We start from the raw sequence: 57671 nt of genomic DNA on the forward strand, positions 1-57671 counted from the left end.
CAGCACCTGGACGGACACGACTTCAAACGGTCCGTCAAAGTATAAAGGGTGTTGTGATCATGCTGCTTGCGTCCACTATGTGGTTCCCGGACAACAACCCGTTGTTGCCGTGGAACGAAACACTATATTTGAATATCACTTCGTCTTGACGACGTGTTGTGACCATTGTTTTCCCCACGCATGCCCTGGGTTTTTGGGTGTGTGGTGCGGGTGGAAGGGTTACGGCGGTCATAGCGTGGGGGAAACGCCCGGTCCCATTCCGAACCCGGAAGCTAAGACCCACAGCGCCGATGGTACTGCATCCGGGAGGATGTGGGAGAGTAGGTCACCGCCGGACAATTTTTGTTGAGAGGGTCAGGCCCCGCACCATGTGTGCGGGGCCTGACCTGTTTAACCCACACTGTTCTTCTACCCGCAGTGGGGGGGAGGCCGGCAGTCCGCTCTCTGCGCGCCCGCGGTTCCAGGCCAGGAGACCCGGGGCTGCCAAGCGGTCCGGAGGGACACCGCAGTCGAGACAAATATCACCCGCGGGCGGAGAGCGGGGTCTTACCCCGGCTGGGGAACAGGCCGGGGGAGAGCAAAAACGCTGGCTAGCCGGCGTCCTCCACAACGATCCCTCCGCTGCGGGGCCGGGCCGCCGCCGTCGTTGTTCTCCCGGCAGTATTCGTTCGGCTTCCGGTAGTTGGAGGGGCGATTGCGGCGCTGCAGCCCTCACCGGCGTACCTCTGCGGTTTCTCTACTAGGCTTAGACCCATGCGTATTGCTCGATTTGTACAGGACAGCGACCCCGCCTTCGGCGTGGTCGGCGGAGAAGAAGGCAGCGAAGAAATCGCCGTCATTAAGGGCGACCCGTTCTTTTCGGGCGTCCAGCTGACGGGGGAGCGGCACAAACTGGAGGACGTCCGGCTGCTGGCCCCGATCATCCCGCGAAGCAAAGTGGTCGGCATCGGCCGCAACTATGCGGATCATGCCAGCGAAATGGGAAACGAGGTGCCGCCGGCGCCGCTGATGTTCCTCAAGCCCAACACCTCGGTGATCGGCCCGAATGATCCCGTGGTGCTGCCCTCCTTCTCGGACGAGGTCTCCTACGAAGCTGAACTCGCCGTCGTCATTGGCCGTATCTGCAAGGATGTCCCGATCGAACGCGTGGACGAAGTCATCTTCGGCTACACCTGTGCGAATGACCTGACGGCCCGCGATGCCCAGCGCACCGATGGCCAGTGGGCCCGTGCCAAGGGCTTTGACACCTCCTGCCCGCTTGGACCGTGGATTGAAACCGAGCTGGATCCCGAGAACACCGCGGTGCGCGGCTACCTCAACGGCGAGCTGGTCCAGGACGGCAACACGAACTCGATGATCTGGGGCGTCAAGGAACTTGTGTCCTACGTGTCGCAGGCGTTCACCCTGCTGCCCGGCGACGTCATCCTTACCGGAACCCCGGCCGGCGTGGGCATCATCAGCGACGGCGAACGCTTCGAGGTCGACATTGAAGGCATTGGCCGGCTGACCAACACCGTCCGCAGCTGATGCCGCACGGAGCGGTCCGGGAGACCGCACGGACAATGGTGGGGGCAGCGCTCATCTGGTCCCTGGTTCTCCTGGCCGCTCCGTTTCTCAGCTTTGCACCCGGCGCCGCCCTGCCGTGGGGAGTGGGTGCTGCCCTGCTGATGGGAGTGTTCCCGGCGGTCCTGGTGTTCTGGCTGGAGCGGCGCAATGACCTGCGCCGGCTGCCGCCGTCATCCCTTCCGCCCACGGTGCTGGGCACGGCGGCACTGGCCTTTATGTTCCAGCGGATCATTCTCTGGCTGCAGGGACCGCTGGCGCTCTCGGCGGCGGTTTTCGCCCTGTTGGCCGCCGCCGTCGTCCTGCTCATCGCCAATGCCTTCACCTCCTGGTCCTGGCTGGACCTCAGCCTGGGGGCGGGTGCGGTGATCCTGGGGGTGACGACGGCGCTGCTGCTCCCGGGACTGTGGGGCAGCCTTGCCGGGATCCTCGCCGGAGCTGTTCCCGCGGTGTCCCTCGCGGTGAGGCTGCGGCACGGGAGCCCGCGAACCCGGCTTGCCGCCGGCGCGGCCGGAGCGGCAGCAGGCGGGGGAATCTTCCTCTGGCTGCTGGCCTACGCGTCCTAAGGCGGCCGGCGGACGGAAGAGTCTAAACTGGAAGCATCATGACAAACGCTCCCACTCCCTTAGCCGACCTTCCCACCGTTACCGATGACACACCCGTGCGTGTGCGCTTCTGCCCCTCTCCCACGGGCACCCCGCACGTCGGCCTCATCCGGACAGCCCTCTTCAACTGGGCCTATGCCAAGCACACCAAGGGCACCATGGTGTTCCGCATCGAGGACACCGACACCGCCCGCGACAGCGAGGAAAGCTACCTCCAGCTCCTCGACGCGCTGAAATGGCTCGGCATCACGTGGGATGAAGGCGTGGAGGTGGGCGGCCCGCACGAACCGTACCGGCAGTCCCAGCGCGGCGACATCTATCAGGACGTCATCGCGAAGCTGCGCGAGGCCGGCTACGTCTACGAGTCCTACTCCACCCCGGAGGAAATCGAGGCACGCCACCGCGCCGCCGGCCGTGACATCAAGCTCGGTTATGACAACTATGACCGCGACCTGACTCCGGAACAGATCGAAGCCTTCCGGGCCGAAGGCCGCTCACCGGTGCTGCGCGTCCGGATGCCGGATGAAGACATCACCTTCACGGACCTGGTCCGCGGCGAGATCACCTTCAAGGCCGGAACCGTTCCCGACTTCGTGGTGGTCCGGGCGAACGGAGCACCGCTCTACACCTTGGTCAACCCGGTGGACGATGCCCTCATGGGCATCACCCACATCCTGCGCGGCGAGGACCTGCTCTCCTCCACCCCGCGCCAGGTGGCCCTCTACCGGGCCCTGATCGACGTCGGCGTGGCCAAGTACATGCCCCTGTTCGGACACCTCCCGTACGTGATGGGTGCCGGCAACAAGAAGCTGTCCAAGCGCGATCCGGAGTCCAGCCTCTTCCTGCACCGGGAACGCGGCTTCATCCCCGAAGGCCTGCTGAATTACCTGTCCCTGCTGGGCTGGTCGCTCTCCGCCGACGAGGACATCTTCACGGTGGACCAGCTGGTGGAGAACTTCGACATCCACAACGTGCTGGCCAACCCCGCACGCTTTGACCTGAAGAAGGCCGAGGCCATCAACGGTACCCACGTCCGGATGCTCGAGGCCGAAGACTTCCGCAACCGCCTGGTCCCGTACCTGCAGCAGGCCGGCCTGGTAGGGGAGGCCCTCACGCCCCGCGAAGAGGAAATCCTGACCGAGGCGGCACCGCTGGTGCAGGAACGCATCACCCTGCTGGGCGAGGCACCGGAGATGCTCGGTTTCCTGTTCAAGGCCGACGACGCCGTCGACGTTGCCGCTGATGCACGGAAGGGCCTGCCGGCGAACCTGGCCGAGGTGCTGGACGCCGCCCTGGCGGCCCTGGAATCGGTCACCGACTGGACGGCGGAGACCATCCAGGCTGCGCTGCGCCAGGCACTGGTGGAGGACATGGGGATCAAGCCGCGGCTGGCCTTCGGTCCGGTCCGCACGGCGGTGTCCGGGCGCCGGATCTCGCCGCCCCTGTTCGAATCCATGGTCATCCTCGGCCGGGAATCCTCCCTCGCACGGATCCGCGCCTTCCGCGCCGCAGCGTAAGGAACCATCATGGGCAGGTCCGTTGATGCAGTGCTGTTCGATATCGACGAGACACTCATTGACCTGCAGGCCGCCATGGGCAGCACACTGCAGGCAGTCAGTGCCACTGACCTGACCCATTTCTCGGCGGCGGACTGGGAGGCGTATACCTCCCTGTTCGCCGCCGACCCGCAGGGGCACTACGACGCTTATCTGGCCGGCCGGGTGGGTTTTGCCGACCAGCGCGTACTGCGCCTGCAGCACGCCCGTGAAGAGGCCGGCCTGGCGCCGCTGGACAGCGACGCCGCCCGCGCCTGGAATGACGCGTATGAGCAGACCCTGCCGCAGTACTTCCAGGCCTTCGACGACGTCGTCCCGCTCCTGGACGCCCTGGAGGCACGCGGTATCGCGTACGGGGCCGTCAGCAACAACGTCCACGATTACCAGCGCGCAAAGCTCGACGCCGCGGGGCTGGAGCGGATCAAAGTCCTGGTGGGCATCGACACCGTCGGCGTGGCCAAGCCCGACCCCGCGATTTTCCATGAGGGAGTGCGCCTGCTCGGCAGCACACCGCAGCGCAGTGCCTATGTGGGGGACAATCTGGTGGTGGACGGAATCGGGGCGGCCAATGCCGGCCTGCTGGGCGTCTGGCTGGACCGGGCAGACAACCCTTCTCCGGTGCGGACCGACGGCGCGGTGGTGCCGCCGGAGGTCTCTTCCATCGCTTCCCTGGGGGAGCTGCTGGACCTGGTGTGAGGGCGCGCGAAGCCCGTTTTGTACTTGGTCCGAAACCCGTGTATAGTTATATCTCGTGCTGAGGGGCTGCGGCCGAGGATAACTCCTCGAGAAGCAGCCGAAAAAGCGCAGTGGGATATGGTGTAATTGGCAACACATCGGTTTCTGGTACCGACATTCTAGGTTCGAGTCCTGGTATCCCAGCGGTAATCAATTTGTGGCTTAGCCCGGATTGGTCTCCTTGGAAAGAATGTGAAATACTCTTTCCGCCGGTTCTTCGAAACCGGCAAGGAAGTGCACGGGGAAGTTCCTCCCGGAGCACTGTACACGGCCCCATCGTATAGCGGCCTAGTACGCTGCCCTCTCACGGCGGTAACGCGGGTTCGAATCCCGCTGGGGTCACAACTCACCGGCTCCGGACATTATGTCCGGGGCCGGTTTTGTTTTTCCCGGGTCTTTTCCGGGCCGGCCGCGCTCCGGCACCGCCACGCGCCGTGCTAATTTCGAAAACCGTATCCGCATCATGACCGGAGGAACATGCCGCTCGACGCCCGAACCGTGGACCAGCTCGATGAGAAGGCTCTCCTGGCCCGGATTTTTCCGCGTCTGGGTCCGGACACCGCCCTGCTGGGACCCGGAGACGACGCCGCCGTCATCGCGGCGCCGGACGGCCGAACAGTGATTTCCATCGACACCCTCGTTGAGGATGCCGATTTCCGCCTGCTCTGGCCCTGCGGCTACCGCACCTCCGGGTTCGACGTCGGCTGGAAGTGCGTGGCACAAAACGTCTCCGACATCCGTGCCATGGGCGCCGTGCCTACTTCGCTGGTGGTCAGCCTGACCCTGCCCGGCACCACGGAAGTGTCCTGGGTGGAGGATCTTGCCGAGGGTCTCGCGGCCGGAATTGCCTCGCTGGCCTTCGAGAACTGTTCAGTGGTGGGCGGAGACCTGGGCCGCGGCAGCCAGATTGTGGTGACGGCGGCCGTTACGGGTGATCTGCAGGGCAGGCGGCCGGTTCTGCGGTCAGGAGCACGCCCGGGGGACATCCTGGCACACGTAGGATCGCTGGGCCTCGCAGCGGGCGGCCTGGCGGTGCTGGAGAGCGGTCTGGAGCTTGCCGACCCCGCCGGAGCGGAAGATGTGGAGCTGGGGAGCCTGGCCCTGGCGCAGCTTCGCCCCCGGCCGCCGTACGCTGCCGCAGGTCCTGCGGCAGCAGCCGCAGGCGCCACCGCCATGCTGGACGTCTCCGACGGGCTGGTGCGGGATGCCGGACGCATCGCCCGCGCCTCAGGCGTGGCTATTGACCTTGACGCCGGCTATCTCAGCTCACGTGCGGAGATGCTGGCTCCGGCGGCAGGCCGGCTGGGGGCCGATCCGCTGGAATGGGTCTTGGGCGGGGGAGAGGACCACGGTCTGCTGGCCACCTTCGGACCCGAGGCGATCCTGCCGAAGGGGTTTATCCGGCTCGGCGAAGTACACGGCGGCGAGGGCGTCACGTTCGGCGGCGAGGAGCCGCCTGCCACCGGATGGGACCATTTCGCAGGCTGACGCCCGCGCCGAAGGCTCCCAATATAGGGTTACTCGCCGCCCTTGCGCAGCGCTTCGGTCAGCTGGGCTGCGGCCTTGGCCACCACTTCGGCATGGACGCGGCCGGGCTGGCGGGTGAGGCGTTCGATGGGTCCGGAGATGGAGACGGCGGCAATCACCCGGCCGGAGGGTCCGCGCACCGGAGCGGACACGGAGGCCACCCCCGGCTCGCGTTCGCCCAGGCTCTGCGCCCAGCCACGGCGCCGGACGCCGGCCAGGACCGTGGGGGTGAACCGGGCGTTGTGCAGGCCCTCGATGAGGCGGTCATGGTCTTCCCAGGCGAGCAGGCACTGCGCCGCGGAGCCGGCCTTCATAGACAGCTGGGTGCCCACGGGAATGGTGTCCCGCAGGCCGATGGGGCGTTCCGCCGAGGCCACGCAGACCCGCCATTCGCCCTGGCGTCGGAAGACCTGGGAACTCTCGCCCGTGGCATCGCGCAGGGATAAAAGCACCGGGCCGGCGGAGGCAATGAGGCGGTCTTCTCCGGCGGCGGAGGCAAGCTCCACCAGGCGGCTGCCCAGGACAAACCGGCCCTGCATGTCCCGTCCCACCAGGCGGTGGTGCACCAGCGCCAGCGCCAGCCGGTGCACGGTGGGCCGGGCCAGTCCCGTGGCGGAGACCAGCTGCGCCAGCGTGGTGGGACCGGCCTCCAGTGCGTCCAGCACCATGGCCGCTTTATCGATAACGCCTACCCCGCTTGATGTGTCCATGAAATGATACTGCCGTCTCACTATCTGAGATGCAAATTGAAAAGGTGGCGCCGCCGCCCCGCCTGCTGGTTCTCTTAAGGCCAAAGGAAAGACAACGAGGGGTACCTGATATGGGTGAGCATGTGGCTGGCAGGACACTCGCACAGAAGGTGTGGGACGAGCACGTAATCCGCAAGGGGGAGGACGGTGCTCCTGATCTGCTCTACATCGATCTCCACCTCGTCCACGAGGTGACCTCACCGCAGGCCTTCGAGGGCCTGCGGCTGTCCGGCCGCGGACTGCGCCGCCCGGACCTGACCATAGCCACCGAGGACCACAACACGCCTACGCTGGCGATCGACAAGCCGATTGCGGATCCGGTGAGCCGCACCCAGATTGAAACGCTGCGGGCCAACTGCGCCGAGTTCGGCGTGCGGCTGCATCCGCTCGGCGACGCAGAGCAGGGCATTGTCCATGTGGTCGGCCCGCAGCTGGGGCTGACCCAGCCCGGGCTCACGGTGGTCTGCGGAGATTCCCACACCTCGACGCACGGGGCCTTCGGGGCACTGGCAATGGGCATCGGAACCTCCGAGGTTGAGCACGTGATGGCCACCCAGACACTGTCCCTGAAGCCTTTCAAGACCATGGCGATCAACGTCGAAGGCACCCTGCGCCCCGGAGTCACATCCAAGGACATCATCCTCGCGGTGATTGCCCGGATCGGCACCGGCGGGGGCCAGGGCTACGTGCTGGAATACCGAGGCTCGGCCATCCGCGCCCTGTCGATGGAAGCACGCATGACCATCTGCAACATGTCCATCGAAGCCGGCGCGCGGGCCGGGATGGTGGCGCCGGACGAAACCACCTTCGCCTACCTCAAGGACCGCCCGCACGCGCCGCAGGGCCGGGACTGGGACGCCGCCGTCGAACACTGGAAGTCCCTCGCCACCGATGAGGACGCCGAGTTTGACGCCGAGGTGTTCCTCGACGCCGACACCCTGGAGCCTTTTGTCACCTGGGGAACCAACCCGGGCCAGGGGGTTCCGCTCTCCGAAGCCGTGCCCGCCCCCGCGGATTTCAGCAATGAGAATGCCCGCGCCGCCGCGGAACGCGCCCTCGCATACATGGATCTGGCCCCCGGAACCGCCATGAAGGACATCCGGGTGGACACGGTCTTCCTCGGCTCCTGCACCAACAGCCGGATCGAAGACCTGCGGATAGCGGCGGACATCATCCGCGGCCGGCAGAAGGATCCGGCGGTCCGGATGATGGTTGTCCCCGGATCCGCGCGGGTACGCCTGGAAGCCGAGGCGGAAGGCCTGGACCGGGTCTTCAAGGACTTCGGTGCGGAATGGCGGTTTGCCGGCTGCTCCATGTGCCTGGGCATGAACCCGGACCAGCTTGAACCGGGGGAGCGCTGCGCCTCCACCTCCAACCGCAACTTTGAAGGCCGGCAGGGCAAGGGCGGCCGGACCCATCTGGTCTCCCCGGTGGTGGCTGCCGCCACGGCCGTGCGTGGAACCCTCAGCTCGCCCTCGGACCTTGACCCGCTGCCGGACGCCGTCGTCGGCACCGCAGCCTAGGAGAACCGCTATGGAAAAAATCACTACCCACACCGGCATCGGCGTCCCGCTGCGCCAAAGCGACGTAGACACGGACCAGATCATTCCGGCCGTTTACCTCAAGCGGATCACCCGCACGGGATTCGAGGATGCGCTCTTCGCCGGCTGGCGGAAAAACAAGGACTTCATCCTGAACCAGGAACCCTATGACCGGGGATCCGTCCTGGTGGCCGGCCCCGACTTCGGCACTGGGTCCTCCCGCGAGCATGCCGTCTGGGCCCTGAAGGACTACGGCTTCCGTGCCGTGCTCTCCTCCCGCTTCGCCGATATTTTCCGCGGCAACGCCGGTAAGCAGGGCCTCGTGGCAGCGCAGGTGGCGCAGGAGGATATCGAGCTCATCTGGAAAGTCCTCGAAGAGTCCCCGGGTACCGCCGTCACCGTAGACCTGCAGGCCCGCACCGCCGTCTGCGGCAGCGTCACAGCGCCCTTCGAGATTGACGAGTACACCCGCTGGCGCCTGCTGGAGGGGCTGGACGATATCGCCCTGACCCTGCGCCACGAGTCCGACATCACCTCCTTCGAAGCCGCACGGCCGTCCTATAAGCCGGCAACCCTGCCGGTCCGGACCTAAGGCGTCCCCGGCAGGGAACACCGGCCCGGAAAACCGTCAGCGGACTGCCGGTTTGCGCCCCGGAGGATTTTCTGCCTCCGCCGCGGCCCCGATAGCATGGATGGGCCCCGCTTCGGCGGGGCCCATCCGCGTTTCCGCCGCAGCGGACATGACCGGAATCACACCGGTCCTGCCCTCCCCGGCGGCGAAGTTATTTCAGTAAGCAGACGCTTGCTCATATGCTTGAGTGCAGTCTCTTCTTGCTCACGGGGCCAAACTATTTTAGGAAATCAGGTGTTCATGGGTAGCGTCCTCACCATCCGAGGCGGTGTTCCTCTCTCCGGGAAGGTACCGGTCCGCGGGGCGAAAAATCTGGTCCCCAAAGCGATGGTTGCGGCCCTGCTTGGCAACGGCCCGTCCACACTGCGCAACGTTCCGGAAATCAAGGACGTTGAGGTAGTCACCTCCCTGCTGCAGCTGCACGGCGTCGAGGTCACCAAGGATCCCGTCACCGGCGATCTCACCATGGACCCGAAGAACGCCAAGACGGCTGCTTCCAAGGACATCGACGCCCACGCCGGCGATTCGCGCATCCCGATCCTGCTCTGCGGGCCCTTGATGCACAGCCTGGGCGAAGCCTTCATTCCGGACCTGGGCGGCTGCAAGATCGGCGACCGGCCTATCGACTACCACCTGCAGATGCTGCGCAACTTCGGTGCCGTGGTGGAAAAGCGTCCCGGCGGCATTTCCCTGTCCGCCCCCAAGGGGCTCAGCGGTGCCAAGCTCGAGCTGCCGTACCCCAGCGTGGGAGCCACCGAACAGGTGCTGCTCACCGCTGTGAAGGCCGTGGGCATCACCGAACTGCGCGGTGCAGCCGTGGAACCGGAGATCCTGGACCTGATCGCCATCCTGCAGAAGATGGGCGCCATCATTTCCGTGCAGACGGACCGCGTTATCCGGATCGAGGGCGTGTCCGAACTGACCGGGTACAACCACCGTGCGCTTCCGGACCGCAACGAGGCCGCTTCCTGGGCGTCCGCCGCCCTGGTCACCAAGGGTGACATCTACGTGGAGGGTGCGGACCAGAAGGACCTCACCGCGTTCCTGAATACCTACCGCAAGATCGGCGGCGCGTTCGACGTCGACGACGGCGGCATCCGGTTCTACCACCCGGGCGGCCCGCTGAATCCGCTTGTGCTGGAAACCGACGTCCACCCCGGCTTCATGACGGACTGGCAGCAGCCCCTCGTGGTGGCCCTGACCCAGGCCGAGGGCGTGTCCATCGTGCACGAGACCGTGTATGAGAACCGCTTCGGTTTCACCGAAGCCCTGATCCGGATGGGTGCCAACATCCAGGTGCACCGTGAGTGCCTGGGCAGCGTTCCGTGCCGTTTCGGCCAGCGCAACTTCCTGCACTCGGCGGTCATCGCCGGCTCCGTGCAGCTGCGCGGCGCCGAGATCGACATCCCGGACCTGCGCGGCGGCTTCAGCCACCTCATCGCCGCGCTGGCAGCCGAGGGAACCTCCCGGGTGACCGGCATCGAGCTGATCAACCGCGGGTATGAGCACTTCCAGGGCAAGCTGGAGGGCCTCGGCGCGGACTTCGACGTCGCTTCCGGCGTATCTGCAGGACTCCGGTAGCCTGACGGCATGACCGAATCGACTAAGGCACGGGTTGTTTTTGCCCTGCTCGCAGGAACTTTGAGGCCGATATTCAATATCTTCCTCAAGAAGCAGTGGCAAGGGGCCGAGAACCTGCCCCGCGACCCGGGCTTTATTGTCTGCCCGAACCACGTGACCGAAATCGATCCGGTGGTGGTGGGGCACTTCCTGTACAACCAGGGCCGCTCACCGCACTTCCTGGCAAAGGCCTCGCTGTTCAAGGTTCCGGTGCTCGGACCGGCACTGTCCGCAACCAACCAGGTCCCGGTGGAACGCATTACCTCCGGGGCCGCAGGTTCCCTGGATGCCGCCCGGGCCGCCCTGGAAGCCGGGCGCACCCTGGTGATCTACCCCGAGGGCACCCTTACCCGGGACCCGGACCTGTGGCCCATGAAGGGCCGGACCGGGGCGGCGCGGCTGGCGCTGCAGACCGGGGCCCCCGTCATCCCCATCGCCCACTGGGGCGCGCAGGACGCCTTCCCGCGCTACGCGAAATTCCCCAACCTGTTCCCGCGCAAACGGGTGCGGCTGGTGGTCGGCAAACCGGTGGATCTGTCTGAATTCGCCGGCCTGCCGACCAGCAAGGCGGTGCTGGATGCCGCCACCGAGCGGATCATGTCCGACCTGACGGATATGGTCTCCAAACTCCGCGGCGCCCAGCCGCCCGCCGAGCGGTGGAACCCGGTGGCCAAAGGCCAGCGCCAGGTGGGCCGCTCGTTTGAAACCGGATCCGCCGGATCCGGCACAGCAACCACACCAACCGAACCGGAGGCCGGCCAGTGACCGCCCGCAGTGAACACCCCGCCGTCGTCGCCGTCCTGGGCGCCGGAAGCTGGGGCACCGTCTTCGCCAAGATCGCCGCCGATTCGGGCGCCGAACGCGGCACCGACGTCCGGCTCTGGGCACGCCGTCCCGAGGTGGCCGAGGACATCAACCTCCGGCACCGCAACACCCAGTACCTCAAGGACACTGTCCTGCCCGTCAACCTCCGCGCCTCCACGGACCTGTCCGAGGTGCTGGCCGGAGCGGAAATTGTGGTGCTGGCCGTTCCTGCACAGTCGCTGCGCGCCCAGCTCCGGGACATAGTGGGACTGATTGGCTCCGACGCCGTCGTGGTCTCGCTGATGAAGGGACTGGAGCGCGGCACAGACGCCCGGATGAGCCAGGTGATTGCCGAGGAACTGGGCCTGCCCGAAGAACGCATTGCCGTGGTGTCCGGTCCGAACCTTGCCATGGAAATTGCCCGCCAGGAGCCCACCGCGTCCGTGGTGGCGTGCACCGATCTGGACACCGCCGTCTGGATCGCCGAAGCCTGCACGGCACCCTACTTCCGTCCCTACACCAACGTGGATGTGGTGGGCACGGAAATCGGCGGGATCGTCAAGAACGTCATTGCCCTTGCCGTGGGAATCTGCGACGGCAAGAAGATGGGTGACAACACCAAGGCCTCCGTCATGACGCGCGGCCTGGCGGAAACCACCCGCCTGGCACTGGCCCTGGGCGGCAATGCCGAGACCATGGCCGGCCTCGCCGGGATGGGTGACCTGATTGCCACCTGCTCCTCGGCCCTGTCCCGCAACCACACCGCCGGCACGCTGCTGGCCCGGGGCCTGAGCCTCGCGGAGGTCAACGCCTCCATGACGCAGACGGCCGAGGGCATCAAGTCCGCGCAGGCAGTGCTGGACCGTGCCACCCAGCTCGGCGTCTACATGCCGATCACCGAAAACGTCGTCGCCGTACTCCAGGGCGTTATTACTGTTGATGAACTGGGCCCGCGGCTGCTGGCCCGCGAACTGAAATCCGAAGGTGTGTCCGCCCCGTGACTGTTGAACCCCTGCCCGCCCCCGCCGCAACGGACCGTCCCGGAGGCACCCGCCCCCGGGTGGCCGTACTGTTCGGCGGACGTTCCAGCGAGCATGCCGTGAGCTGTGTGACTGCCGCAGGAGTGCTGCAGGCCATCGACACGACAAAGTACGACGTCGTTCCCATCGGCATTGCGAAGAACGGCCAGTGGAGCCTGGTGTCCGCCAATCCGGCCGAATGGTCCCTGCGCGCCGCCACCCTGCCCGAGGTTCCCGTTTCGGAGGAATCCGTGGTCCTCTCGTCGCAGGACGGCAGCCGGGAACTGGTGGCCCACGCTGCCGGCAGCCTGCCCCGCAGCCTGGGCCGGGTGGACGTGGTCCTGCCGCTGCTGCACGGGCCCTTCGGCGAGGACGGCACCCTGCAGGGCCTGCTGGAAATGGCCGATGTCCGGTACGTGGGGGCTGGGGTTCTGGCCTCCGCCGTGGGCATGGACAAGCACTATATGAAGGTGGTTTTCGAAGCCGCCGGCCTCACCGTGGGCCCTTACGAGGTCATTACCGCCCGGCAGTGGCTGCGGGATCCGCAGGCCTGCCTGGACCGCGCCGGAGCCCTGGATTTCCCGCTGTTCGTGAAGCCGGCCCGCGCCGGGTCCTCCATGGGCATCACCCGGGTCACCGACCCCGCGGACCTGCCGGCTGCCATTGAAGCGGCACGCCTGCATGATCCCAAGGTTGTGGTGGAAGCAGGAATCACCGGCCGGGAAATCGAAGTGGCCGTCCTGCAGGGCCGCGGCACCGAGGACCCGCGCACCAGCCAGCCCGGCGAAGTTGCCGTTCAGGACGGCGGCCACGAGTGGTATGACTTCGAAGCCAAGTACGTGGACGGTGCGGCCGCTGAACTCAGCTGCCCGGCGGACCTGCCGGCGGATGTTTCCGCCCGGGTCCGCAGCCTGGCCGGCACGGCCTTTGACTCCGTCGGCGGAGAGGGCCTGTCCCGGGTGGATTTCTTCTACACCCCGGACGGACAGCTGATCATTAACGAGATCAACACCATGCCCGGCTTCACCCCCATCAGCATGTACCCGCAGATGTGGGCCAAGTCCGGCCTGCCGTACAGCGAGCTGATCGACGAACTGATCAGCCTCGCCCTGGACCGGAAGACCGGGCTGCGCTAGCCCTGCTGGTCCAGCTCCAGGGTGTCCGCGGGGCTCAGGCACTGGCGGGTCGGTTCGATTTTGGACACGGCGTTCTGCAGCTGGACCAGGACGGTGGACGAGGCCACCTCGTTGGGATCGAAGATGACCTCCACAGCCGGCTCCCGGCCGTAGGTGGTAGCGGTCCAGGTGTCGTCGCCTTCCCGAAGGATCCAGTCCACGCCGTTCACTTCGGCGCAGGGATCCGTGGTGGGACCGGGCACGGGGACGCCGCACTTGAGGATCGCCCGCGAGGGATCCCCCCAGGCAGCCGTCGACTGGCTGTCCGTCTCCCGCAGCGGGTAATCCGCCAGCTTGTCCGGCAGCGACACCATCACGGCAGCGCAGTCCGGGTTGCCAGCATCCGGAGCCGATTCGATACTGGCCACCGGGCTGCAGCCGGTGGCGGCAACTGCACAAAGTGCGAGTACTGCGGGTAATGCGTAGAACTTCATGATTCCAGCGTATCCGCCGCCGTGCCCCGGTCCTGAATCGGTCCGTACCGGCGGGACTGTATAGACTCGTACCGCTAAGTGACATCGCCGCCGCATTCAACGGCGGAAACATGCCGGCCTGTCCGGCTGCCGACCGGGGGAACAAACACCATGCAACAGAAATCCGCTCCCCGAGCCGTGGGCATCCTTGCGGGTGCCCTGGTGGCAGCAACGGTGTTTGCCGCCCCGGCCCTGGCCGTGGGGGAGACTCCTGCCGTTCCGCGGGTTACCGTGCCCTCGCCGACGGATCCCGTGCCGACCGTCCCCGTGCCCGAACCCGCGCCGGCCCCGGCACCGGCCCCTGTTCCGGTGCCGGCCCCAGCCCCGGCCCCCGCGCCAGCCCCTGCGCCGGCCCCGTCTCCTGCGCCGCCCGCACCGGAACCTACCCCTGAACCGGCTCCTGATCCCGGCCCCCAGTATGATCCGGTGACGGGGTACGTTGTGGACCCAGGCACCGGGTACCTGATCCATCCGGGAACCGGGCTGCTCATCGAGCCGGGCACCGGCAGCCTCATCGATCCGGTCACCATGTTCTATACGGGGACTGTCTGGGATCCCGTCACCATGGAGATTGTGGACCCGGACGCGGAACCCACCCCCACACCGACCCCGACGCCGTCTCCCACCGCCTCCGCGAAGCCCTCTGCTTCCCCCACTCCCACGGCCACCACCTCCTCACCCGAACCGTCGGCGACGCCGTCCGCACTCGCGGCCGAGAGCGTGAAATCCGGTTCCAGCGGTTCCGACTGGCTGGTGCGGGGCGGAGTCATCCTGTTACTTGTGGGCGGCGGAGTGCTTTATTATCTGAAACTCCGGGGATCCGCCGGATCGCTTCCGTTCAAGGCCGGCGGAAACGGAGTATAGAATAAATCAGTTATGCTGCCTAAATACATGGCGGGTATTCTTTAACGGCTTTTAGTAATGGGGGATATGGGAGATGCGGCTTCAGTTGCTGACGCATTCCTATTCGCCGGAGCACAGCCCTCCCCAGCGCCGCTGGACACAGTTCAACCGGTATTTCCGCAGCCTTGGCTGGGACATTGATGTCATCACCCCCGTGGCCCACGCCCCGCACGGGCGGCGCACCCTGCCGAAACGCGAAGCCGGGCGCCCCTTCCGCCGGGACACCGGCCGGTTCGGCGAACGCATCCTCCGGGTCCCTTATCTCTGGCACCGCACCACCCGGCTCGGGCGGCTGCTTGACCACTGCTTCAGCGCAGCAGCCTCCGTGGCGGCGGGAGTGATGACGCGCCGCCCCGACGCCGTGATCGTCACGGTTCCGAGCCTTCCCATCCTGGGGGCCGGGTACCTGGTGTCGCGGCTGCGGCGCGTTCCGTTTGTGGTGGATATGCGCGATGCCTGGCCCGATATCGCCCGCGACGCCCGGATAGTCAGGGGGAGCGCCAAGAGCGTGACGGAACGCGCCGTGGTGACGTTCCAGGAACGGGCGGACCTGGTGGTGACGGTCACGTACGGCTTCGCCGCCACTCTGCGCGACCGCGGGTTGAAAAACGTGGCCACGGTGGTGAACGGCGTGGATATTTCCGTGCGGGAGCTGCTGCCTCCGCCGCCCGAAGACCGGGACCGGCTGAACGTGCTGTATCTGGGCAACCACGGCGAAAGCCAGCGGCTGGACCTGGTGGTGCGGGCTGCCGCCCTGGCCCGTGACTACGTACGGCTGACCATGGTGGGGCACGGCGTGCAGCGGCGGGAACTCATGGCACTGGCCAAGGAACTGGACGCGCCGGTCACCTTCCACGGCCCGGCACGCCGCCGCGAAGTCATGGAGCACTACCGGGAAGCGGATACCTGTGTCATTTCCCTGCGGGATGACTGGAAATCCTTTGAAACCACCATTCCGTCCAAAACGTATGAGGTATTGGCGGTAGGCCGGCATGTCACTGGCATTGTCCGCGGCGAAGCCCGCACCATTATTGAAGAAGCGAATGCCGGCGACGTCGTTGATTCCTCGGCCGGAGCCATTGCCCAGCTGTGGAAGGAGCTGCACGCGGACCGCTCGCGGCTGCTGACCGGTACCAACGGCAGGGACTGGGTGCAGGACAACGCCAACCTCGACGCACTCTCCGCGGCATACGCGGACCTCCTGCGGAGCGTGGCGGCGGGACCGGCCGCGTGAGCGCCCTGAGATACGTCCGCAGTGCTGCCCTTGCCGCCGGCACCGTCCTGGAACACCTGGGTGATGACCCCGTGGTCCTGACGCTTCAGGTGTCCCGGCGGCTGCCTGCGCGGGTGGTGCATCCGCTGGCGGCCGGTGCCGGGCGAATCGCCGGGCAAAGCTTCCTGGGCCCGCTGGCAGCATTCGTCCGCGGCGATGCCCCGGCCCTGTCCGGCGCCCTGGCCGCAGCTGCTGCGCCGGGCGGGACTCCCGGCAGCCGGCAGGCACTCCGCCTGGCGGACGTTGCCGTTGCGGCAGGTTTTCCCCAGGAAGCCCGGCAACTGCTTGCGCAGGTACGCCCCGGAACCAAAGGGTTGCCGGGCACCGTGGCCCGCAGCCGGTGGCACGCCGGGGACATGAGCGGCGCCGTCGATGCCCTCTCCAACACGCGCGGTGCCGAGCGGCGGCAGCAGCGGCGGCTGGCATCCGAGCTGGCCGTGTTCCAGGGCTGGCGGCCCCGGCTCGATCCCGTCCAGGCCTACACCGCGGATCCCGCAACGGTGCTGCACGTGCTCACCAATTCCCTGCCCCACACCGGCAGCGGCTACGCGCAGCGGAGCCATTCCATCCTGAAGGCGCAGCACGAGCTGGGCTGGAACGTCCATGCCGTCACCCGCCCCGGATATCCCGTCCAGGTGGGGCGGCTCCTCGCCGGGGACCGGGACCGGATTGACGGCGTGACTTACCACCGGATCCTGCCGGCACGGCTTCCTTTCGGCATGCAGGGACGGCTGCAGCTGCAGGCGGAACGGACACTGGCCCTGGCCCTGGAGGTGCGGCCGGCGGTTCTGCATACCACCACGCACTTCGTCAACGGGCTGGTGACCGCCGCCGTCGCCGAAGCCCTTGGTATTCCATGGATCTATGAGGTCCGCGGGCAGCTGGCGGATACATGGGCCTCGACCCGCCCCGCGGAGGCCCGGCAGAGTGAGAGGTACCTGCTCTTCCGGGAACGGGAAGCCGACGTCATGAAGCGGGCGGCCCTGGTGCCCACCCTCGGAACCGTGATGGCCGAACAGATTGCCGGCAGCGGGGTACCGCGGGACCGGATCCGCCTGCTCCCGAACGCCGTAGGGGAGGGATACCTCGACACGCCGGTGGCGGCAGCACAGGCCCGCCGCGCGCTTGGACTGGACCCGGACACTGAAATGATCGGAACGGTCAGCAGTCTGGTTGACTATGAGGGGCTGGATGACCTCATCACAGCCTTCGGTCTGGTCGCTGGCCGGCAGCGGCACCTCAAGTGCCTGATTGTGGGGGACGGGGCAGCGGCGCCCCGGTTGAAAGCGCTGGCTGCAGAGCTGGGAGTGGCGGACCGGGTAATCTTCACCGGCCGCGTTCCCCGTGCGCAGGCCCATTTGTACCATCAGGCAATCGACGTTTTTGTTGTGCCTCGGAAGGATTTAGACGTGACACGAGCGGTAACCCCGCTGAAACCGGTGGAGGCCATGGCTTCCGCCCGGCCCGTAATAGCGAGCGACCTCCCTGCCCTGGGGGAACTGGTCCGGCACGGCGGGAACGGGCTTTTGGTCCGGCCTTCGGACCCGGAGCATCTCGCCGAGGCAATTACTTCACTGATGTCCGACGCCGGCCGGCGGGCCCGGCTCGGGTCCAACGGCCGCACCCATGTGCTCGCCACCCGCACCTGGGGATCCGCGGCTGAACAGACCGTCCGGTGGTACCGAAGCCTCGCGTCATCAGGAGCAGCCTAATGGCCCGGACCAGGGAGGACACGTCTGCCGCGGTCCAGCCCCTTTCCGTGGACATCAGGGGACTGCAGCGCGTGGGCGCACGTCCGGGCTTTGTCGACTACCTCGTCCAGGTGTGGAACTACCGGCATTTCATCGCCTATGACGCTCGGTCACGGGTGCAGAGCGGGAACCGCAGGGACCGACTGGGCAGCGCCTGGCTGGTCCTGAACCCGATCCTGAACGGATTGACCTATTTCCTGATCTTCGGCCTGCTGTTGAAAACCGGCAACGGGATCGACAATTTCATCGGCTACCTGGTCATCGGCGTTTTCCTCTTCCAGTTCAGCTCCCGGGCCATCACCAACGGCGCCCGGTCCATCCAGCAGAACCGTGCCGTGATCCAGGCCTTCAGTTTCCCGCGGGCCACCCTGCCCATTTCGGTGAACCTGCGCGAGCTCCTGGCCAACATTCCCGTGCTGATTGTGATGATGCTGCTGGTCCTCCTCGTGCCGCCCACCGAGGAGATCACCTGGTGCTGGCTGCTGGTCATCCCCGCGCTGGCCCTGCAGTGGATCTTCAACCTGGGGGTGGGACTGATCCTGGCCCGGGTGATTTCCAAGGTCAATGACGTAGTCCACCTGCTGAGTTTCACCCTGCGGGCCTGGATGTACGCCAGTGCCGTGTTCTACAGCTATGACCGTTTCATCGACCAGCCGGTCATGCTGAAGATCCTCGAACTGAACCCCCTGTTCCAGGTCCTGGACATTGTGCGGGACTGCCTGCTCTACGCAACTGTTCCCTCCTGGCAGTCCTGGGCCGTCCTGAGCTGCTGGGCGTTGGGTGCGCTCGCCGTGGGCGCCGTGTACTTCTGGCGGGCGGAGGAAACCTATGGACGCGCCTGAACACTGCCTCGCAGAGGATCCCTGCGTCGTCATCGACAAAGTGAGTATGAGTTACCGGGTGGCGTCAAGCGAAGCCGTCCCGGGCAGCGGTGCCGGCGGCTTGCTGCGCCGCATCATGGGCAAACCCAACCTGGTGACGGTCCACGCCCTGAACCCGATGTCGCTGGTGGCGGTCCGGGGCGAGTCCGTCGGCATTGTCGGACGCAACGGTTCCGGCAAAAGCACCCTGATGAAATTGATCAACGGCCAGGTCACACCGGACACCGGGGCTGTCTACGCCTCCAGCACGCCCATCATGCTCGGAGTCAACGCCGCCCTTGTCCCCGAACTTCCGGGGGACCACAACGTGGTGCTGGGTTGCCTGGCGATGGGGCTGACCTATGACGAGATTGCCGAGCGGTATGAGTCCATTGTGGAACTCTCCGGCCTGGAAAAAGCCATCCACCTGCCCATGCGCTCGTATTCCTCCGGAATGTCCTCCCGCCTCCGTTTTGCCATCGCGGCCAGCATCGACCCGGAGATCCTGCTTATTGATGAAGCACTCAACACGGGCGACGCCCAGTTTGCGGACCGCAGCCGGAGGCGGATGGACGAACTGCGGGAGAACGCCGGCTGTGTTTTCCTCGTCAGCCACAGCCTCGAAACTATCCTGGATATGTGTTCACGGGTGGTGTGGATGGATAAGGGGGATCTCCTGATGGACGGAGACCCCCGGGAAGTGGTGACGGCCTACAAGGACTTCACCCGCCACCTGTCCAAGGGAAACAACATCAGCGCGGAGAAAATCCGTGAAGAGGCCATGCTCGCCCTCACGGTCACGCGTATCCGGGAACGGTCCACCGGACGCCGCAGCGTAAGGGTCCAGTAAATGGCGTCCCTGCAGGATCTTCGTACCGGTCTCTGGCACCTGCGTGCGGGCGGGCCGGCGGAGTTGCGCGAATGGAAAGTGCGGCGGGCGGCCGAACGGGGGTTCGCCGACCCCGCAAACGCCCGCGGCGTGGAAGCCGGCTGGATAGGCCGCGGTGCGAAACGGCGCCTGTCCATTCCCGCGGCCGCCGTTCCAGGCCGTCCGCCGCGGCGCAGCGACCTGAAAGTCGGTGTCATTCTCGACGAGTTTTCCGCCGCAGCCTTCGCCTTCGAGTGGCACACCGTGGCGCTGGATCCGGAGAGCTGGCAGCAGCAGCTCACCGACCAGGCCGTGGACCTGGTTTTCGTGGAGTCCTCCTGGGCCGGCAACAGCCGGCTCTGGCGCGGAAAACTGGCCGGCCCCGCCGGCCCCGCCGCCGCCCTCGTGGACCTATTGGCCTACAGCCGCAGCCAGGGCATCCCCACCGTCTTCTGGAATAAGGAGGATCCGCCGCACTACGAGGATTTCCTCCCTGCCGCGGCGCTGTTTGATCATGTGTTCACCTCCGATGTCCGCCGGGTGGAGCACTACCGGCGGGACCTGGGCCATGACAATATCGGCGTCCTCCCGTTTGCTGCCCAGCCGGCCATTCACAACCCGGCACGGCCCAAGCACGGCCGCCATTCCCGGGACGTTGGTTTCGCCGGGATGTATTTCGCGCACAAATACCCGGAGCGGCGTCAGCAGATGGACATGCTCCTGGGCGGGGCGATGGACGCGAAGCTGCCCCTTGGCCTGGAAATCTTCTCCCGCAAGCTCGGCGGGGACCCCAACTACCAGTTCCCGGCACCGCTGGACTCCAGGGTGGTCGGCTCGCTGTCCTATCCGCAGATGCTCTCTGCCTATAAGGCCTACAAAGTATTCCTGAACGTCAACTCGGTGGTGGATTCCCCCAGCATGTGTGCCCGGAGGATCTTCGAGATCAGCGCGGCCGGCACCCCCGTGATCAGCACGCCCAGCGACGCGGTGGAGCAGTTCTTCACACCGGATGAGGTTCCCGTTGCCTCCACCCGGGAAGAAGCGGCGGCACTAACCGGCGGCCTGGTCCGCAATGCCGAATTCAATGACCGCACCGTTCACCGGGCCCAGCGCAGAATCTGGTCCGCCCATACCTATACCCACCGGGCGGAAACCATTGTGGCCGCCGCGGTGCCGCTGAAGTCCCGTCCCGTGACCCGTCCCACGGTGTCAGCCCTGGTGCCGACCATCCGCCCGCACCAGCTGGAGAACGTCTTCCGGACCCTCGCCGCCCAGCAGGACGTGGACGTGGAGCTGGTCCTGCTGACACACGGTTTTGTCCTCGCGCCGGAACGGCTGCAGGAGCTCCAGGCTGCCTCCGGTCTGCGGAAGGTCCGGCTGCTGACGGCCGGCGCCGAGGTGTCCCTGGGGGAGTGCCTGAACCGCTGCGTCCGGGCGGCGTCCGGCGAGGTGGTTGCCAAGATGGACGACGACGACCATTACGGTCCGCGCTACCTCAGCGACCAGCTGTACGCCCTGGAGTATTCCGGGGCCGATGTGGTGGGCAAACAGGCCCACTACATGCATCTGCGCAGTTCCAACGCCGTCCTCCTGCGCTTCGGCCACCGCGAACACCGGTACACGGACTTCGTGATGGGACCGACCATCGTCACCCGCCGCACCCTTGCCCTGGACCTGCCTTTCCCGTCACTGGGGCTGGGCGAGGACACGGGCTTCCTGAAGCAGGCCGCCGCCGCCGGAAAACGGATCTACTCGGCGGACCGCTTCAACTATTACCAGGTCCGTGAAGCAGACGGACATACGTGGAAGGTCGATGATGCCACTTTGCTGGCGTCGGGCGACCTTCGATTCTATGGGGAACCAAATGAACACACAGACATATAGTCCCGGAGGAACCACCACGGGAATCTCGACCGTCGCCGTCATCGGCCTGGGCTACATCGGCCTGCCGACCGCCGCCATCCTCGCGGGTAAAGGGCTGCACGTGATCGGCGTCGACGTTAATCCGTACACCGTGGAGGCCGTGAACGAAGGCCGCGTGCCGTTTGTGGAACCGGATCTGGGAGTCCAGGTGGCCGGCGCCGTTAGCCAGGGGCACTTGGTTGCCCAGTCGGCCACCCCTCGCGCCGACGCGTACATTGTGGCCGTCCCCACCCCCTTCAAAGCCGACAAGAGCGCCGACCTGGTCTATGTGGAGCAGGCAGCACGGAACATCGCCCCCCGGATCCAGCCGGGCAACCTGGTGATCCTGGAATCCACCTCGCCCCCCGGAACCACCCAGCGGCTGGCGGACGTCATCCTGTCCCTGCGCCCCGACCTGGCGGCGGAGGCCAACGGCGGCAAGGCAGCAGTGCTCTTCGCCCACTGTCCCGAGCGGGTACTGCCCGGCCGCATCATGATCGAGCTGGTCACCAATGACCGCATCATCGGCGGACTGACTCCCGAAGCCGCGACGGCGGCCGCCGCCCTCTACAGCACCTTCTGCCAGGGCGGCATCCACCTGACCGACGCTGCCACCGCCGAAATGGCCAAACTGGTGGAAAACGCGTACCGGGACGTCAATATTGCCTTCGCCAACGAACTGTCCGTGATCAGCGGCAACCTCGGCATCGACGTGTGGAACCTGATCGACCTGGCCAACCACCACCCGCGCGTGAACATCCTGCAGCCGGGGCCCGGGGTTGGGGGACACTGCATTGCGGTGGATCCCTGGTTCATCGTGTCCGCCGACCCGGAAAACTCCAAGCTCATCCGCACCGCACGTGAAGTCAATGACGCCAAGCCGGACCACGTGGTGGCCGCCGTGGAGTCCGCGATCGCTGGACAGACAGCACCCACCATCACTGCCCTGGGCCTGGCGTTCAAAGCCAACGTGGATGACGTGCGTGAGTCACCCGCTGTGGAGATTGTGCGGCGGCTCGCGGACCGCAACCCGGGTGCCCGGATCATGGTGGGCACTCCGTTCCACGAGCCAAACCTGCCGGACGCACTGGCGGGCCTGGGGAACGTGTCCCTGACCGGCACCGATGCCGCGTTGGAGGCTGCCGACGTCGTTGTCCTCTTGGTGGATCACGATGCGTTCCGGGAGATTACCCCCGCGCAGCTGAGCGGCAAGAAGATTGTGGACACCCGGGGATTCTGGCGGAGCTGATATGCCGAAAGCTTCCGCCCGTGCCCGGAACGGCCTGGCCGGTGCCCTGCACCCGGCGCTGCGGGCACGGCTCCGCCGCCTTGCCGCGCCGGGGGCCGGTGCAGCGGGGGCCGGGCTGCTGAGCGTTGTGGTGCCCATGTACAACGTTGCTCCGTACCTGGAGCGTTGCCTGAACAGCCTCGTGACGCAGAGCTACCGGGACCTGGAAATTCTCCTGGTGGATGACGGATCCACGGACGGGACGGCGGCCCTTGCCGCCGGTTACGCCCGGCATGACCGCCGGATCCGGCTGCTGAAGCTTCCGCACGGCGGCAACGGGCGGGCACGCAACGAGGGAATCCGAGCGGCCACGGGCCGGTTCCTCACCTTCGCTGACGCGGACGACGTCGTACCCTCCGACGCCTATGCCGCCATGGTGGCGTCCCTGGCCCGCAGCGGGTCGGAGTTCTGCGTGGGGTCCTACGGCCGGATCCGCGGGAGCAAACGCACACCCGTCCGCTTGGCCGAGCGGATCCATTCCGAGCCGCGCACGGGAATCCGCCTGGCTGAGTGCCCCGGGGCGATCGATGATGTGTTCCTGTGGAACAAGGTGTTTGTCCGGGACTTCTGGAACCGCTGCGTCGGCTCCATCCCTGAAGGCATCCGGTACGAGGACCAGGAAACCACCGCCCGCGCCTACCTGCGCGCTTCCGCTTTCGACATCCTGAGCCCGGTGGTCTACTGGTGGCGGATTCGGGAGGACGGCTCCTCCCTCACGCAGGCAAAGCACCTGCTCGAAGACCTACAGGACAGGCTGAGCGTGGCCCGGGACGTCACCGCACTGTTTTCCGCCGAAGGATCGGACCCGGTGCGCGAACACTGGTACCGGCGGCTGCTGGGGGCTGACCTGATCCCGTATATCGAACAGGTGCCCGATGCGTCGGACGCGTTCTGGGACCTGCTGCGCGACGGGATGCGGGAGCTCTACCCGGCCGGGGAGGCGCACCTGTCCCGGATCGATCCGCAGTCCCGGGTGCTGCTGTACCTGGCCGCGGGCGGCCACCGCGAGGATATCCGGCGTGCCGTGGTGGACCGGATCAACAACGGCACCGCCAGCCCGCTGGCCTTCGACGGCGGACGGATCTTCGCGGAGCCGCCGCTGCTTTCCGCTCTGGAGACGGCTGTGCCGCGGGACCTGCTGGAGGTTCATCCCGGCGACCTCGAGCTGGTTGCCGTACTGAAGAAACCGGTGCTGACGTTATCCGAAACGGATCAGCTGCCGGGCCAGGGCACCGCCACCGTGCGCGGCCATGCCCATATCCGCAATGCGGATCTGCGTACCAGCACTATGACGCTGACCGTTCAGACACCCGCCGGCCCCGCAGCGGTGCGCCGGTCTTCCGATCCGGAGATTGATCTGCTGTCAGGGGACCGGAACTGCAGCTACGCGGACTCGGCCTTTGCCGTGGAGCTGCCGCTGCCGCTGCCGGAGGAGTTGACCCTGCGGGCCGAGATCGCCGGCCACGTGGTGGAGCAGGCGCTGCGGGTTCCGGGCGCTGCCCGCGAAGGCGCCGGTCCGTCGGCGTCGCCCGGCACGCCGGTGGTCACCGGGTTTGCCGCCCGGCCCGACGACGGCGGCGCCCTGCAGATCGATGTGGCAGGTGCCCCGGCCGGTGCTTCCTTTGCACTCGCAACCGCACGGTTCCGGCTTCCTGCCGACGTCACCCCTCAGCCCGGCGGGATGCTGCGGCTCCGGTTGCCGCTGGCAACCACCCGGTGGGGCAACGCCCTGCCCGCGCCGCCGTCGGGCTCCTACACCCTGCGCTGGCGTGCCGACGGGGGAGAGGCAGGCCCCGGAGACCCGGCGGTGGCGGTGACCGCCGATGCCGCCGGCCGGTTTGTCTCCGGCCTGCTGCCGTCCGCGCGCGTCCGCGGCCTGCGCACGGACGCCGGCGCCATGGCCGTCAGTATCGGTGCACCGCTGGCCGATACCGAAACCGGTACGTTCCACCAGTACCGGCTCCGGCGGGAAGCATTCGGCTCCGGGACCGCACCAGCCCTGACGCCGGGCATCTTCTTTGAGAGCTTCGGCGGGACTGGCTGCACCGACAGCCCCCGGGCCGTCTCCGACTATCTGGCTTCCACCGGCTTCGGGGAACCGCTGTACTGGTCCGTGGCAGACCGGTCCGTGCCGGTGCCGGATTATGCCGTGCCGCTGCTGCAGGGATCGGCCGAGTGGTACGCGCGGCTTGCCTCGACGCGGATCCTGGTGAACAACAACAACTTTCCCTGGTACTTCCGTAAGACCCCGGGCCAGTTCTATCTGCAGACCTGGCACGGGACCCCGCTGAAGAAGATCGGCGTAGACATACCCCAGCATCTGCTTGCGCTCTCCTACCGGGACCTGATGGCCCGCGAAGCCCAGTGGTGGGACCTGTTGCTGGCACAGAACGACTTTGCGGCGGGCGTGCTTCCGAAAGCGCTGGGGTACACGGGCGAGGTGCTGACGGCCGGATATCCGCGCAATGACGCGCTGCAGCACCCGGATGCGGGGGAGACCCGGAACCGTGTGCGGACCCTGCTCGGGGTGGCACCGCATCAGAAAGTGCTGCTGTACGCGCCCACCTGGCGGGACCGTGCGCGGGACGGCGCCGGGCGGTCCGATTGGGTGGGGTTCCTGGACGTGGCCGAGGCCAGCCGCCGGCTGGGCCCGGACTACGTATTCCTGATCCGCGGGCACCACAACGTGGCCGGCCAGCGCCGGATCGACGAGCACTCCGCGGCGATTGACGTCACCGACTACCCGGAGGTCAACGACTTGTACCTTGCGTCCGACGCGCTGGTGACCGACTATTCGTCGGCAGTCTTCGACTACGGGGTGCTGGGCAGGCCCATCTATCTGCTGGCTCCGGACCTGGCGGACTACCGGAGAACCCGGGGACTGTATCTGGAGCCGGACAGTGTTCCGCACATTGCTGCATGGGTGACGACGACGGCGGACCTCGCAGCTGCGGTGAAGCGCGCTCAACCGGCGGCCGGCGCTCAGCCGGCGGTATCTTCCGAGCAGTTTGTAGCTGCCTATCCGGGAACGTCGGCTGAAGTGACCGCCGGCGCGCTCCGGGCAGCTGCCCCCGTCCATTCAAACAATGCACCAGGAGAAACACCTGCCGAGTCGGTGTCTTCAATCTGTCACCGCCACCGCAATTAGTCAGAGCAAAGCGTGTCCCAGATTCCATGGGGCGGCGGACACCAACGGCATCCCCAGTCCCATCGCACTTTTCGATCTTCAAGCAATTCATGTATGCACTTTTGTTAGTTGGTTTCTGGGTAAGATATGTCTATGAGGATTGCGATGAAACATATCAGGCCCATGCTGGTGGAACACCGAATATTTCTCGGCGGCCCCGGAGTGACGACGTTCGAGGAGAGTGGGAGAACGTATAAGGATGATGTGATGATCGACATTCCATCGGGCGTAATTATGGAGCCTTACTCGACCTATTATGCGGGCAGTGCCGTGCAGATGGTCACCATGGGGTCCTTCTCGTATATTCTCAGTCGCATGCACGCATCGGTAAGCATCGGACGTTACACGTCCATCGCACTTGGTGTACGGGTTATGGGAAACAGGCACCCTTTGGAAAGGGTTTCCACGAGCCCCTCGTTTTACAAGAATGGTCTTGTGATGAAAACGTATCAAGCTGATAACGGTGTCACCTCGACCTTTGAACCGTTTGACGAGAAGATTGATCCAATTACTATTGGTAATGATGTGTGGATTGGGGAAAATGTAACGTTGGCCCACGGTGTAACTATCGGCGATGGTGCCGTGGTAGCCGCCAACTCCGTAGTCACAAAAGATGTGGCGCCGTTTGCTGTTGTCGGGGGCGTTCCTGCGCGGAAGATAAAAGACCGTTTCTCACATTCGATAATCGCCAAACTTGAAGAACTCCAATGGTGGCGGTATTCTCCAGAGTCATTGTCGGGTCTCGATTTAATAGATCCTGAGAACTTTTGCGTGAAATTGGCTGATGGCATTGCTTCGGATCAAATCATTCCCTATGTTCCGCCCGGCGTTCTTACTTATGAAGACTTCGAAAGTTTACGGCCGTGAATCGGATACCGTTGCGGCGTGTTTCGGAGGGGCCGAACTCGTTGCTTGCGGCAGCGATACGCCGGTTGACGTACGGCCGGGGTGCGGTCCGACAGATTAGCGCTGTCTATTGGCGGCACGCCTTGGCCTCACATGACAAACTGCGATGAGGTGGGTTTCCTGGATACGGGCTCTTGCGAGTACGACCATTCCGGAGCAGGCATGATTCCATCGTTCAGCGCACGATTGTAGCGGTGTCACGCTGATCCCGCTGCGGTCCACCGTCCTACTAACTGGAGACCCATTGTGGCTAAGGGCCAATTTTCCCTCGTCGTCGCTCTGTACAACGTAGCTGAGTACGTGCCGACGTTTCTGAAGTCCCTGGAAGCGCAGACGTATCCGGTGCAGGATCTGGACATTGTGGTGATTGACGACGGCTCTACCGACGAGTCGCCTGCCCTCGTGGCGCAGTGGGCTCAGGGACGGGCGAATGTTCGTTTGGTCAGGAAAACCAACGGCGGACCCGGATCCGCGCGTAACGCCGGCCTGGATCTGGTGACCAATGCCTGGGTGACTTTCTGCGACCCGGATGATGCCTTCCACCCCCGGTATTTTGAACGGATCGCGGACTTTATCACCCGTGACACGCAGCAGTCGGCGCAGATGCTTGCCGGACGGTTGGTCCAGTTCAATGACGTGTCCCTGAAGACGTCACAGGGGCACCTGCTCAACCGGAAATTCCGTCTCGGGGATCAGCTGGTGGACCTGGACCTCAACCCGGAAAACATCCACATGCATGGGCCCACGACCTTCCTTCGCCGAGAGGTCATTGAGGCGCACAACCTTCGCTTTGATGAACGGATCCGGCCGAAGTTTGAAGACGCCAACCTGATCGGCCGGTACCTCGCGGCGGTCGAACGCCCTGTCCTTGGGCTGGTAGCGTCTGCCAGCTACTACTACCGCCGCCAGCGCAGCAGCGGTGCGTCACTGGTGCAGGGCACCTGGGGTGATCCGCGGGCCTACAGCGACCTGCCGGAACACGGCTGGCTGGGAATGCTGGAAGCAACCCGCCGCAGCAGAGGCCGGGTTCCGCATTGGGCACAGTACATGGTGCTTTACGACCTGGTGTGGTTCTACATAGATGACAAACGGATGCACAGTGACACCGGCTCTGCCACACCGGATCAGCAGGCGAACATGCACCGTCTGCTGGAGAAGATCGTCGCGCTGATCGACCAGGAGGTTATCGATACCTTCAGCGTGGTGAGCCAGGGATGGCTGTTCCACAACATCCTGCGCTCGTACTACAAAGGTCTGCGGGATGCTGAACTGCCGGTCCTGGAGGGAATCACCGAGCCGGAACAGCGGGTAACCACTTACCACTACCTCTTTCAGGGCCCCGTTCCGGTGGAGGAGTTTGCGGTGGACGGTGTTCCCCTGGCGCCCGTCTCCGCAAAGGTCATGGAACACCGGGTGCTGGGGCGGGTGCTTATCCGCGAACGGATCCTCGTGCTGCCCGCGGGAGAAGAAACCCGGATTCGGCTCGACGGAAAGCCTGCGCTCATCACCACGGACCGGGGTGTTCCGTTGCAGGCCGGGCGCACACCCGAACCTGCACCGTACCTTCAGCTGGAGGCCAGCCGGGCGGCGCGCCGTCGGACGTTGCCGGTCCGAGCCGGCAGGGTAACCGGGCGACTGTCCAAGGCACGTGCCGGCCTCACGGTGCGGCGGGTTCTGACAGGGCAATCGCGTTCCCGGACGGCTGCTGAGGCGGCAACCCGGGTCCTCCGGCGTCGGATCAACAGTGTCAAAGCCAGGCGGTCAACTGCGGCAGACCAGGCGTTGATCCGCGCGGCACAGACTGAAGAAATCCGGTCGCGGTATAAGGATGCCTGGCTGCTCATGGACCGGATTGACCGGGCCGATGATAATGCCGAGCACCTCTACCGGTACCTGATGAAGCACCGCCCGGAGATCAATGCCTTCTTCGTCATCAGCAAGGAGTGTCCGGACTGGGCTCGGCTGGAAGCCGAAGGGTTCCGCCTGGTCCCGTACGGTTCGGACGAATCGGTACTTCTCTTCCTGAACTCCGCCTACAAACTGTCCTCGCACGCCAACTGGAATGTCGAATACCCAGTGAGCCGTAAACGCTTCGGTGATGGTACGGCGAAATTCGTTTATCTTCAGCACGGTGTCATCAAGGACGATATGTCCCGTTGGATCAACGGCAAGAATGTCGCCGTGATGGTGACCAGCACCCGGGGGGAACACGAATCCATTGCCGGGGACAACAGCGTTTACCGGCTCTCGAACCAGCAGGCCAAGCTCACCGGCCTGCCCCGCTTCGATGCACTCCACTCGGCTTCGCTTCGGAATCCTGTAGCGGAGCGCTGCAATGTCCTGATCGCCCCCACGTGGCGCCAGTATGTGAAGAAGGTCATCGAGGTCTGTCCAAGCCCCGCGGAAGCCGCCGAGGCCTTTGAATCGACCGAGTTCGGGTCGACCTGGATGGCGTTGCTGCGGTCCCCGGAGTTGAAGGAACTCTGCCTCAGCCAGGGCCTCAACGTTCTCTTTATGCCCCATCCGGAGTTCGAATTCGTGGTGCCGTATCTGGATCTCCCGGATTACGTGCAGGCTGTCAGGTACAGGGATGTGAGTGTCCAGGACGAACTGGTCAGGGCGCACACCATGATCACGGACCATTCCTCAATTGCCTTTGACGCCGCCTATGCCGGCAGCAACCTCATTTACATGCAGTTCGACGGCGATGAGATCTTCCGCGGCAAGCATGTGTACCGCAAGGGTTACTTTGACTACGCCCAGCAGGGTTTCGGGCCGGTGACAGAGGATGTCAGCGGGGCATTGCAGGAACTCGAACGCGTGATTGCCCGAGGCATGGTGCGCGAACAACGCTACGAGGACCGGGTGCGGAACACCTTTCCGTTCTGGGATTCCCAATCGTGTGCGCGGATTACCGCGGCTGTTGAGAATCTGGGACGCCCCTGGAACGAGCAGGTGTCCCTGGAGGAACTGCAAGGCGCGGACGGTCAGACCACATGAAGAGCACGCGTTGGCTTAAGCGCGGAATGAAAGGGCTGCTGCAGCGGGCTGAGGCGACAGCAGCGGCAGGGCCGGCACCGGTGGTGGACCTGGGGGAGCCGGCACCTGCAGTATGGCCCGCTCCGGAGGCGGTGCCCGCCCCGGTTCGGGATCCCGCAGCGCTGGGCAGGTGGTTGGAGGAACTGCGGTCTCATGCCGCTGTCGTCGACTCCGATGCTCCCGAAACGGCGGCGAGGCAGTGGTACGCACAGCGCCTAATCGAGCTGATGCCCCATGTCGAAGCCCTGCAGCACAGCGGCGATGAGCATTTTGCGCTCCTGCAGAAGTTCGTTTCCACAGTGGTCCAGGGGACGGACGGGCAGGAGGTCCTGGCGGCAGTCGGCGTTCACGAACGGGTGATGCTCGCGTTGACGGCCGAGGGACGGCGCAGTGATCTCCTGGTGGTTCTCGCGGATCTGCAGGATCACGGCAGGAGTTATCCAACGGCACCGACAACCGACGCAACGGCGGCCGGCCAGCTGGCAGCAGAGCCGGGGTATCTTCCGTTGCTGCCAGGACCCGTTGAACCCGGGCTGCTGAGCCTGGCCCCGGTTGACCTGCCGGTCACTGCGCGGTTGACCCGGTTCGAATGGGCAGGAGACGGAATCCTGATTATCGGGGGATGGGCCTTTCTTCCGGGCCTTGATCCAGAAGAGTGTGACCTGGACCTGGAACTCCGGCAGCAAGGGGCGGGAGCTGTCACAGCGCTCGCCGTTCGCAGGGAGCAGGACCCGGGCATCGACACCGCTGCCGCGGACCGCTGGCGTTCCTACGCCGCGGCGGGGTTCAGCGTTTCGGTGGATACACGTACTCTTGCCGGCCTGGGACAGCCGGGTGGAGCAGGGGAATGGTCGCTGCAGGTGACCCTGCGGACGGGTGGCGGATTCTCCGCCTCCGATGTGGTCCGGATCCGCGACATCGATCGGGTGCCGCGACGCTTTCCGGTGGGGCCGCCGGTGAGTACCCGCACCCGGGTGATCGGATTGATGGATGCGGCCCAAGGGCTTCGGCTCAAAACCGTCCGGTATTCGTGCGCTGCGTCCATCTGTGAAGTTGAGGGGTCTACGGTGACGGTGGGTTTCGCCGACCCGGACGACGTCCTGCCCTTGGCGCTGTACCTGGAGGCACCCGGCGAATCCCGGCTGGAGTTCCGGCGGGAAACTTCCGGAACGCGGTTTACCGTCGATGCGTCCCCCCTGACGGCAGCCGTTCCCGCCGGAGGCAAGGAGAAACGCTGGACACTTCAGGCACTGCTGCCCAACGGGAGGACGGAGCCGGTGGGATGGGCCGGGTCGGGAACGGGGCTGGCAGACGTCTCCGATCCGTCGGCAGCCCTGCGTGCGGAGTGCACCGGGTACGGGTACCTCCAGTTGTCGCTGCGCACGGAGCGCGTGACGCTGAGCCAGGCCCGGACGGACGGCGCCGCCCTCATCCTGGAAGGGTGGGTGGACCGGCTCCCCGGCTCCCCGGCTCCGGTGCTGCCTGAACTGATGCTGAGGACCGCCCGCAATGAGGTCCTGCCGTCTTCCACGTGCTGGCTGGATGAGTCCGGCCGCTTCCAAACGGTGTTTCCCCTTCTGCAGGACAAATGGGGATACGGTGTCTCCGCGTTAGAGCAAGGGCATTACCGGGTGCTCCGCTATACAGGCGGCGCCGCGACGGCACGGGTACCCGCACTTGGGCACTTGCTCACGGACCTGCCGCTGCACTTCCAGCACGAGCTGTTGAGTCTCGAAATGGTGGGGGAGGGCAACGAGCAGGACCTGGTGCTGCGTGTGGGTGTCCCTCGAACAACGGCCGAACAAACCGTCCTGGCCCGGAGCAGGGCCGTTGCGGCCTACTCCCAAACCGCTGAGCCCGTGGACTCCGGCGTTGTTCTGTTTGAGACCTTCGACGGCAAATCCTGTTCCGACAGCGGACGGGGCATCAGTGACTGCCTCGGAGACCGGGCCCCGGAACTGCAGCGCTTCTGGACTGTTGCGGACTTCTCTGTACCGGTCCCCGCGGGCTGCATCCCCGTATTGAGGGAAAGCGCGGCATGGTTTCGGCTGCTCGCAACCGCTGGGTATCTGGTCAACAACAACAACTTTCCGCACTACTTCCGCAAACGCCCGGGGCAGTTCTACCTGCAGACCTGGCACGGAACACCGTTGAAACGCGTCGGTGCTGACACCCCCATTGCCGGCACAACCGCCTCTTACCGGGCACTCATTGCACGGGAAGCGGCCAGCTGGGACATACTGCTCACACAGAATGAATTCGCTGCCGAGACTTTGGCCGCTGCCTTCAGCTATTGGGGCGAGCCTGCGGTTTTTGGGTATCCGCGCAACGATGCCTTGGCAGCGGCGACAGCATTCACCCGGAGGGCAGAGGCACGGCAGAGGCTGGGAATCGCGGACGGCCGCCAGGTGCTGCTCTACGTTCCCACCTGGCGGGACAACGGAGGGTCAGCGAATCCCTATCTGGATTTCGAGACCGCCACGGCAGGGCTGGGAGAGGATTATGTGTTGCTCTACCGGGGGCACCACAAGTTTGCTGCCCGGCGGAAAACTACCGGGCAGAACCATTATGTGGACGTCACCGCATATCCGGAGATCAATGACCTCTATCTTGCAGCCGACCTGCTGGTCACTGACTACTCCTCGGCCATGTTCGATTTTTGCGTCACAGGTAAACCGATGTATTTCCTGACTCCGGACCTTACCCAGTACCGCGACTCCGAACGGGGTTTCTACTTTGATTTCGAGAGCCAGGCGCCCGGCCCCTTGGTTGTGACCACGGAGGATCTGGTGACCGCAATTCTGGACAATGCGGCTGCCCGGACCTCGTATGCAGGCCGATACCGGGATTTTGTCCACCGATATGCGCCGGCGGATGACGGCGCTGCGGCTGCCCGCGTTGTTGATGCGGTATGGGGCTAAGCGGAAGGATCGACGGTGTTTGACACTTGACCAGGCCATGGCCCGAGAGATGTGTGCTGCGGTGCCCTTACGAAACTGATGCCTGTGATTCACCCTTTGTTCATATTCCGCGTATCCTGTAGCCGGGGGACCGCTGGATTGATAATTGGCGGCGTGCAGCAGGGGAGCTGCAAGTACTTGTAGGGTATTTCCCTCAAGACGTATCTCCGACTGACAGGACATCAAATGACCGTGCAAGCCGTTATTCTCGCCGCCGGAATGGGAACCAGGCTTGCCCGGCCGCATCCCAAATCCCTGACTCAGTTGGACGATGGACGGACCATCATGACGCAGCAGGTGGAGAACCTCCGGGCTGCCTTCGGGGAAGAACTCCGGCTAACAATCGTTGTGGGCTATAAGCTCGAGCAGATTTTGGAACATGTCCCTGATGCTTCCTTCGTTTACAACGAAGCCTTTGACCAGACCAACACGTCGAAGAGTCTGCTGAAAGCCCTGCGGAATTCTGCTGACGGCGGCGTGCTTTGGATGAACGGGGACGTGGTCTTCGATCCAGCCATATTGGACTTTCTTCGTTCCCATATTGAAGCGGATCGTTCCTTCGTCTCTGTTGATACTTCGTCCGTCTCCGATGAGGAAGTGAAGTACACCGTCGATGGCGATGGATACGTAGCTCAGCTTTCGAAAACCGTACCTGCAGCTCTTGGTGAAGCCGTCGGGATCAACTTTGTTTCCTCGCACGACAAGAGGAAGCTCATCGAGCGCCTCTTTGAGGTTGACGATCAGGACTACTTCGAACGGGCCATGGAGAAGACGATTGAGGCTGACGGCTCCAAATATTTACCTGCAGATATTGGTCAGTATTACGCCGTTGAGGTCGATTTTGCCGCCGATTTAGTACGCGCCAACGAAGAGTTGACGAATGCTTCCATAGCCGTACGCTAAGTGCCAAAAGTTGTGTTCACCTAAATACGCGGAATACAGACTGCAATCGATTTATCTATATTTACTAGGAGTACCATGCTCGGATGGCAGGCCGCCTACGCGAAAGCACGAAGTGATGAGAAAAAGGGTAAGTGGGACTCTGCCATCCAGATATACTCCTCACTCATCCGCCATGGAGAAGATGAGAACCCTAGGGTCGTATTTCGCCTCGGGCATGCCTTGTTTCGGCGCGATCGGTTAGAGGAAGCTGCCCAGTACCTGGAGCGCGCCGTCTCCTTGGAACCGGGGAACGCCAACTGGCACTATCGGTTGGGATTCGTCCTAGAGCGACAAAAAAGTTATGCCAGTGCGATTCTTCATTACGACGCAGCGCTCGAAATCGACCCTACACAGACCAAGTGGCAAGATCGCAAGCTGAAGTGTGCTGCGCACATTGACAACCAGCAACGTGCTGTGCGTACATCGGAACTCAATGACGTGATGGGTAGTAACGGGCCCGATTGGGAACGATTGGACCTGTTGGAAGCCGGCTATGACGTCCACCAATCGGATAAGAACTGGTTGAAGAGTCTGGCCGCGGCACGTTTCCGCATGCTGCGGTATGAAGGGGCTGCAGAGCTGTACACAGAGGTAGTAGAGCTCGACCCTTTGGACGCCGAGTCCCACTTCATGCGGGGATGGGCGTGGCAGAAGTGCGGGCGTACCGTGATAGCTGATAAATGCTTCGCTCGTGCCTCGGAGCTCGATACCCGGCATGACGCAAAAAGCTTTGGTGTTGGCGGTTTCTATCAGAGCAGAGGCCAATGGCGGCTTGCAGCGGAGGCATATGTTAGTGAATTGAGGGTCCAACCCGAGAATCCGGAACTCAACTTTCGGGCGGGAATGGCCCTGCAAAAAATTTACGCTTGGAAAGAATCCGAACGGTATCTAGCCCGGGCAGTGGTGCTGAATCCCGCAGTTCCACAGTGGCACTACCGCCGCGGTTTGTCCTTCGAGCGCCTCGGCGAGATGCACCAGGCCGCCGCCAGTTACGCCGAGGCTGCGAGTAGATCGAATGGCAAGAATCCCTACTGGTCTTACCGCCTAGGCGAGGTGCGAGCGGCTATGGGAGATTACGAGGGCGCTTGCGATGCCTATCGGGAGTCGTACACACCTCCTAAGGCCTCTGACCTGGACCAAATGAGCGACGCAGGTAATGCTCGGAACGATTATGACGAGAACCTGCTGCATCAGACATTGCTGGAAGCCCTATCCAGCCAATCGGGGAGCCTCTGCTATATTCTCGGGCGTAAAGCCGAAGCCCTAGGGAAGTTGACAGTGGCTGAAGACGCATACAGAGCAGCGCTTGCTAGGCTGGAAGAACACTCTTCAGAAGTCCATTACCGCCTCGGACGGGTCTTGGATGGGCAACATAAATGGCGCGAAGGTGCGGAAGTCTATTCAAATGTCAGGATATTCAAGCGACCCTTCGGTGTGGATGTAGCGCCATACTTAAAGTCGGCAAGTTCCAAAAAATCCATGACATATTTGGAGTACGCCGAAACCGTTCGGATTGAAGACCGTGTTGTTCTATACGAGAGCAGCCACGGTGTATCCGTCTCGTGTAACCCGCTGGCGATTTACAGACAACTGATTGCGGACCCTCGCTTCGAGGGATTCACCCATGTTTGGGTTTTGAACGAAAAGCGCCGTATACCCGCGGAAATGCGCGATCGGCCGGACGTCATATTCATATCGAGAGAATCTGATTTATATCTCCGCTATATCGCATCAGCAAAATATCTTATCAACAACAACACATTCCCTCCGTACTTCGTTCGCCGTGTTGGGCAGTACTACCTGAACACCTGGCATGGGACTCCGATTAAGACACTCGGGCGTGATATCAAGAGCGGCGTAATGGACCACAAAAACGCTGCGCGGAATTTTCTCCAGGCAACGCACATGGTATTCCCAAACAAGTTCACTGCCGACTGCCAAATGGATAAATACGATGTTGCGAACCTCTATGCCGGCGAGTTAGCGCTAACCGGGTATCCGCGGAATGATGTACTTGCGGTACCCGATATAGTCGCCAATGAGGGTCTCCGTGAACGCCTAGGTATTCCTTTTGACAAAAAGGTTGTCCTCTATGCCCCGACTTGGCGCGGAACTCTCGCCAGTAAGAACTTGGACGAGACGCGGTTGGCCGAGGATCTAGATTCCTTTAGCAGTGATGAATGGCATTTTCTGTATCGAGGACATTCGGTTAACGATGGCTCAATTTCGGGATCCTATACCGACCTCTACAGCGTTCCCGGGGATATTGATACCAACGACCTTTTGGCGATCGTTGACGTCCTTGTGACGGATTACTCGAGCATTATGTTCGACTTCATGGCTACCCACAAACCTATCGTTTACTATGCCTATGACCTCGAGCAGTATCAATCGGAACGGGGCCTGTACTTCGACTTGAACGACATGGGCGGTTTCCTGTGCGAGGACGTGGATAGCGCGCTTTCCGCGATTCGCTCTGCAGTACTTGGCGTCTCTGCCCGCAGCGTTAGTGCTCCATTCGTACAGGAACTGGTTCGACTGGAGCAGGGCCAGTCCGCACGACGTGCAGTCGAGTTCTTCTTCTTCGGGAGCACCGAGTTTAAGCTTGCGGCGAGTGGTGACGGCCGGGCAAATGCGCTCTTCTATGCGGGATCATTCATTCCAAACGGCGTGACGGCTTCATATCTGAACTTAGTAAGTCAGTTGCCGGATGATAAATGGAACTTCCATACCGTGGTTGATCCCGTCGCTGTCGCGTCCGAACCAGGTCGGCAAGCCAAATTCAATGCCAATCCGGCCCATATCCGAGCCATCGGAAGAGTGGGGACCCATCTTGTGACTCCAGAGGAGCGGTGGGTTATAGACAAGTTCAATACACAGCACGATCTTGATAGCGAAGAGTTATGGGATATATACCACCGTGCCCATCGCCGGGAATTTGTGCGAATATTTGGCCATGCAGAGTTTGATGCCATAATCTGCTTCGAGGGATATGCCAGATTCTGGGCATCCCTTTTAGGGGCACCTTATATTGCGCCAAAAGTATCTTCTATATACCTGCACAGTGTGATGGGCCAAGAATGGAAACAGCGTTTCCCCTACCTTGAAGGCGTATTCCGGATTTATGACCGGTATGACCAACTTCTCTCGGTTAGCGAGAGCGCTTCCGAGGTGAATGAACGCGATCTGGTTCGGCGTTTTGATCTTCACACGAAGACATTCAAGTATGTTAACAATCTTCTTAACCCAACCGAGGTTATTCACGCTGCCGCAGATCCTTTGGATGAGGACATTGAACGGTGGATGCACCCGGACTACAAAACTTTTGTATCCGTGGGGAGACTGTCGCCGGAGAAGGGACACCTGAAACTTCTGGAGGCATTTGCTGTTGTTGTCCGCAAATGTCCAGAAGCTAGGCTGATCATAGTGGGCGATGGTCCCATGAAGACCAGGATCGTAGACGCGATCGAGCGGCTTGCTATATCGGACAATGTATTGATGGCCGGAATGCGCACGAATCCGTATCCTATCGTTGACAGGGGCGACTTCTTCGTCTTTGCATCAGAGTATGAAGGTCAGGGAATTGCAGTTCTGGAAGCACTTATTCTCGGCAAGCCTGTAATTTCCACCGATGTCGTCGGTCCCAAAAGCATCTTGAAAGGCGATTACGGACTCCTCGTTGAGAACACCCGTGATGGCCTAGCTCGGGGAATGATTCAATTTATCGAAAACAATCCCGTGTACCGTGCGTTTGACTACGAGACATACCTGAAGGAAGGGATTGGAAAGTTCACCAGGCTGGCTCTGGGGGAATTGGAACGCTAAAATCCATGAGCTCCGGTGACGCTGTAGGTTCCGTAAGGCCACCTATAGCGTCACCGGAGCTATTCGTGGATGCTCTCCTCGTCAACAGTCGGTAGCCAGTAGGGCGTTTTAGCGACGCTGTCTCCGTCTGGCTTGTAAAAAGGCTTCGCTCGGGATAGGTGAGGGCGCTCCCACGCAATGTCACGACGTACAACTTTTGCCGGCACGCCAGCTGCTACGCAGTTATTCGGGACTATTCCTTTTAGAACTGCGCCAAAGCCTATGACTGAGCCGCTCCCTATCTTGGAACCTCCCAGAACCACGGCTCGCTTTGCAAGCCATACATGGTTTCCGATGATGATGTCACGGGACAAGTTAACTCGCTTTCCGGTATTGACATCGAAGATGGGATGCGCGTCGTCGGCCCTTATCTCGTTCTCACTTGCTATCATTACGTCGTTACCGATGGTGACGGTTGTTCCCTCTACAGCGGAAATGACGCATGTGGCAGTAGTGGATACGTTGGCTCCCACCTTCACTTCTGAGTCCTGGCCGACCCGTATGAAAGCGGTAAAGGGTGCTACGGACCTGCTGGGCCCGATCTCTAGAATGCCGTTATCGCAGTCGAACATAACTGTGAAACGTCCCAATCGGGCTTGATCTGAAACTATTAGCCGGTTGTTTGATCCCGTGAATTCTATGCTAATGCCAGTGCTGATTGTCGGACCATTGTATATGATCTGATTCTGACGCTCATCGCTGTAATAGCCAAGCGTCGATATGCGTGTCATGTCGCCTCCTCGAGAACCATGGGTCTGCACAGATGTTTCATGGTCATAATTTCCCCTTTATACGCTTACAGGCAATTGTTCCGGCTGAGCACCGTTTTTGAAAACGTTCCTGTAGCTCGAGACCAAGTGGCCGATGTCGATAGCGTGTCGCGCACCCCCGGCCTCGGAGGCAAGGTGGCCCGCAAGAACGGTACCCGTGGGACCTAGGGCAATAAGGTAAACCTGGTTGTTGTCGGAACGTTTTCCGATGCGATCCTTTAACGCTTCCAGCGTGAAATATGCGTCTGTCGGTTCCGAATCGATTCGTTCGATACTGGCCACGTTGTCAAATAGTTCGGGTATCGGATCGAACCTAGATCCTCGGCCGGTGATGATGCATACATCCTTGTCCTGCCAAACGCTTCGCCAAGCGGCGACAGCGGCTAGGCCATGGCGCTGGAAAAAGATAGGACGAGACACGTGGGTATTTCCCCACTGTGCCTTTGAGGACTCAAGCAGAGGTTTCAGCTCATGCCATGTCTCCGCCCAAATTCCCATCCAAAGGCGAGTGGTGTACACGGTGGGCATAGCCTGGAGAAATGAAGAAGAACTATCGTCATAGGTCAAAAGTAGTTTACGTAAGTCGTCCGCCAGTGTGGGTGTGTACTTTTGGAATGTAACGTCAAACTCGGGCTGCAGCATAATCTTGATTTCGCCGTCCCCCCATCTACCGAGGGACTTGCCTTCTGCAACTGCGGCGACCGTTTCCATCATAGTCATCTGTCGGGATTGAATTATCCGATCGACCTCGATCAGCGTCTCTCGCATTGCGATTCGTCCCAAGACGTGCAGCATATTCGTCTGTTCGACACTTTGAGTGCGAATTTGGGTCAATTCACGTGTTTGTTTCTTCAATTCGATGTTTTGTTCGACCATCAGCTCAGCGAGCTTCGCGAGCAATGCTGAGTCAGGGTTGGTATTCATTGACAAGCTATCTCCCTATGTAAATTCGCTTAAAGGTATGTTCCATGGCGCTCTAATTTGATCATGATCATCTTGAGTGCACTTACGCTTCGTTGTGCGGCGGTGCCGTCCCCGTACGGGGTGATTGCTTCAGCCAGTGATTTGAAGTGTGTTTCGTCGTGCAGCAGGCGGTCGACTTCGAACACAATCCGGTCCTCGTCCGTCCCGATGAGTTTCACCACGCCGGCCTCGACGGCCTCGGGACGTTCCGTGTTTTCCCGCATCACCAACACCGGCTTCCCCAGGCTCGGCGCCTCCTCCTGGACTCCACCGGAATCCGTCAGGATGACGTGCGCCAGGGACAGCAACCGGGTGAACTCCCCGTATTCGAGGGGTTCGGTCACCAGGATGTTCCCGGCAGAACCCAGATAGGGGAGAACAGCCTCGCGCACGGCGGGGTTTCGATGGATCGGCAGGACGATGGTCAGATCCGGTTCGGCCGCGGCAATGCGGGCCAGGGCCCGGCCAATGCCCTGCATCGCCTCGCCTTGATTTTCACGCCGGTGGGTGGTCACCAGCAGGATCCTTCGGCCTGAAGATGCCAAGGCCTCCAACTGGGGATCCACAAAGGGGAGTTGTTTCTGCACGGTGGTCAGCAGAGCGTCAATGACGGTATTTCCGGTGACGACAATGTTCTCGGCTTTAATGTTCTCGGCCAGCAGGTTGGCGCGGCTCGTTTCCGTCGGCGCCAGATGCAGGCTGGCGATCTGGGAGGTGATTTTGCGGTTGCCCTCTTCCGGGAAGGGGGACAGCGGGTTGCCGCTGCGTAGCCCTGCTTCCACATGGACCACGGGGATTCCGCAATTGAAGGCCGCAAGTGCGGCGGCAGTGGAGGTGGTGGTGTCGCCCTGAACCACTACAACGTCCGGCCGGTTCACGGCAAAAAGTTTATCCAGCCCGCTGATGGTCCGGATGAGGATCTCATTGAGTGACTGGCCGGGTTCGAAGATATTCAGGTCATGGTCCGGTGTGATACCGAATAGCTGGTTTACCTGGTCCAGCATTGTGCGGTGCTGCCCCGTCACCGTGACAAAGCACTCCAGACCGGGGGTCCGCTGCAGCTCAGCGATAATCGGTGCCATCTTGATGGCCTCGGGACGGGTCCCGTAGATAGGCATAATGACTGGCAAAAGAAACCCCTAGTAAGACTGTAAAGATGCCGTGAATTCACCTACCCTATGCCAAAACGTCAAATTTTTGTGTGTGAACAATATTGTTTGTCAACCGAACAGGACCAGCAGCGTCACCAAACTAGGTACAACCAGGCAGGTAAAGGCCACCAAAGAGAGGGCGACCCGCCGCTGCCGGCGGTATTCCGCGCTCCGGACGCCCTTGACCCCCACTGGCCTCCCTCGGCCATCCGAATGCACCCGTAGCGAAGGTTCTGTCCGGCCCGCAGCATGGCCATCTGCCGCCGGCGCGGGAGCCTTCGTTGGGCCGGCTGCCGGGTTCAGGTGCCGGGCAGCGGCAATATCCGGATAGCGGGAATTGGGCATGACGCAACCTTTCCACACCGGCGCCCGGTCACGGTATCCGTAAACCGGCAACGAATTGTTATCTGCTTCTGTCAGTGCCCTGCGGTAGGCTTCCTAATGACATGGACGGTTAGCGGCAATGACGGCGAAGACCGGATGGGACGGGGGCCTAGTGAACGGCACCAGCAGCAAAAACACCTACGTACGCAGGAATCGGGATGACCTTGCAGACTAAGATCACCGCCAACGCGCAAGCGCTGAAGCGATGGTTGAGCAACGCTGAAATCTCCCTGGGCAACCACAGCGACCGCCTGAATGCCATCAATATTTTCCCGGTTGCCGACGGAGATACAGGCACCAACCTGTACCTGACCCTTTGCGCCGCCTCGAAGGCCGCAGCGGAAGAGGACACCGCTGACATCGGCGAACTGCTGGGCATTGCCGGCCGCGCCGCCATGGAATCGGCCCGCGGGAACTCCGGAACCCTCTTCTCCGTCTTCCTGACCTCCATGGCAGAACCCCTGGCCGGCGCAACCCGGCTGTCCGCGCCGCTGCTCGGGGCAGCCCTCCAGCGCGCCCAGCTGCGCTCCTGGTCCGTGCTTAGCGATCCCGTTCCGGGCACCATGCTTTCAGTCCTGGAAGCGGCAGCCCATGCCGCTTCGGACAGCGAAGCCGCAGTGACCGGCGATGACAGCAACGCGGGCCTTGCCGTCACCCTGCGGGCGGTGATGGACGCAGCCCTGGCCGCCGTCATCCGGACCGAAAACCAGCTGGCTGCCCTGACCCAGGCCCATGTGGTCGACGCCGGCGGCGTCGGCTTCCTGCTGGTGCTGGACGCCCTGCGCGCCGCGGCCCTGGGGGAGGAGCTGCAGGAGGAACTGCTGGACGGACTGCACGGTTACGACGTCCAGGCACCGCACATCCATGCGCACATGCCCCGTATGGAAGGCGTGGAGGTGATGTGCACCATCACCCTGAGCCCCCTGGATGCCGCCACCCTGCGGCTGCAGCTGGATGAGCTGGGCGACTCCGTGATCATGAGCGCCGTCAGCCCGGTCGGTGACGGCTACCGCTGGCGGATCCACGTCCACACGCCCGACGCCGGCACCGCTATCGATCTGCTGCGCAGCCTGGGCGACCCCATGAACCTCACCATCACCGAGCTGTCCGCGGATGGACACGAAACCAAGGAAATTCCCGAAGGCGGGGAAATCCCCGAGGCCCATGGACTCTAGGCTTCCCGAAGAACTGGACTACCCGCTCGACCGCCGCATCGGCAAGTCCACCGCCAAGGCGATGGAGAAGTACCTCGGACTGAAAACCGTGGGTGACCTGCTCCACCACTTTCCCCGCCGTTATCTGGAACGCGGCGAGCTGACCCCCATCGCCGACATACCGTTCGACGAGGACGTCACCCTGATCGCCCGGGTGCAGAGCAACAACCGGCGGCAGATGCGGGCCCGCAAGGGCTCGCTCGTTGAAGTGGTGGTCACGGATGACACCGACGGCAGCCTCGGCCAGCTGCACCTGACATTCTTCAACGGATTCAATGCGTTCAAGGAACTCACCGTCGGCACCCGGGCCATGTTCTCCGGCAAAGTGGGTGCCTACAAGGGGCAGCTGCAGCTGACCAATCCCAGTTACGCGCTGCTGGATGATGACGCCGTGGATGAAGAGGAGGCCAAGCGGCCTATCCCCGTCTACCGCGCCTCCGCCAAAGTGGCCAGCCCCACCATCGCCAAGTCCGTTGGGATGCTGCTGGATGTTATTCAGGCAGCGCGGCTGCGGGATCCGATCCCGGAACCGATCCGCCGCCGGGAACGCTTCCCCGACATCGTCGAGGCCTACCAGCGGATCCACCGCCCCGCCACCATGGAGGAGGCCTACGCCGCCCGCCACCGGTTCCGCTACCAGGAAGCGCTGGTTTTGCAGACGGCACTGGCCCGGCGCCGCGCCTTCACCGCGGAAGAGGAAGCCACCGCCCGCCCCGGCGTCGCCGGCGGCCTGCTGGACCGCTTCGACGCTTCCCTGCCCTTCACCCTGACCAACGGCCAGACGGAGATCGGCCGGGACCTTTCGGCCGAACTGGCCGGAGACCATCCGATGAACCGGCTGCTGCAGGGCGAGGTGGGTTCGGGCAAGACCCTGGTGGCCCTGCGTGCCATGCTGCAGGTGATCGACGCCGGGGGACAGGCCGCTCTGCTGGCACCCACCGAGGTCCTGGCGTCCCAGCATTATGAGTCCATCACGGCCATGCTCGGCCCGCTGGGCCGCGGCGGACAGCTGGACGGTGACCCCGACGGTACCCGTGTGGCCCTGCTGACCGGATCCTTGAACACCGCCGGCCGCCGCGCCGCACTGCTGGATGCAGCCAGCGGAGCCGCCGGCATCGTCATCGGCACCCACGCCCTGCTCTCCGAAAACGTCTCCTTCGCGGATCTGGGTCTGGTGGTGGTGGACGAACAGCACCGGTTCGGCGTCGAGCAGCGGGACGTGCTGCGCACCAAGGGCCACAGCACCCCGCACCTGCTCGTGATGACGGCCACCCCCATTCCCCGCACCGTGGCCATGACCGTGTTCGGCGACCTGGAAGTCTCCACCCTCACCGAGCTGCCGGCCGGACGGGCCCCCATCTCCACCTTCGTCTCGCCGCTGGCCGAAAAGCCGCAGTGGGAACCGCGCATCTGGGCCCGCGCCCGGGAAGAGATCGACGCCGGCCGCCAGGTCTACGTGGTCTGCCCCAAGATCGGCGCCAAGGAGGCTGAACCGGGCACCGACCTGGCCCTGTTCGATAGAGAGGAGGCCGCCGCCGGCCGGGAACGGGCGCAGCGGCAGGAACTGACCTCCGTCACGGAGCTCACCGAATACCTCACTACGGTTCCGGCCCTCGAAGGAAAGGTGGTCGCGCCGCTGCACGGCCGGCTGGACCCGAACGACAAGCACGAGACCATGGCGGCCTTCAACCGCGGTGACATTGACGTGCTGGTGTCCACCACCGTCATCGAAGTGGGCGTGGACGTCCCTAATGCCTCGCTCATGGTCATCATGGATGCGGACCGGTTCGGCATCTCCCAGCTGCACCAGCTGCGCGGCCGGGTGGGCCGCGGCGGGCTGCCCGGCACCTGCCTGCTGGTCACGCAGCTGGAACCGGGGCATCCCAGCCGGGAACGGCTCGAAGCCGTAGCCGCGACCACCGACGGCTTCGAACTCTCCCGCAAGGACCTGGAACTGCGCCGTGAAGGCGACATCCTCGGCGCCAGCCAGTCCGGCGGCCGGTCCACGCTGAAGCTGCTGCGTGCGGTCCAGGATGAGAAGCTCATCGAGAAGGCACGGGCCGACGCCGTCGCCCTGGTGGCCGAGGATCCGGACCTGCGCGACTACCCCGCCCTGAATGAAGCCATCGAGACCTACCTTGACCCCGAGGCGGAAGCGTTCCTGGAACGCGGATAAAGTGAAGGCATGAGCCGTATTATTGCCGGGGCTGCCGGCGGAAGCACCTTGTTCAGCGTCCCCGGGGACGGCACGCGCCCCACCACGGACCGGGTGAAGGAAGCACTCTTCTCCCGGCTGGAGTCCTACGGCATCCTGCAGGAAGCCCGGGTACTGGATCTGTTCGCCGGATCCGGCGCCCTGGGAGTGGAAAGCGCCAGCCGCGGAGCAACCGCCGTCGACCTGGTGGAGCTCGCCGACAAACCCGCCGCGACCTGCCGGCAGAACGCCGAGCTCGTCAACAAGATCCTGGCCCGCTCCTGCGTGAACGTGCACCGGGCGAAGGCAGAAACGTTCCTGCTGCGGGTCCCCGCGGACGTGCGCTGGGACGTGGTGTTCATCGACCCGCCCTACGCGTTGACCGAAGCCGAGCTGGCCACGGTGCTCACGCCGCTGGCAGGGCACCTCGCCGTCGGTGCGGTAGTGGTGCTGGAACGCTCCACCCGTTCCCCCGAACCGGTCTGGCCCGAGGGGCTGGAGCGCTTCAGTGAAAAGAAATACGGCGAGACCACCCTGTGGTTCGCCGAACCGGCCTCCGGTGACGAGGATGAAGTGGAAGCCGCGCAGGCCTAACCGGCGAACACGTCCAGCTCCTCCCCGGTGAGCACCGCAGCCGGGTGCGGTCCGGCGGCCAGCAGCTGCTGCGTCCACTCGGCAGGCCAGGGGAACAGCGTTGCCGCGAGCACGATGTTGCCGGGGTACCGGCCCGTGAACATGTCGCGCTGCGCCAGGGCCGCAACCTCGCCGTCCGGTCCGAACGCCGCCTGCAGTTCGCGCACCTGCCGGCGTGCGAAGGCCAGCGGCGGGTCATCTCCCACGTTGACCAGCAGCACGCCGGCGGGGGAGAGCAGCGTCGCCAGCTCGGTGTAGAAGTCCGACGTCGTCAGGTGCCCGGGTGCATCGGCGCCGGCGAAGATGTCCAGCACAATGGCGTCGAACTGCTGCCCGGCGAACCGGTCCAGTGATTCACGTGCGTCGCCGATTACCGTCTCCAGCTCCGTCCCCTCCGGCAGGGGAAGGTGCGCCAGGACAAAGTCCAGCAGCTCGCGCTCCAGTTCCACCGCCACCTGCGCGGAGCCGGGGCGGGTGGCCTGCAGATAGCGGGTGAGGGTCAGGGCCCCGGCGCCCAGGTGCAGGGCACGCAGCGGTTCCCCGGACGGTGCCGCCAGATCCAGGACATTGCCGATCCGGCGCAGGTACTCGTAGAAGATTTCCTGCGGGCGGGCCATGTCCACGTGGGACTGCTCCGCGCCGCCGATGCTAAGCACATAGGCTCCGGGGGTAAAGCCGTCCTCGGTGATGGTGGCGTGGGCGCCGATGCCGCGCAGCAGCCGGGACGCGGTCACAGCACACCGCCCAGCCGGGCCAGGCGTTCGGAAGCCTGCTCCAGGACGTCAAATTTCTTGCAGAACGCGAACCTCAGCAGCGAACGGGTGCGCCGGGCGCCGTCGTCGTGGCAGAACACGGCCACCGGAATGGCGGCCACCCCGATCAGTTCCGGCAGCCGGCGGGCCAGCGCCGTGGCATCGGTAATGCCCAGCGGCGCGGTGTCCGCCGTAACGAAGTAGGTGCCGGACGAGGGCAGGACGCCCAGCCCCGCGGCCTGCAGCCCGGCGCCCAGCACGTCCCGCTTGGCCTGCAGCGTGGCCGCTGCCCCGGTGAAGTACTGGTCCGGAAGGCCCAGGCCGACGGCGACGGCGGACTGGAACGGGGTGCCGGAGGTGTAGGTCAGGAATGTTTTGACGGTCCGGACCGCCGAGACCAGCGGCGCGGGGCCGGTCAGCCAGCCGACCTTCCAGCCCGTGACCGAGAAGGTTTTCCCGGCCGAGGAAATGGTCAGGGTCCGGTCCGCCGCGCCGGGCAGCGTGGCGACGGGGATGTGGGCGGGACCGAAGGTCAGGTGTTCGTAGACCTCGTCCGTGACGATCACGGCGTTGTGCTTGTTCGCCAGGTCCACTATCTGCTGCAGTACGGCCCGCGGGAAGACGGTGCCGGTGGGGTTGTGCGGGTTGTTGACCAGGACCACCCGGGTGCGGTCCGTGAACGCCGCCTCGAGGGCGCCGTCGGCGGGCAGGAAATGCGGTGCATCCAGGGAGACGGTGGTGTGCGTGGCGCCGCTGAGCCCGATGATGGCGCCGTAGGAATCATAGAACGGCTCGAAGGTCAGCACCTCGTCGCCGGGGCCGGTCAGGGCCAGCAGGGCCGAGGCGATGGCCTCCGTGGCGCCGGTGCTGGCAATGACCTCGGTGTCCGGGTCCACCTGCAGGCCGTAGAACCGCTCCTGGTGGGCCGCCACGGCGGAGCGCAGCACCGGCAGGCCCTGCCCGGGTGCGTACTGGTTGGCGCCGGCGGCAATCGCTGCCCGTGCGGCGTCGAGCATTTCCGCCGGACCGTCTTCATCCGGAAAGCCCTGGCCCAGGTTGATGGCACCGTGCCGTCCGGCCAGCGCGGTGATCTCCTCGAAAATGGTCAATCCCAGGTTGCCGTCCGGACCCAGCAGGTTCGCTCCGGCGGCGGTGCGCTGCCACGGCTCCCGGGACTGGCCCGGGGACGTGCGGAGCAGGGACTCGGCTGTGCTGATACTCATGCAACAAGTATTACCCGCCGGCAGCCGGTAGATTCGACCTATGCGACGCGCTGTATGCCCCGGTTCCTTTGATCCCCTCCACAACGGCCACGTGGAGGTGATCGCCCGAGCGGCGGGCCTCTTCGACGAGGTCATTGTGGCGGTGTCCACCAACTATGCGAAGAAGTACCGCTTCAGCACCGAGGAACGCCTGGAGCTGGCCGCCAAGACGCTGGAGTCCCTGCCCGGGGTGAGCGTGGTTCCGATGGGGGAGGGCCTCCTGGCCGAGTTCTGCCGGGAGCACGGAGCCGGCGCGATTGTGAAGGGCCTGCGGTCCGTGCAGGACTACCAGTACGAACTGCCGATGGCGGTCATGAACCGCCAGCTCACCGGCGTTGAAACCGTGTTCCTGGCAGCGGAGAGCAGCTTCACCCATCTCTCCTCCTCCCTGATCAAGGAAGTCGCAGCCCTGGGCGGGGATATCTCCGGATATGTGCCGGCCGCGGTGCTGGAGCGCCTGACGGAAGGCCGGCAGCGGGCCTAGACCGGGTTGGCGCAGGCCGGCCGGATCAGCCCGGCCGCCACGCCGCCGGTCTCTTCGACGAAGCGGCCCAGCCACTGCCCGGGTCCCAGCTGAGGAGCGGATTCCACCATGGTGATGTGCACCGAGCTGCACTGTTCCAGGTTCAGCTCCGCGCGCGTGACGTGATAGCGGGAGGTCACCACAATGATGTCCGTCCAGCCGCGGTCCCGGGCCAGGCGGGCGACGGCGCGTGCCTCGCCCCGGGTGGTCATCGGATCCGGCGAAAAGCAGACGATGCGCGGATTGAGGTTCCGGGCGCAGACGGAATCGGTGTCCTTGTTTCCGGGCGTGTACGTGGCGGACAGGGCCAGCACCGGCGCATAGCCCTGCCGCACCAGGTCCCGTCCCACCGGCAACCGTTCGCTGCTGGCCCCGGCCAGGACAACGACGGCGTCCGCCCGGGCGGGCTCGGCGGCACTGGCCGAAGGATAGACAAACAGGATCGACGCGACCAGCAGCCAGACCGCAAGAAGGCACGCGGCCGCCGTCGTACTGCGCCGAAGCAGCCGGTGCCCCAGGAACCAGCGGAGGATTCTCACGTTCCCACAGTAGGGGACGGGTCCGCGTCTGCTGCGGAGGCACCGCCCGGGTGCCCGATTAGCCGGATGCCCGTTGGCGGGTAAACTGGTTGTTGAAGCACGTGCCCGCACGTGCTTCACGGCTGCGGTGCAGCCGCAGTTTGAGAGATTCCGGCAAGTCAGGCTAAGATGATATGTCGGTCTATGTTCTACAGGAGTTCTCATTAGCGAATTTTCGCGGTCCAATCCGGATACTCCCCTGGCTATAAACGTCAGGGATCTCGGGCGCAGCCCGGGAACGATGCGGACCTTGCATGAACATGTACCGGCACCGAAAGACTTCGGTGTTGCGCTTATCGGCGTTCCGGAAGGATCCGAGCTCGAGGTTGACTTGAGGTTGGAGGCCGTGCACGAAGGGATTCTGGTATCCGGCGTTGTGATCGCTCCCATAAAGGGCGAATGCGGCCGCTGCCTGAAGCCACTCGCGTATGACCAAGAAGTCGATGTGCAGGAACTCTTCTACTACGAGGACGCTGAGTCCTTCGAAGAAGAAGATGAAGAAGAGCAGCACCGGATCGAGCGCGATGTCATCGATCTTGAACCGGTATTGCGGGACGCAGTGGTTCTTACCCTGCCGTTCCAGCCGGTGTGCCGGGAAGACTGCGAAGGCCTTTGCTCCGAATGCGGAGCGCGCCTTGAGGAGGATCCGGGTCACCACCATGAAGCAGTGGATCCTCGCTGGGCAGCCCTCGCCGGGCTGACCGGCACGGCCGCAGAAGATACTGCGGCACCAAGTACAGAGTCAGACGAGAGAGAAGAGAGTTAGCCGTGGCTGTTCCGAAGCGGAAAATGTCCCGCGCGAATACACGTGCACGCCGGTCCCAGTGGAAGGCGACCGCGCCCAACCTGGTGAAGACCGTGGAGAACGGCCGCGTCACCTATAGCCTGCCGCACCAGGCCAAGGTCGTTACCGACTCCGCCGGCACCGCGCTGTTCCTTGAATACAAGGGCCGCAAGGTCGCGGACGTCTAAGACCAGTATTCGGCCCGGTTACGCGCATCCCTGGCGGTGCCGCGGACGGGACCATGAATACTGCTTTTCGGGTTGTATCCAAAAGTGAAGAATACTGAAGAGCTTATGAAGCGTCTCGGTGTCGATATCGACGCCGGGACGCTTCGTCTTGCACTCACGCACCGCTCCTACGCCTACGAGCAGGGCGGCATCCCCACGAACGAGCGCCTGGAATTCCTGGGCGACTCCATTCTGGGGTTCTCGGTAACGGATGCGCTTTACCGGGATAATCCTGACCTTTCCGAGGGTGAGCTGGCCAAGCGCCGCTCCGCCGTCGTCAGTACCCGTGCCCTCGCCGGCATTGCCCGGGACCTGGGCCTGGGGGAGTACATCCTGCTGGGCCAGGGTGAGAAGCTCACCAACGGGCGGGACAAGTCCTCCATCCTGGCCGACACCACCGAAGCGATCATCGGCGCCGTCTATCTGGACCACGGCATCGAAACCGCCCGGAGCATGGTCATGCGCCTCGTGGGGCCGCTGCTGTCCAACGCCGAAGCCCTCGGCGCCGGAACGGACTGGAAGACGAGCATCCAGGAGATCGCTGCCGGCCGGAAAATGGGCGACATCGAATACCGGGTCTCCGGGTCCGGTCCCGACCACTCCCGCAGCTTCGTGGCCGTCCTCCACATCGGAGACAAGCCCTTCGGCACCGGCACCGGCCATTCCAAGAAGGAAGCCGAGCAGGAAGCCGCCGCTGCCACCTGGAAGATGATCAACGCTAAGAAATCCGGCTCCCCGGCTGCCGGTTCCTAGGGGCTCCTGCCATGCCTGAGCTTCCCGAGGTGGAGGTGGTCCGCCGCGGCCTGGCCTCCTGGGTCCGCGGACGGACCATCACCGGCGCTGAGGTGCTGGATCCGCGCTCGGTGCGGCGCCACGCACCCGGGCCGGCCGATCTCATCGGCAACCTTGAAGGCGCGGTGGTGGCCGACGTCGTGCGCCGCGGCAAGTTCCTCTGGCTGCCGCTGCTCGAATCCGCTCCTGCGCACTCCGGGGCGGCCGACGACGTCGTGCCCTCCTTCGCGCTGATGGCCCACCTGGGCATGAGCGGCCAGCTCCTGATGGAGGACTCCGCGTTGCCGGACGAAAAGCACCTCAAGGTCCGGTTCACGCTCAGCCCAGCCCGGGACTCCTCCGGCACCGAGATGCCGGATGAACTGCGCTTTGTGGACCAGCGGATTTTCGGCGGCATGTTCCTCACCGACCTGGTTCCAACGCCGGACGGCGCCCCCGGCGGGCTGTCCGAAACCGGCCTGCCGCTGGTGGCTGCCGAGGCCGCCCACATTGCCCGGGACCCCCTGGATCCCGCCTTCTCCTTCGACGAGTTCTACCGGCGGCTGCGGCTGCGGCGCACCGGAATCAAACGGGCGCTGCTGGACCAGGGCCTGATTTCCGGGGTCGGAAACATTTACGCCGACGAGTCCCTGTGGGCGGCACGCATGCACTTTGCCCGTCCCACGGACACCATGCGCCGGGCCGACGCGCTGCGGCTGGTGGAGGCTGCCCGGGAGGTCATGACCCGCGCCCTCGCTGCGGGCGGCACCAGCTTCGATTCGCTGTACGTCAACGTCAACGGCGCCTCCGGGTACTTCTCCCGGTCCCTGAACGCGTACGGACGCGAGGGCCTGCCGTGTCCGCGCTGCGAGGAGTTGGGACTGCACACCCTGATCCGGCGCGATTCGTTTATGAACCGGTCCTCGTACAGCTGTCCGGTCTGCCAGCCGCGGCCTAGGAACGGCCGCTGGTAGGTTCCCGTTCCACGAGCTGGATCGGATGCCCGTCGAAGTCCTCGACGAAGGCAACCCGCAGTCTTCCGTCCAGGAACGGGTGCGGTCCTTGAAGGTCTCTTGCTCCGGCGTCGAGCGCTGCGGCGTAGGCGGCTGCGACGTCGTCCGTCCAGAGCGTGAGGCACGCGCGGTGTCCGGCTGTGACCGGGGTGAGCCCGTGGGCTTCCGCCGCCGGTCCAGGCAGCGCGAGCCCGAGTTCGAAGCCGTCCAATGACAGTTCGATTTTGACCGGTGCCGCCCCCGCTCCGGTTGCGCGGAATTCTTCAGTGAAGCCGAGGGCCGCGTAGAAGCGAGCCGCCCGCGAGACGTCGGCGACGAACAGGATGACCTGCGGATTGTAGATTTTCATGGCTCGAGCAGGTCTCCGGCGGCAGCGAGCTTGCGGAGCTCCTCGATGTGGGCCTTGAATGCCTTCTGCCCGATCTTGTTCAGGGCCACCCAGGTACGGGTGCGGCCGTTCACGGAACCTTTGCGCACGGTGACAAACCCGGCCTGTTCGAGCACCTTGACGTGTTTGCTTAGTACCGAGTCGCTCAGGTCCAGCGCGTCCCGGAGCACGCCGAATTCGGCTTCGCCCACTTCGGCAAGGATCGAACAGATCCGCAGCCGGGTGGGTACGTGGATGACCTCACTGAATCCCTCGCCCATCAGGCGGCGTTCCGCAGCGCGCGTGCCAGCCGGGCATCCATGGCCGGTCCCATCACCAGCGTGAGCATCAGGACAAACACGGCAGCGCCGTAACCTATCCATGCCAGCTTGAAGGTCAAGTACAGCACGACGGCCGCAACGGCGATGAGCGCGAACGCGGCGACATACGTCCAGGCCAGTCCGCGGCTGCCGGGATGGGTGTAGACATCAATGACCAGGCGGCTGCGCGACTGGAGAATCGGCAGGACGCAAAAGATCACTGCCGATACCGCAATGAGGGCGGACGCCCATCCGGCGTCCTTGGAGAAGACCAGGCCGATGACGAACACCCCCATGCCTATGCCCTGGACGGGATAGAGCCATGCGGGCGACCTGACGTGCGGAGCCAGAGCCTCCTTTGACTGGGAGACGGATTTCAGTGCCTGGCGTGCTTCTTCGGCGGAGGGACGGGCGGCATGATTTTGCGTCATGCCGGCAGCCTAGACTTTCCGCAACGGAAAGGGAAGGGTTTCCGTTGCGGAAAGTCACGGGTCGGCAAAAGAGTAATTACGTAAGTCTTGTATTTATTCTGGAATTACGTAATTCTGTAGCCATGCCCATTGACGACGACGCCCGGCTTCAGGCCCTGGAGGCACGTATCGCAGCGCTGGAACAGCGCGCGGAAGCCGCGGGTCCGGCGTCGTCCGCTGATGATGCGGACGTGTTCTGGGCCCTTGAAGGGGTGAGGAAGCGCCACCCCGAGCCGGGTGCGGTGCTGTTCACCGGCACCGCCACAACGGCCGCCGGCGCCCACTACGAGTACCAGTACGGGCTGGAGACCGAGCATCTGCTCGACGTCGACTGGACGCAGTTCGCTGACTCCCTTGCCTCTCTGGGCCATCCCGTCCGCCTGGCTGTGCTGCGTGCGGTGCTCGGCGGAACCGAGACCGTGGCCGGGCTGGTGGAGGAACTGGGGTCCGGAACGTCCGGGCAGATCTACCACCACGTTCACCAGTTGACGGCTGCGGGCTGGCTCGCGCCGCATGCCCGGTCCCGCTACCGGATTCCGCCCGCCCGCGTCATTCCGCTGCTCGCCATTCTGACCGCTGCCTCCGGAGGTAACTGATATGAACAAGCGCAGACGTATTACCGTCGCCGCCCTTTCCGCCTCCGCGGTGCTGGCCTGCGGGCTGCTGGCCGCACCATGGGCGCCGCGCCTGTCGACGCAGGTTTCCGGTGATGCGGCACTGGCGGAAACTGTTAGGCCCCTGCTGCAGAAACCGGCCGACAAGGTCAGCGTGGCCTACCTGGAAGACGGCACCGTGCGGATCGCCGGTTTCGGTGCCGATGAACGGACTGAGTTCGAGATCGGGTCGGTGTCCAAAACGTTCACGGCAGCCCTGCTGGCGGACGCCGTCGAGCGCGGCGAGGTGACTCTGGAGACCACCGTTGCCGAGATCCTCGGGCCGGACCTGAAGGACCCGGAGGCCGAAATCGGCACCGTCACCTTGGCGGAGCTGGCCAGCCACCGGTCGGGACTGCCCCGGCTTGCCACCGATCCCGGTGCGTTGGTTTCGTCGTTTCTGAATTCCGCTCTCCGCCGCGACCCCTACACTGCCCCGCCCGCCGAGGTGATCGAACATGCACAGTCCGCGTCATTGGGAGGGCGGGGCACCGTGGCGTACTCCAACCTCGGTTATGCCTTCCTGGGGCAGCTGCTCGCCAAGGAAGCCGGGATGGACTACGCCGATCTGCTGCAGGAGCGGATCCTGGAACCCCTGGGAATGAAGGACACGTATGTGCCGGTCACCGCAGGGAACCTGCGACCCGATGCTCCGACCGGGCGGGCTGCAAGCGGACTGCGGCACGCTGCCTGGACCGCCGGTGGCGGGGCGCCGATGGGTGGGATCCGGTCTACCGCGGCGGATATGTCGGTTTACCTCCAGGCGTTGCTGGCGGAGACGGCACCGGGTTCCGCGGCCCTGGAGCCGCGCTGGGACACGGGTGAGGGCGGCGGCGGCGAGCAGGTGGGTCTGGGGTGGTTTACGCAGGTCTCCTCAGCCAGCGGTCGGGCTGCGACGTGGCACAACGGCCAAACCGGAGGCTTTGCCGCCATGGTGGCAATGGACCGTGAGGCGGGCACAGCGGTGCTGATCCTCTCCAACGTGGCTGCCGGGCAGGAAGAGGCCGCCTTGGCCCTGCTGAAGGAAGGCCTCTGATGGCGCTGAACCTGGTGTCCTGGGCGCTCGCCGTCTGGCTGGTCGTGCTCTCTTTGTCGGTGGCGGTTCCTGTCTGGAAGCAGGCAGGGACGCTCTCCGGTCCGAGCCGGAGGTCCCTGCTGGCGGGTTTGTTGGAAACGGCTTCGATTGCGGGAATTCTGCGTCTGATCTCCCCGTGGAGTTCCGGATCGGTGGTCCTTTGGGTGGTGGCCGTCGTCGCCTTGGCGGCGGCTGTTGCCGGAGCAGTTCTGCGCTGGCCGGACCTGCCGCGGCGGACGTCGAAGCCGGCGCGTGCGGCGGGGGAAGCTGCAGAGACCGAGGTTGCTGAGCCGGCGGAAGTGGCGGCGGAGGTGGCGACGGCAGCGCCGGCGAACGTGGCGACGGCGAGAGCGCCGGCGAACGTGGCGACGGCGAACGTAGCGACGGCGACGGAGCCACCGGCGGCGGAGCAAACCCGGCGGCCGTCCCTTGCGGCGCGGGAAGCGCGAGTTGTGCCTATTCCTGGTAAGCCGCGTCGAAAGTCCAAGGCAGGGAAGAAATTGAAGAAGGAGCCGGGAAATCTCGCCCTGGCTGGTCAGGTAGCACTGCTGGCCGCCGTCGTCGTATTTTCCTTTCTAGGTGGGTAGGGGCATGGGAGCTAGGTGGGGAGGGTTCATGCCCCCTAGGTGGCCAACTCATCCCACGGGAGCAGAGACAAGAGGACGGAGAAAGGAGCCGCAAAAACGGGTAGTGGAACAGGTATTTTTTCCCTGGAGCGGAGTCCGCGGCCCCGATAGACTCGAATACATGTTCGAATATTCTCCGTCTGGAAGTCATCAGCGGACCGGCAGATTGACTGCCGGCACCGCGCTGGTGAATGCGTGGGTTGAGGAACTCGCAGAGGACGCGGAGGGTCTTCCCGGCGGTGATGGAGAGCAGGCGGGGGAGCAGGACGGCGGCCTCATTGACCACATCCGAGCCCTGGAGGAACTCAAGGCCGCAGCTGCTGCGGCACAGGCTCGAGCAACTGCCGTCTTTGATGCTTCGCAACGCCGGAAGCAGGCCGAGGCCGGAGTGCTTCGCGAGGAACTGGGCCGCGGTGTTGCCTCCCAGATTGCCTTGGCACGGAGGGAATCATCTAATCGCGGCGGGCGGCTGCTGGGCTTCGCGAAGGTGCTGACCTCCGAGATGCCGTGCACTCTGCAGGCCCTGACCTTGGGGAGGATCAGCGAGTGGCGGGCAACGCTGCTGGTTCGCGAGACCGCCTGTCTGAGCCTGGAGGACCGGCGGCGGGTGGATGAAGAAGTCGCCGGAGATCCCGACGTCCTGGAAAGCCTGGGAGACCGACAGGTCATCGCCCGAGCTAGAGCCGCCGCCTACCGGCTCGATCCGCAGGCCGCGGTCAAGCGTGCAGCCAAGGCCGAATCGGAGCGTTTTGTCTCCTGCCGGCCCGCGCCGGACACCATGACCTATCTGACCGGACTGCTGCCCGTAGCCCAAGGGGTGGGCGTCTATGCGGCGTTGTCACGTGAAGCGGACCGGCTGCGTGCGTCCGGGGATGGACGGGGCCGGGGACAGATTATGGCGGACACCCTCGTCGAACGCGTGACGGGGCAGTCCGAGGCTGGTGGGATGAAGGTGGAGGTGCAGCTGGTGATGTCGGACCGGACCCTGCTGGGCGGGGACTCAGAACCCGCCCTGGTCCCCGGGTACGGTCCTGTCCCGGCACAGTGGGCGAGGGATCTGGTCAGGGGGCGGCGCCGGGAACAGGGAGCCTCGAATACTGGGCGGCACGCAGAGTCCGGACGGAAAACCAAGCGGAACAGACAGGACGAACGCTGGATCCGCCGGCTCTACGCCGAACCGGACACCGGTCAGCTAGTGGCCATGGATTCCCGGTCGCGGTTGTTCCCGCCCTCACTCGGACGGTTTATCGCGGCACGGGACCAGACCTGCCGAATGCCGTGGTGCGGGGCACCGATCCGGCATCTTGACCATATTCGCCCGCATCAGGACGGCGGTCCCACCAGCTTGGTAAATGGGCAGGGACTCTGCGAGGCGTGCAACCAGGCGAAGGAAGCACCTGATTGGAAGGCGCGAACGGTCGGCTCTTCCAGGCAACCCGGACTGCATATCGTCGAGACCACCACCCCGACGGGGCACACCTATCGGTCTACTGCGCCGCCGCTGCCTGGGGCCAGAGCCGTAGCAGCAGCCCGGGATGGGGCGGGAACCGGAACTGGAACCGGAGTTGGAGATGGGGCGGGTACCGGAACCGGAAGATCAATCGTGCGCAGGAACACGGCCGGTCAAACGCCCAGAGTCTCCGCCTGCGTTCCTGGAAGGCTGCATAGTGGACCTGATCCGGGCGGCGTGATGGACCCGCGTGATGGGCGCCGTGGCGCAGGGAGTATTCCGGCAGCCGTGCCGAAGCGGGACCCTACCGTGCGGCCAGCTCGGCCAGAATCCCGTCGGTGAAGGGAGGCCAGACGTCCGCAGCCCAAGGGCCGAAATCGCGGTCGGTGAGGCAGACGGCAGCAGCACGGGCTTCCGGATCCACCCAGAGGAAGGTGCCGGACTGACCGAAATGGCCGAACGTGGCCGGAGAGCTATGGGCGCCGGTCCAATGCGGAGACTTATGGGCACGGATCTCGAAGCCGAGACCCCAATCGTTCTCCTTCTGCCGGCCGAAACCGGGAAGCACTCCGGCGAGACCGGGGAAGACCACCTGCGTGGCCTCAGTGAGCCGGCCTGGATCCGTGAGCGTGGGAGCCTGCAGTTCGGCGGCAAACCGGCACAGGTCCCCGGCGGTCGAAACGCCGCCGGCAGCGGGGGAGCCCTCCAGCGCCGTCGAGGACATGCCCAACGGCACCAGCACGCCTTCACGCAGATATTCACCGAAGGCCATGCCGGTGGCTTCCTCCAGGGTTTCCCCCAGAACCTCGAAGCCCGCGTTGGAATACAGGCGGCGGGTACCGGGGGGATAGCGGACGGTGCGCTCGCCGAAATCGTAGCCGCCGGAATGGGCCAGCAGGTGCCGGACGGTGGATCCCTCGGGTCCCGCAGGCTGATCCAGTTCCAGGGCACCCTCATCCAGGGACACCAGCACGGCGTAGGCACTCAGCAGCTTCGTGACGGAAGCCAGCGGAAAACGGCGGTCCTGGTCACCGGCTGTGCCCAGCACCCCGCCGTCGGCGGACACGACCGCGGCGGCAGCATTGCCAACCGGCCAGGACTCGATCTTCTGCAGGCTCTTCACTGGCATCATCCTAGGACGTGGGGGAGTAGTGCCGGGCCAGGCGGGACATGCCCTCTTCGATGGACACTTCCGGAGTCCAGTCCAGGACTTCGCGGGTTTCACGCTGGTCGAACCAGTGCGACGTCGAAAGCTGCTCGGCCAGGAAACGCGTCATGGGCGGTTCGTCATGGACCAGACCGCGGCGGCCCGCCTTCAGCCAGACCCGTTCGATCAGGCTTCCCGCACCGCGGGCAACCTTTCCCGGAACGCTCCATCCCGGTGCGGCCACGCCTGCGGCCGCACAGATACCGGCAATGAGTTCCCCGACCGGACGCGGCTGCCCGTTCGTCACCACCAGGGCGCGGCCGGCGGCGGCATCCATCCGTTCCAGACCGCGGACAATCGCGGCTGCCGCGTTATCGATATACGTGGTGTCGATCAGGGCCGCTCCGGCATCCAGCAGCGGCAGGCGGCCGGACCGGGCACGGTCAATGACGCGTTCCACCAGCTGCGTGTCGCCCGGACCCCAGACTATGTGCGGCCGGATGGCCGCAACCCGGAAGTCGGGGGAATTCTGTCCCAGCGCAAGCAGCTCGGCCTCCGCTTTGGAGGCGGCGTAGAAGCCGCGGGCACGGGCAGGGTCCGCCG

The 57671-nt window shown here is 64.3% G+C and carries 49 protein-coding genes, 2 tRNA genes and 1 rRNA gene (1 of these 52 running past the window's edge); 39 read left to right on the plus strand and 13 right to left on the minus strand.

Going from position 1 to position 57671, the window contains the following annotated elements; translation table 11 throughout:
- The first annotated feature begins 220 nt into the window (after positions 1-220).
- From rrf to thiL, 8 genes are all read left to right on the plus strand, one after another.
- Positions 221-337: ribosomal RNA gene (gene rrf / locus GD627_RS06035) — 5S ribosomal RNA — on the plus strand.
- Positions 338-753: 416 nt separating this feature from the next.
- Positions 754-1527 carry a fumarylacetoacetate hydrolase family protein gene (locus tag GD627_RS06040; RefSeq protein ID WP_146364536.1) on the plus strand — a complete coding sequence of 258 codons (774 nt, stop codon included), beginning with the start codon at positions 754-756 and terminating at the stop codon, positions 1525-1527.
- Positions 1527-2129, plus strand: a complete 603-nt coding sequence (locus GD627_RS06045; RefSeq protein WP_152271795.1) for a hypothetical protein — start codon at positions 1527-1529, stop codon at positions 2127-2129. The genes GD627_RS06040 and GD627_RS06045 overlap by 1 nt, the downstream gene beginning before the upstream one ends.
- Positions 2130-2167: 38 nt before the next feature.
- Entirely contained in the window at positions 2168-3685 is a 1518-nt protein-coding gene (gene gltX, locus GD627_RS06050; RefSeq protein WP_152271796.1) for a glutamate--tRNA ligase, read from the plus strand.
- A gap of 9 nt (positions 3686-3694) precedes the next feature.
- Positions 3695-4420 carry an HAD family hydrolase gene (locus GD627_RS06055; RefSeq protein WP_152271797.1) on the plus strand — a complete coding sequence of 242 codons (726 nt, stop codon included), beginning with the start codon at positions 3695-3697 and terminating at the stop codon, positions 4418-4420.
- Between the two features lie 111 nt (positions 4421-4531).
- Positions 4532-4603 (plus strand) — tRNA-Gln (locus GD627_RS06060).
- A gap of 125 nt (positions 4604-4728) precedes the next feature.
- Positions 4729-4801: transfer RNA gene (locus GD627_RS06065), tRNA-Glu, on the plus strand.
- A gap of 135 nt (positions 4802-4936) precedes the next feature.
- Positions 4937-5947, plus strand: coding sequence for a thiamine-phosphate kinase (gene thiL / locus GD627_RS06070; protein WP_152271798.1), 1011 nt, complete (start codon positions 4937-4939; stop codon positions 5945-5947).
- Positions 5948-5976: 29 nt separating this feature from the next.
- Here the strand turns inward: thiL and GD627_RS06075 are convergent, their stop codons facing one another.
- Entirely contained in the window at positions 5977-6696 is a 720-nt protein-coding gene (locus GD627_RS06075) for an IclR family transcriptional regulator (RefSeq protein ID WP_152271799.1), read from the minus strand.
- 110 nt (positions 6697-6806) lie between these two features.
- Between GD627_RS06075 and leuC the strand changes: the two genes are divergently transcribed.
- The 6 genes from leuC (at position 6807) to GD627_RS06105 (ending at position 13486) form a co-directional block, all read left to right on the plus strand.
- Positions 6807-8258, plus strand: a complete 1452-nt coding sequence (gene leuC / locus GD627_RS06080; RefSeq protein ID WP_146364517.1) for a 3-isopropylmalate dehydratase large subunit — start codon at positions 6807-6809, stop codon at positions 8256-8258.
- Between the two features lie 10 nt (positions 8259-8268).
- Entirely contained in the window at positions 8269-8868 is a 600-nt protein-coding gene (gene leuD, locus GD627_RS06085) for a 3-isopropylmalate dehydratase small subunit (protein WP_152271800.1), read from the plus strand.
- Positions 8869-9147: 279 nt separating this feature from the next.
- Entirely contained in the window at positions 9148-10488 is a 1341-nt protein-coding gene (gene murA / locus GD627_RS06090) for a UDP-N-acetylglucosamine 1-carboxyvinyltransferase (protein WP_146364513.1), read from the plus strand.
- Positions 10489-10497: 9 nt separating this feature from the next.
- On the plus strand, positions 10498-11292 hold the full coding sequence (locus tag GD627_RS06095) for a lysophospholipid acyltransferase family protein (RefSeq protein ID WP_152271801.1): 795 nt from the start codon (positions 10498-10500) through the stop codon (positions 11290-11292).
- The gene (locus GD627_RS06100; RefSeq protein ID WP_152271802.1) at positions 11289-12332 is read left to right on the plus strand and encodes an NAD(P)H-dependent glycerol-3-phosphate dehydrogenase; all 1044 of its coding nucleotides are present in this window, start codon (positions 11289-11291) and stop codon (positions 12330-12332) included. The genes GD627_RS06095 and GD627_RS06100 overlap by 4 nt, the downstream gene beginning before the upstream one ends.
- 11 nt (positions 12333-12343) lie before the next feature.
- Entirely contained in the window at positions 12344-13486 is a 1143-nt protein-coding gene (locus GD627_RS06105) for a D-alanine--D-alanine ligase family protein (RefSeq protein ID WP_246165369.1), read from the plus strand.
- Here the strand turns inward: GD627_RS06105 and GD627_RS06110 are convergent.
- Positions 13483-13959 carry a DUF3515 domain-containing protein gene (locus tag GD627_RS06110; RefSeq protein WP_152271803.1) on the minus strand — a complete coding sequence of 159 codons (477 nt, stop codon included), beginning with the start codon at positions 13957-13959 and terminating at the stop codon, positions 13483-13485. The two genes, GD627_RS06105 and GD627_RS06110, sit on opposite strands and share 4 nt — an antisense overlap.
- 150 nt (positions 13960-14109) lie before the next feature.
- Between GD627_RS06110 and GD627_RS16445 the strand changes: the two genes are divergently transcribed.
- From GD627_RS16445 to GD627_RS06180, 13 genes are all read left to right on the plus strand, one after another.
- Complete coding sequence (locus GD627_RS16445; protein WP_153297118.1) at positions 14110-14862, plus strand: hypothetical protein; 753 nt, start codon at positions 14110-14112, stop codon at positions 14860-14862.
- 73 nt (positions 14863-14935) lie between these two features.
- Positions 14936-16135: a glycosyltransferase family 4 protein gene (locus GD627_RS06125; RefSeq protein ID WP_152271805.1), complete on the plus strand. Its 1200-nt coding sequence runs from the start codon at positions 14936-14938 to the stop codon at positions 16133-16135.
- Complete coding sequence (locus GD627_RS06130) at positions 16132-17886, plus strand: glycosyltransferase family 4 protein (RefSeq protein ID WP_152271806.1); 1755 nt, start codon at positions 16132-16134, stop codon at positions 17884-17886. Before GD627_RS06125 ends, GD627_RS06130 begins: the two co-directional genes overlap by 4 nt.
- Entirely contained in the window at positions 17886-18767 is an 882-nt protein-coding gene (locus GD627_RS06135; RefSeq protein ID WP_152271807.1) for an ABC transporter permease, read from the plus strand. Before GD627_RS06130 ends, GD627_RS06135 begins: the two co-directional genes overlap by 1 nt.
- Positions 18768-18924: 157 nt before the next feature.
- Positions 18925-19635: an ABC transporter ATP-binding protein gene (locus GD627_RS06140; protein ID WP_425481892.1), complete on the plus strand. Its 711-nt coding sequence runs from the start codon at positions 18925-18927 to the stop codon at positions 19633-19635.
- Complete coding sequence (locus GD627_RS06145; protein WP_152271808.1) at positions 19636-21537, plus strand: glycosyltransferase family protein; 1902 nt, start codon at positions 19636-19638, stop codon at positions 21535-21537.
- Complete coding sequence (gene wecC, locus GD627_RS06150; protein WP_152271809.1) at positions 21518-22804, plus strand: UDP-N-acetyl-D-mannosamine dehydrogenase; 1287 nt, start codon at positions 21518-21520, stop codon at positions 22802-22804. Before GD627_RS06145 ends, wecC begins: the two co-directional genes overlap by 20 nt.
- Before the next feature lies 1 nt (position 22805).
- Complete coding sequence (locus tag GD627_RS06155; protein ID WP_152271810.1) at positions 22806-25991, plus strand: bifunctional glycosyltransferase/CDP-glycerol:glycerophosphate glycerophosphotransferase; 3186 nt, start codon at positions 22806-22808, stop codon at positions 25989-25991.
- 132 nt (positions 25992-26123) lie between these two features.
- Positions 26124-26897: a CatB-related O-acetyltransferase gene (locus tag GD627_RS06160; protein ID WP_194265984.1), complete on the plus strand. Its 774-nt coding sequence runs from the start codon at positions 26124-26126 to the stop codon at positions 26895-26897.
- A gap of 285 nt (positions 26898-27182) precedes the next feature.
- Positions 27183-29936, plus strand: a complete 2754-nt coding sequence (locus tag GD627_RS06165) for a bifunctional glycosyltransferase/CDP-glycerol:glycerophosphate glycerophosphotransferase (RefSeq protein ID WP_152271812.1) — start codon at positions 27183-27185, stop codon at positions 29934-29936.
- On the plus strand, positions 29933-32896 hold the full coding sequence (locus GD627_RS06170) for a CDP-glycerol glycerophosphotransferase family protein (protein ID WP_152271813.1): 2964 nt from the start codon (positions 29933-29935) through the stop codon (positions 32894-32896). Before GD627_RS06165 ends, GD627_RS06170 begins: the two co-directional genes overlap by 4 nt.
- A gap of 225 nt (positions 32897-33121) precedes the next feature.
- Positions 33122-33838, plus strand: coding sequence for a phosphocholine cytidylyltransferase family protein (locus tag GD627_RS06175; RefSeq protein ID WP_152271814.1), 717 nt, complete (start codon positions 33122-33124; stop codon positions 33836-33838).
- A 75-nt stretch (positions 33839-33913) separates the two neighbouring features.
- Positions 33914-37702: a CDP-glycerol glycerophosphotransferase family protein gene (locus GD627_RS06180; protein WP_152271815.1), complete on the plus strand. Its 3789-nt coding sequence runs from the start codon at positions 33914-33916 to the stop codon at positions 37700-37702.
- Between the two features lie 59 nt (positions 37703-37761).
- Here GD627_RS06180 and GD627_RS06185 read toward each other — a convergent pair whose 3' ends face one another.
- Genes GD627_RS06185 through wecB form a run of 3 tightly spaced genes read right to left on the minus strand, consistent with a single transcriptional unit; the run spans position 37762 to position 40592 of the window.
- Positions 37762-38472, minus strand: coding sequence for an acyltransferase (locus GD627_RS06185; RefSeq protein WP_152271816.1), 711 nt, complete (start codon positions 38470-38472; stop codon positions 37762-37764).
- Between the two features lie 57 nt (positions 38473-38529).
- Positions 38530-39435 (minus strand): GT-D fold domain-containing glycosyltransferase, encoded by a 906-nt coding sequence (locus GD627_RS06190; protein WP_152271817.1) that lies wholly within the window; start codon positions 39433-39435, stop codon positions 38530-38532.
- A 29-nt stretch (positions 39436-39464) separates the two neighbouring features.
- Entirely contained in the window at positions 39465-40592 is a 1128-nt protein-coding gene (wecB, locus tag GD627_RS06195; RefSeq protein WP_281349978.1) for a non-hydrolyzing UDP-N-acetylglucosamine 2-epimerase, read from the minus strand.
- A gap of 575 nt (positions 40593-41167) precedes the next feature.
- Here wecB and GD627_RS06200 point away from each other — a divergent pair.
- Genes GD627_RS06200 through rsmD form a run of 3 tightly spaced genes read left to right on the plus strand, consistent with a single transcriptional unit; the run spans position 41168 to position 45011 of the window.
- The gene (locus GD627_RS06200; RefSeq protein WP_246165361.1) at positions 41168-42184 is read left to right on the plus strand and encodes a DAK2 domain-containing protein; all 1017 of its coding nucleotides are present in this window, start codon (positions 41168-41170) and stop codon (positions 42182-42184) included.
- Positions 42174-44399 (plus strand): ATP-dependent DNA helicase RecG, encoded by a 2226-nt coding sequence (locus GD627_RS06205; RefSeq protein ID WP_146364467.1) that lies wholly within the window; start codon positions 42174-42176, stop codon positions 44397-44399. Before GD627_RS06200 ends, GD627_RS06205 begins: the two co-directional genes overlap by 11 nt.
- Before the next feature lie 9 nt (positions 44400-44408).
- Positions 44409-45011, plus strand: a complete 603-nt coding sequence (rsmD, locus tag GD627_RS06210; RefSeq protein ID WP_146364465.1) for a 16S rRNA (guanine(966)-N(2))-methyltransferase RsmD — start codon at positions 44409-44411, stop codon at positions 45009-45011.
- Here rsmD and GD627_RS06215 read toward each other — a convergent pair.
- Together GD627_RS06215 and GD627_RS06220 are read right to left on the minus strand one after the other, a co-directional pair.
- On the minus strand, positions 45008-45784 hold the full coding sequence (locus GD627_RS06215; RefSeq protein WP_152271819.1) for a spermidine synthase: 777 nt from the start codon (positions 45782-45784) through the stop codon (positions 45008-45010). The two genes, rsmD and GD627_RS06215, sit on opposite strands and share 4 nt — an antisense overlap.
- Positions 45781-47025, minus strand: a complete 1245-nt coding sequence (locus GD627_RS06220; protein WP_152271820.1) for an aminotransferase class I/II-fold pyridoxal phosphate-dependent enzyme — start codon at positions 47023-47025, stop codon at positions 45781-45783. Before GD627_RS06220 ends, GD627_RS06215 begins: the two co-directional genes overlap by 4 nt.
- 40 nt (positions 47026-47065) lie before the next feature.
- Between GD627_RS06220 and coaD the strand changes: the two genes are divergently transcribed.
- Positions 47066-47548, plus strand: a complete 483-nt coding sequence (gene coaD, locus GD627_RS06225; RefSeq protein WP_152271821.1) for a pantetheine-phosphate adenylyltransferase — start codon at positions 47066-47068, stop codon at positions 47546-47548.
- Here the strand turns inward: coaD and GD627_RS06230 are convergent.
- Positions 47545-48126: a YdcF family protein gene (locus GD627_RS06230; protein WP_194265985.1), complete on the minus strand. Its 582-nt coding sequence runs from the start codon at positions 48124-48126 to the stop codon at positions 47545-47547. The two genes, coaD and GD627_RS06230, sit on opposite strands and share 4 nt — an antisense overlap.
- Positions 48127-48364: 238 nt before the next feature.
- On the opposite strand from GD627_RS06230, the gene GD627_RS06235 reads away from it, so the two are divergent.
- The 4 genes from GD627_RS06235 (at position 48365) to mutM (ending at position 50921) form a co-directional block, all read left to right on the plus strand.
- A complete protein-coding gene (locus GD627_RS06235; protein WP_146364455.1) occupies positions 48365-48931 on the plus strand; it encodes a YceD family protein in 567 nt (188 codons plus the stop codon).
- A 2-nt stretch (positions 48932-48933) separates the two neighbouring features.
- A complete protein-coding gene (rpmF, locus tag GD627_RS06240) occupies positions 48934-49137 on the plus strand; it encodes a 50S ribosomal protein L32 (RefSeq protein ID WP_146364453.1) in 204 nt (67 codons plus the stop codon).
- A gap of 84 nt (positions 49138-49221) precedes the next feature.
- On the plus strand, positions 49222-49929 hold the full coding sequence (gene rnc, locus GD627_RS06245; RefSeq protein WP_152271823.1) for a ribonuclease III: 708 nt from the start codon (positions 49222-49224) through the stop codon (positions 49927-49929).
- Between the two features lie 11 nt (positions 49930-49940).
- Complete coding sequence (gene mutM, locus GD627_RS06250) at positions 49941-50921, plus strand: bifunctional DNA-formamidopyrimidine glycosylase/DNA-(apurinic or apyrimidinic site) lyase (RefSeq protein WP_152271824.1); 981 nt, start codon at positions 49941-49943, stop codon at positions 50919-50921.
- On the opposite strand, the gene GD627_RS06255 is transcribed toward mutM, so the two are convergent.
- From GD627_RS06255 to GD627_RS06265, 3 genes are read right to left on the minus strand one after another with little or no spacing between them, the layout of a single operon-like run.
- Positions 50902-51309, minus strand: a complete 408-nt coding sequence (locus GD627_RS06255; RefSeq protein WP_152271825.1) for a VOC family protein — start codon at positions 51307-51309, stop codon at positions 50902-50904. The two genes, mutM and GD627_RS06255, sit on opposite strands and share 20 nt — an antisense overlap.
- Positions 51306-51608 carry a transcriptional regulator gene (locus GD627_RS06260; protein WP_152271826.1) on the minus strand — a complete coding sequence of 101 codons (303 nt, stop codon included), beginning with the start codon at positions 51606-51608 and terminating at the stop codon, positions 51306-51308. The genes GD627_RS06255 and GD627_RS06260 overlap by 4 nt, the downstream gene beginning before the upstream one ends.
- Positions 51608-52078 (minus strand): hypothetical protein, encoded by a 471-nt coding sequence (locus GD627_RS06265; protein WP_152271827.1) that lies wholly within the window; start codon positions 52076-52078, stop codon positions 51608-51610. The genes GD627_RS06260 and GD627_RS06265 overlap by 1 nt, the downstream gene beginning before the upstream one ends.
- 122 nt (positions 52079-52200) lie before the next feature.
- Here GD627_RS06265 and GD627_RS06270 point away from each other — a divergent pair, with 122 nt between their 5' ends.
- The 4 genes from GD627_RS06270 (at position 52201) to GD627_RS06285 (ending at position 56263) form a co-directional block, all read left to right on the plus strand.
- Entirely contained in the window at positions 52201-52713 is a 513-nt protein-coding gene (locus tag GD627_RS06270; protein ID WP_152271828.1) for an ArsR/SmtB family transcription factor, read from the plus strand.
- A 1-nt stretch (position 52714) separates the two neighbouring features.
- The gene (locus GD627_RS06275) at positions 52715-53806 is read left to right on the plus strand and encodes a serine hydrolase domain-containing protein (RefSeq protein ID WP_152271829.1); all 1092 of its coding nucleotides are present in this window, start codon (positions 52715-52717) and stop codon (positions 53804-53806) included.
- A complete protein-coding gene (locus tag GD627_RS06280) occupies positions 53806-54432 on the plus strand; it encodes a hypothetical protein (RefSeq protein ID WP_152271830.1) in 627 nt (208 codons plus the stop codon). Before GD627_RS06275 ends, GD627_RS06280 begins: the two co-directional genes overlap by 1 nt.
- A gap of 205 nt (positions 54433-54637) precedes the next feature.
- Positions 54638-56263 (plus strand): HNH endonuclease, encoded by a 1626-nt coding sequence (locus GD627_RS06285; protein ID WP_246165362.1) that lies wholly within the window; start codon positions 54638-54640, stop codon positions 56261-56263.
- Here GD627_RS06285 and GD627_RS06290 read toward each other — a convergent pair.
- Both GD627_RS06290 and GD627_RS06295 read right to left on the minus strand, forming a co-directional pair.
- A complete protein-coding gene (locus GD627_RS06290) occupies positions 56226-57044 on the minus strand; it encodes a serine hydrolase domain-containing protein (protein WP_152271832.1) in 819 nt (272 codons plus the stop codon). The genes GD627_RS06285 and GD627_RS06290 overlap by 38 nt on opposite strands.
- A gap of 10 nt (positions 57045-57054) precedes the next feature.
- Positions 57055-57671 carry the 3' portion of an NAD-dependent epimerase/dehydratase family protein gene (locus GD627_RS06295; protein WP_152271833.1) on the minus strand. Its footprint extends 385 nt past the window's final position, so 617 of the gene's 1002 nt are visible here — the last part of the coding sequence; the start codon falls outside the window, past its right edge; it ends in the stop codon at positions 57055-57057.

Source organism: Arthrobacter yangruifuii (genome assembly GCF_009192775.1).
Classification (GTDB): Bacteria; Actinomycetota; Actinomycetes; order Actinomycetales; family Micrococcaceae; genus Arthrobacter_B; species Arthrobacter_B yangruifuii.

Excerpts from the sequence above, each read along its gene's own strand:
- GD627_RS06040 (WP_146364536.1), top strand. The coding sequence starts at position 754 with ATGCGTATTGCTCGATTTGTACAGGACAGCGACCCCGCCTTCGGCGTG.
- GD627_RS06045 (WP_152271795.1), top strand. The coding sequence starts at position 1,527 with ATGCCGCACGGAGCGGTCCGGGAGACCGCACGGACAATGGTGGGGGCA.
- gltX (WP_152271796.1), top strand. The coding sequence starts at position 2,168 with ATGACAAACGCTCCCACTCCCTTAGCCGACCTTCCCACCGTTACCGAT.
- GD627_RS06055 (WP_152271797.1), top strand. The coding sequence starts at position 3,695 with ATGGGCAGGTCCGTTGATGCAGTGCTGTTCGATATCGACGAGACACTC.
- thiL (WP_152271798.1), top strand. The coding sequence starts at position 4,937 with ATGCCGCTCGACGCCCGAACCGTGGACCAGCTCGATGAGAAGGCTCTC.
- GD627_RS06075 (WP_152271799.1), bottom strand. The coding sequence starts at position 6,696 with ATGGACACATCAAGCGGGGTAGGCGTTATCGATAAAGCGGCCATGGTG.
- leuC (WP_146364517.1), top strand. The coding sequence starts at position 6,807 with ATGGGTGAGCATGTGGCTGGCAGGACACTCGCACAGAAGGTGTGGGAC.
- leuD (WP_152271800.1), top strand. The coding sequence starts at position 8,269 with ATGGAAAAAATCACTACCCACACCGGCATCGGCGTCCCGCTGCGCCAA.
- murA (WP_146364513.1), top strand. The coding sequence starts at position 9,148 with ATGGGTAGCGTCCTCACCATCCGAGGCGGTGTTCCTCTCTCCGGGAAG.
- GD627_RS06095 (WP_152271801.1), top strand. The coding sequence starts at position 10,498 with ATGACCGAATCGACTAAGGCACGGGTTGTTTTTGCCCTGCTCGCAGGA.
- GD627_RS06110 (WP_152271803.1), bottom strand. The coding sequence starts at position 13,959 with ATGAAGTTCTACGCATTACCCGCAGTACTCGCACTTTGTGCAGTTGCC.
- GD627_RS16445 (WP_153297118.1), top strand. The coding sequence starts at position 14,110 with ATGCAACAGAAATCCGCTCCCCGAGCCGTGGGCATCCTTGCGGGTGCC.
- GD627_RS06125 (WP_152271805.1), top strand. The coding sequence starts at position 14,936 with ATGCGGCTTCAGTTGCTGACGCATTCCTATTCGCCGGAGCACAGCCCT.
- GD627_RS06135 (WP_152271807.1), top strand. The coding sequence starts at position 17,886 with ATGGCCCGGACCAGGGAGGACACGTCTGCCGCGGTCCAGCCCCTTTCC.
- GD627_RS06140 (WP_425481892.1), top strand. The coding sequence starts at position 18,925 with ATGTCGCTGGTGGCGGTCCGGGGCGAGTCCGTCGGCATTGTCGGACGC.
- GD627_RS06145 (WP_152271808.1), top strand. The coding sequence starts at position 19,636 with ATGGCGTCCCTGCAGGATCTTCGTACCGGTCTCTGGCACCTGCGTGCG.
- wecC (WP_152271809.1), top strand. The coding sequence starts at position 21,518 with ATGAACACACAGACATATAGTCCCGGAGGAACCACCACGGGAATCTCG.
- GD627_RS06155 (WP_152271810.1), top strand. The coding sequence starts at position 22,806 with ATGCCGAAAGCTTCCGCCCGTGCCCGGAACGGCCTGGCCGGTGCCCTG.
- GD627_RS06160 (WP_194265984.1), top strand. The coding sequence starts at position 26,124 with ATGAGGATTGCGATGAAACATATCAGGCCCATGCTGGTGGAACACCGA.
- GD627_RS06170 (WP_152271813.1), top strand. The coding sequence starts at position 29,933 with ATGAAGAGCACGCGTTGGCTTAAGCGCGGAATGAAAGGGCTGCTGCAG.
- GD627_RS06175 (WP_152271814.1), top strand. The coding sequence starts at position 33,122 with ATGACCGTGCAAGCCGTTATTCTCGCCGCCGGAATGGGAACCAGGCTT.
- GD627_RS06180 (WP_152271815.1), top strand. The coding sequence starts at position 33,914 with ATGCTCGGATGGCAGGCCGCCTACGCGAAAGCACGAAGTGATGAGAAA.
- GD627_RS06185 (WP_152271816.1), bottom strand. The coding sequence starts at position 38,472 with ATGACACGCATATCGACGCTTGGCTATTACAGCGATGAGCGTCAGAAT.
- GD627_RS06190 (WP_152271817.1), bottom strand. The coding sequence starts at position 39,435 with ATGAATACCAACCCTGACTCAGCATTGCTCGCGAAGCTCGCTGAGCTG.
- wecB (WP_281349978.1), bottom strand. The coding sequence starts at position 40,592 with ATGCCTATCTACGGGACCCGTCCCGAGGCCATCAAGATGGCACCGATT.
- GD627_RS06200 (WP_246165361.1), top strand. The coding sequence starts at position 41,168 with ATGACCTTGCAGACTAAGATCACCGCCAACGCGCAAGCGCTGAAGCGA.
- GD627_RS06205 (WP_146364467.1), top strand. The coding sequence starts at position 42,174 with ATGGACTCTAGGCTTCCCGAAGAACTGGACTACCCGCTCGACCGCCGC.
- rsmD (WP_146364465.1), top strand. The coding sequence starts at position 44,409 with ATGAGCCGTATTATTGCCGGGGCTGCCGGCGGAAGCACCTTGTTCAGC.
- GD627_RS06220 (WP_152271820.1), bottom strand. The coding sequence starts at position 47,025 with ATGAGTATCAGCACAGCCGAGTCCCTGCTCCGCACGTCCCCGGGCCAG.
- coaD (WP_152271821.1), top strand. The coding sequence starts at position 47,066 with ATGCGACGCGCTGTATGCCCCGGTTCCTTTGATCCCCTCCACAACGGC.
- mutM (WP_152271824.1), top strand. The coding sequence starts at position 49,941 with ATGCCTGAGCTTCCCGAGGTGGAGGTGGTCCGCCGCGGCCTGGCCTCC.
- GD627_RS06255 (WP_152271825.1), bottom strand. The coding sequence starts at position 51,309 with ATGAAAATCTACAATCCGCAGGTCATCCTGTTCGTCGCCGACGTCTCG.
- GD627_RS06260 (WP_152271826.1), bottom strand. The coding sequence starts at position 51,608 with ATGGGCGAGGGATTCAGTGAGGTCATCCACGTACCCACCCGGCTGCGG.
- GD627_RS06265 (WP_152271827.1), bottom strand. The coding sequence starts at position 52,078 with ATGACGCAAAATCATGCCGCCCGTCCCTCCGCCGAAGAAGCACGCCAG.
- GD627_RS06270 (WP_152271828.1), top strand. The coding sequence starts at position 52,201 with ATGCCCATTGACGACGACGCCCGGCTTCAGGCCCTGGAGGCACGTATC.
- GD627_RS06275 (WP_152271829.1), top strand. The coding sequence starts at position 52,715 with ATGAACAAGCGCAGACGTATTACCGTCGCCGCCCTTTCCGCCTCCGCG.
- GD627_RS06280 (WP_152271830.1), top strand. The coding sequence starts at position 53,806 with ATGGCGCTGAACCTGGTGTCCTGGGCGCTCGCCGTCTGGCTGGTCGTG.